A 57671-nucleotide genomic window follows, 5' to 3' on the forward strand; every position below is an offset into this window, starting at 1 on the left:
CGTGGCCATCTGCGGGGACACCGGCACAAAGCTCGACCGGCCCGTGCCTGCAGGTTTCGAGACGGTCCCGCAAGGGATCCGGGTAAATCTCCGCGTGCGGGATGCCTCGGGCATCACCACCAAAGCTTCAAATCGGACACGCGATGTCCGCCGTGCATCCCGCACCCCTCTCATCGCTCCAGGGCGCAAGCCCGTGGAGGATTTCGTGCTGGGGGCCTTTCCTCCCCATTTCATGGGGAGGGGGACCCGCGAAGCGGGGGAGGGGCGCCGCGCGAGCGGCGTTATGCTTGAGACAGGCTCCACCGCCTCCCGGCGCTCCGCGCCGGCCCCTTCGACCCGCGGCTAACGCCGCGGCCCACTTCCCCACGAGGTGGGGAAGAAAGAGAGCGTGCCGCTTTCCCCGCGCTTGTTCCGGAGACGGCGCGAAGCGGCGGCACGGACAAAAGCCTGCTTCCTTTCGCTCTGAGTCGCGTTAGGTCTGGTACGACCTGTTGCTGCCGGAGATTGCCGACGCATGAGCTATGACCAGATCTTCCTGTTTGTCCTGCTGGGCATTGTCTTCGCGATGTTGGTCTGGGGGCGGGTGCGCTATGATCTTGTCGCTTTTGCGGGGCTGGTCATTGCGGTGATCGGCGGCGTGGTGCCCGTCGAGGATGCCTTTGCCGGCTTCGGACACGAGGCGGTGATCATCATCGCTCTGGTGTTGATCGTATCGCGGGCGATGACTAATGCGGGCGCTGTCGAGCTTGTCGCGCGCTTCGTGCTGTCCTCGACCCGCTCCCTGCCATCCCATGTCGGCCTGATCTCGGTCGTTGGCGCGGCGCTGTCGGCCATCATCAACAATGTCGCCGCGCTGGTCATGCTGATGTCGCTCGACATGGAGGCCGCGCGCAAGGCCAAGCGCTCGGTCGCCCAGAGCCTGATGCCGCTCTCCTTCGCGACCATTCTGGGCGGTATGATCACCCTGATCGGTACGCCGCCGAACATCGTCGTGGCACAATTCCGCGACCGGGCGCTGGGCGAGCCCTTCTCGATGTTCGATTTTTCGCCCGTCGGCCTGATCTGTGCCGTGGTCGGCATCGGCTTCGTCACCCTGGTTGGCTGGCGCCTGATTCCCAAGGGCGAAGCGCGCACCATGGCCGGGGAGGGTGCGGGCAGTGTCTTTGTTGCCGAGGCCGGGGTGAAGGCAGACTCGAAATCCATCGGCCAGACGCCGGCCGATCTCTATCCGCTCGCCGACAGTCATGATGTCACAATTCTCGGCCTGGTGCGGCGCGGCAAGCGTCTTGGCGGGTTCGCCGCCGGCGAGGAAATCCGCAAGAGCGATCATCTGGTTCTGGAAGGTGATCCGGCCTCGATCGAGGCCTTCATCGGGGCGGCCGAACTCAATCCGCCGGGCGCGGATGCGCATGAGGGGCTGACCGGCAAGTCGCTGGCGCTGATCGAGGCTATCGTGCCCCATGATGCCCGGGCGGTCGGACGGACCGCGACAGACCTGCGGCTGCTCTACCGCCGCGGCGTGACCTTGCTCGGGATTTCCCGCCAGGGCCGCCGTTTCCGACAGCGGGTCCGCAAACTGCCGATTCGGGCCGGCGATCTCGTCCTGCTACTCGGGCCGGAAAGCCGGGTGAACGATGCGGCCGAATGGCTGGGCGTGCTGCCGCTGGCGGAGCGCCGGCACAGCGTCGTCCAGCGCTCCAAGGCGCTGATGACGATCGGCATTTTCGTCGCGGCCGTCGCGGCTGCGGTGATGGGGCTCGTGCCGCTGGTCGTCGCGCTTGCGGCTGTGGTGATCCTCTACGCCCTGCTGAATATCGTCGGGCCCAGCGAAGTCTATGAATCGGTGGAATGGCCGGTCCTGGTGCTGCTGGGTTCGCTGATCCCGCTGGGTCTTGCCCTGGAAGAGACAGGCGGCACCCAGCTCATTGCGCAGGGCATTCTCTCGCTGACAGGCACGCTGCCGGTCTGGGCGATCCTGGCGCTCCTCATGATGGTGACGATGACGCTGTCCGACTTCCTCAACAATGTTGCCACCGCCCTGATCGCCGCGCCGGTCGGGCTGAACATTGCGCGGTCGCTGGAGGTCAATCCGGACGCCTTCCTGATGGGGGTTGCCGTGGCGGCCTCCTGTGCCTTCCTGACGCCCATCGGACACAAGAACAACACGATCATCATGGGGCCGGGCGGCTACCGGTTCGGCGATTACTGGCGCATGGGCCTGCCGCTGGAAATCCTGATCATTGCCGTGGGCGTGCCCGCCGTTCTGACCTTCTGGCCGCTCTGAAGGATCTTCGCGAAACGCTTGTCTTGCAAAACGATCCGGTCAAAATCGCGCGATGGAACTGATCGAAACCGTCCAGCGGCTCGCCGCCGCTCTTGCCATCGGCATTCTCGTCGGTGTCGTGCGCGGCTGGCAGGAGCGCAAACATCGCGATGACGGGATACGCCGCGCCGGTGTGCGCACATTCGGCCTGGCCGGCCTGCTTGGCGGGCTGGCGGGGCATCTGTTCGCACTGACCGGTCCGGTGCTGCCTGCAGTGCTGCTGGCCCTGTTCGGCGGGGCGGTGATTGTCGTGCGGTTGCGCGAGGTCGAGATTGTCGAGGATTTCAGTCTGGCCGGGGTGACGGCGGCGCTGGCGGTCTTCGTGCTCGGAGCCATCGCCGTGTCCGGCGATATGGAGATCGCCGGGGCAGGGGCCGTGGCCGTGGCGAGCGTGCTGGCAGCTCGGCGCAGCGCTCATGCCTTCCTTGAAAAGCTCACCTGGCTGGAATTGCGGGCAGCCCTGGTGTTGCTGGCGATGACGTTGATCGCCCTTCCTTTGCTGCCCAATCGTACCATCGATCCCTGGGATGCGCTGAACCCGTTCGAGCTCTGGCTCCTGACCGTGATGATCGCGCTGATTTCCTGCACCGGCTATGCCGCGATCCGCATAGCGGGCCCCTCGCGGGGTATCGTGTTCGCCGGTGCAGCAGGCGGCCTGGCATCGTCGACCGCGACCACGCTCTCCTTCGCCCGTTTCGCGGCCAAGGCGCCGGACAATGCCAGCCGTCTGGCGGCCGGCGCGATCATTGCCGGTGCGCTCTCGGCCGGCCGTGTGGCCATTATTGGCGGCGCGCTGGCACCGCAGCTGATCCGGCCGCTCGGTCTCGCCATGGCGCCTGTCGTGGTGATTTTCCTGGCGGCGGCCTGGCTGTTGATCCGGCGCAGCCAGGCAAATGGTCAGGCGCCGGGGCTGACCCTGGACAATCCGCTCGATCTGGCGGGGGTGCTCCGGTTCGGCGCCTTGCTGGGCGTCGTGACCCTGACATCCCGCCTGCTGCTGGACTGGCTGGGAGCCGGAACGCTTTATCTCGTCGCGGCGGTCTCGGGAGTGGTGGATGTCGACGCCATAACCCTGTCGACGGCCCGGCTGGCCGGTGGCGAGGTGACTGCGGGCACCGCCGCGGCCGCCATTCTGCTCGCCGTGGCGGTCAATATGATCGTCAAGGCGGTGCTCGCGCTGGTGGCCGGCGGCCGCGGATACGGCATGCCACTCGCGGTTGTCACCGGCCTCGGCGTGCTGGGCGGGGCGGCCGGGCTGGCCCTGCAGCACTTGCTTCCCGTTGGCTGACGGACGCCGCCGATTTGCCGATTGCATCCGCCGCGGGGCGGGCGCATGATGAACCGCCGCCTTTGTTTTCAAGGACGTGCACATGAGTTCCGGAAAATCCCAGCAATACCCCGCCAAGGCCTACAAGGACGAAGATTTCATCAATGCGCCCGAAGGGCGCCCGGTGCGGATCCTGGCCGAATATCTTGAGCCGAAGGCCCGTTTTGCCGAATACAATGTGCAGGACACGATCCTGTTCTTCGGCTCGGCCCGGATCCACTCACGCGAGGAGGCCGAGGCCGAACTCGACGCCCTGCGCAAGGCGGGAGACGACGAGACGCCGGCGCTGAACAAGCTCAAACTGTCAGAATACTATGAATCCACCCGCGAGCTCGCAGCACGCCTGACGCAATGGTCGAAGAGCCTGCGCGACAAGTCGGGACGGCGTTTCGTGATCTGCACGGGCGGCGGGCCGGGCATCATGGAGGCCGCCAATCGCGGGGCATCCGAAGCGCATGGCGACAATATCGGCCTGGGCATCTCGCTGCCCTTCGAACAGGGCAATAATCCCTGGGTGACGCATGCGCTCAGCTTCGAGTTCCACTACTTCTTCACGCGCAAATTCTGGTTTCTCTATCTCGCCAAGGCGCTGGTGCTGATGCCCGGCGGTTTCGGCACGATGGACGAGTTGTTCGAGACGCTGACCCTCCTACAGACCGGCAAGATCAAGAAGCGGGTGCCGGTGGTGCTGTTCGGCACGGAATACTGGGACAAGGTGATGAACCTGGAAACCATGGTCGAATTCGGCACGATCGACGCGAAGGATCTGGACCTGATCTACCGCACCGACTCCGTCGACGATGCCTTCGCCTACATCACCCGGGAGCTGGCCGAACACGCCCTGCCGCATCCGGGCGGGCGGTTGTAGGCCGGGGTAGCCGGGCGCGGGCAGGCGGCATCACAATTTTTGTTTCCCCCTTGCCAAGTGCGGCGATTTGAATCACGTTGGTCATGTGAACAATGTTCACTAAAGATAATGATTGGTCGCACCTGGGGAGGTAACGCGCCATGGGAACGCTCCGCGAGCTGTATCCGATGCCGGAAATCGACAAGCACTGGTCGGTTCCGCAGCAATTCGACGCCACGTTCGACTTCGAATACGACGAAGGCCGCACGACGCTCATGCACCTGTACCAGAAGGGCAAGGACATGCAGTGGGATGCGGTCAACCGCATCGACTGGACGCAGGAACTCGACTTCGAAAATCCGATGCAGCTGCCCGATGAAGGCGTCGCGCTGCACGGCTCCCCGATGTGGGAGAAGATGACGAAGAAGGAGAAGATCGAGTTCCGCCGTCATGCCCAGGCCTGGAACATCTCCCAGTTCATGCAGGGCGAGCAGGCGGCCTTGATCTGCGCGGCGAAGATCGTCGAGTCGGTGCCGGATCTGGACGCGAAATTCTACGCCGCGACCCAGGTGATGGACGAGGCGCGCCATGTCGAGGCCTACAAGAAGCTGATGCAGAAATTCGGCGTCGCCTATCCGATGACCGAACCGCTGCGCCAGCTCGTCGACGAAGCGCTGCGCGACAGCCGCTGGGACTTCACCTATCTGGCCATGCAGGTCGTGATCGAGGGGCTGGCACTCGCCGCCTTCGGCACGATCCGCGATCTCGCCCAGAACCCGCTGGCACGCATGGTCAACGCCTATGTGATGGAAGACGAGGCCCGTCACGTCGCCTTCGGCCGTCTCTCCCTGCGCGACTATTATCCGCAGCTCACCCAGGCCGAGCGCGACGAGCGCGAGGAATTCCTGGTCGAGGCCTGCTATCACATGCGCGACCGGTTCGAGGCGCGTGAAGTCTACGAGACGCTCGGCCTGCCGGTCGAGGAGTGCGTCGCCTGGGCGGCCCAGTCGGAAATCCAGAAACTGTTCAAGACGATGCTGTTCCAGCGCATCGTCCCGGTGGTGAAGGATATCGGCCTGTGGGGCCCGAAGATCCGCAAGGCCTACGAGGATATGGGCGTGCTGCACTATGCCGACCAGGATCTCGACACGCTGGCCAAGCAGGACGAAGCCATCGCCAAGGATCTCGACACCCGTCACCAGGACGTGCGCACGGCCTATGTGAAGGCGGTTGCCGGCGCTGCCGAATAAAGCCTGACGCCATATTGCCGGAGGCACTCGCCTGCTTCCGGCGCGGCGCGCCTGAAGGGACCCCGTCGCGGGTCCCTTTTTCGTGAGCGCTCTGGTGTGGCCTGAACCGCTGTCCTACATGCGCAGCGAGGAGGAGCCGCTATGTCTTTAAAACTTCGTCCGGCGACGCCGGAAGACATCCCTGTCCTGCAGCATTGGGACAGCCAGCCGCACGTCATTGCAGCGACCGGGAGCGATGCCCCGCCGGACTGGGCCGAAGATATCGGCCTTTCGGGCCCGGCCTTCCGGACGCTGATCGGCGAGCACGGCGGCCGGCCGGTCGGTGTCGTGCAGATTATCGATCCGGCCGAGGAACCGACCCACTACTGGGGCGATTGCGAGCCCGATCAGCGGGCGATCGATATCTGGATCGGCGAGCCTGACTGCCTGGGGCAGGGGCTGGGCACGCAGATGATGACGCTGGCGATCGAACGCTGTTTTGCCGCGCCCGAGGTTACCGCGATCCTGATCGATCCGCTCGCGACGAATACCGACGCCCAGCGTTTCTACCGGCGACTGGGGTTCGAGGTGGTCGGACCGCGCCGTTTCGGCGATGACAACTGCACGGTGATGCGCTTGACGCGCGCTGGTTGGGTGGGGCGGGCGTTGTCGGGTCAGTGACCCGGATCCGTCGCCAACGGTAGTGCCGACAGATCGATATCGAAACGGGCCGTACTGCCGGTTGGGTTCCGGTCGAACGCGAAGTGACCGTTCAGTGAGCGGGCGCGCAGGCGGCAATTGTCCAGACCGTGTCCGCCATCGCTCCGCGGCAGGGCGTCTTGCGGCTTGGCGGTGCCGTTGTCGGCGATGAGGGCCGACAGTCGTCCGTCGCCGAGTGTCGTCCGGATCGTCACCGCGCTCCCGCCGGAATGCCTGAGGGCATTGCTGACACTTTCACGGAACAATGCAAGCAGGTGCCGGTAGACCGCGTAGTCGAGCGGATGCCCGGCCTCGGCAATATCGTCCGGAGGCCAGTCCAGTTTGAAACCGGCAGCCTCGCAGCGGGAGCGGGACTCTTCCCGCAGATCGGCCATCAGGTCAGCCAGCTCCCGCGGCTTCCCGGCGAGGCCCGTGACGATGGTGCGGATATCGGCCATGGCTTCACGAACGTCCTGGCGCATGCCGTCGGTGTCGGAACGGTGCAGGCTGATCATCAGCCGACCGCTGACATCGTCGTGCAGGTCGCGGGCGATGCGATGCCGCTCCTCGGTCACGCCGGCCAGGTAGGCATCACGCGTTGCGATGAGGCGCTCAGTCATGCGTATGAGCGCAGCTGCCGTGTCGAGGTCGCCCGTCACAAACGGGCGGCGCCCGCCATCGGCGTGGCGGCACAGGAGCGCCGGGGCGCCACCCAGCGAGGGCAGGCGAAGGATTGTCCCGTTCTGTCCGATCGCCGGGACCGGAACGGCAGCCGGGTCAGTCTCGATCTCCAGCGGCTGGAAACTCGCTTCGACGGCAGCGCGCCAGCTTTCCGATCTCTGTTGATCATTGGCGGCGAAGACAAGATCGGCGGCCCGCGACAGGGCATGCTGAACCACGGCGAGCCGCCGGCGCTCCTGACGCCGCGCCAGCCATTCCCGCAGCGGAAAATAGACCAGGGCAGCCCCGGCGAAGGCAAGACCGAGCGCGACTTCCTGCTGCCGCGTCACGAAGGTAAGCAAGGCGATGTCGACCAGCAGGATCGCTGCAAGGAAGGCAACCGACAGCACGATATTTCTCACCCAGCCGTCAAGCGACAGAAGGCTGGTCCGCACGATCGCTGTGCCGATCCCGCAATAGATCAATACGAAGAGGGGGAAGGCGGCGTCTTCGTCGAGGCTGGCCTTCACAAGGCCCAAGACGGGCAGCAGAACCATGAGGGCGTACAGAGCAATGCCCAGAAGAATGCTGGCCAGAAGCATGATCAGGGACGGCCGGATGACGGGATCCCTGCGGCCGAGCCAGAACTGGATGCCGACAAGAGCCAGCAGCACCAGATACTCCACCATCTGGACAGAGTACGAGATGCGGGCATCGATGAAATGTCCGAGCAGAACGCAGGCCAGCGCAGCGATACCGCTTGCTGCCGCCGCCGCGACAGCCGTGCGCGGGGTGAGCAGGGGTTTCGGGAAAAGCAGGAAGACAAAGACGAATGCGAGCCCGAAGCCGTGCAGCACGATACCGTTGAGCAGGCTCGTGGCGACGGAAAGCTCGGGCCATGTCATTATGCCGAACTTCAGGGACAGGCGGTATGTCAGCTCCGACGCAAGCAGCAAGCACCCCACAACGGCATAGCTGAGGGCGGCCGGGAGCTGCGGCCGGGAGGCCCAGACGGCAAGCCCGAACAGACCGCCAAGGAGGGCGCTGGCGAGACCCATCCAGTCACTGGCATCGAGCTCGTCCAGCCGGATGGAGCGAGGGCGGACTTCACGATCATGCGGCGTGCCGGACAGGTCGGAGAAGCTTGCCGACGTGGTCAGGCCGGCGCGCAGATGCGCCGCCAGCTGCTGACGCTGCAGGGACGCGAGCGCAGGGTCCGATGCCAGTTGTCCGGCAGGGATCACCAGTCGCTCACCGGAAATCCCGCTGAACAACACGGGTGCATCGATGGCCAGATCGTAAGGTTCGCCGTCAATGGTGAGCACGATGCCGTCATGGTTGCCGGCGGGCTCGGCTGTGAGATTTGCGCTGCCAAGCGACAGCATGAACCAGACGAAGCCCAGCACGCCGAGCACCATCGCGGCGGCGGCAAGCCGTGCGATGGTGTGGGGAGCATGATAGGGCCGTCGGGCTGCGCCGGTTGGCGTTGAAGTCTCTATGGTCTTGCCGGCTTCATTGCCGCCCCCGATTCCCCGTCGATGTGGAGATTACTCCACCCGGCAGGATTACGCAGCGCAAAACCGGCTCAGTCCTCGTTGAAACTGTAGGGCGAGGCGCGCAGCATGTGGCTGTCGAGGACGAGTTTGCGGTTCAGCGGCGGGAAGGCGCGCTGGGCGCAGTCTTCCCGGTCGCACAGGCGGCAGGTGATGCCGACGGCCGCCGGTGTGACGCTTGCAACGGCGTCCGCATGGACGATCTTCGGCGCGTGTTCGAGCGCGCATCCCAGAGCGATGGCATGGACGACCGGCGGGTGCCCGGCCGGGGCGGGCGATAGCTGACCGCGTGCGAGGGAGAGCATCGCCGTGCCGTCGGGCAGTTCGAATGTCTGGGCGATCAGGCGCTCGGGCGTGTGCAGGGCGTCGTAGAGATTCCATTTCGGGCACCCCCCGCCCGATCGCGCAAAGGGCATGATGCCGCCGCCGAAGCGTTTGGACACATTCCCCGCGCTGTCGACGCGGATCATGAAGAAGGGCAGGCCGCGGGCGCCGGGCCGCTGCAGCGTCGTCAGGCGGTGGCAGATCTGTTCGAAGCTGACTTCGAAGCGCCGCTGCAGCCGGTCGATATCGTAACGCGTATCCTCGGCGGTCTTCAGGAAGGGCGCATAGGGCATGTGAACCGCGCCGGCGAAATAATTCGCCAGGCCGACCCGGTACAGCTTGCGGCCTTCCTCGGCCGGCAGAAGCGGTTCGCCGGCCAGTTTATCCAGCGTGTCGCCGAGTTCCAGATTGGCCAGCACGACTGCCATGTGAAAGGCGCGCGAGCCCGCAGAGAGCGCTTCGGAGAGCAGCAGGCGGCGACCGTGAAAGTCGAGACGGCGGCGCGCGCCGGCCATGATATCCTCGTCCAGCACGCGCATGGTAAAACCATGGGTATGTTGCAGGTAGTCGGCCAGTTGCTGTTCGCGCCGGTGAGTGCGCAAACCGATCCGCTCGACGAGCGCTTCGGCCGCTTCCTCCAGTTCGGGGAAATGGTTCTGGCGCGCATCCAGCGCATCGCGCACGCTTTCCAGTACGGCGCCGGGCCCGCCAGTGGCCGCGCCCGGTCCGGACATGCGCGTGGCGAGGTCGGCCGTCGCGGCCGTTGTTTCACGATAGGCCTGGAAGAGGCGGGCAAAGGCTTCCGCGGCGCGCGGTTGGCTGTCGGCAAACTCGGACAATTCCATCCGGTCGAGACCCAGGCCGGAGAGGACGGGATCGGCCGCCGCTTCCTGCAGGTCCGCCACAAGCTGGCGGTCGCTCTCATTGGCAAAGGCACGCACATCGACGTCGAAAGCGTCGGCGAGGGCCAGCAGGACCCGCGCCGTCACCGGCCGCTGATTGCGTTCCAGCAGGTTGAGATAGCTGGCCGACAGTCCCAGCGCTTCGGCAGCCTCGGCCTGGGTCAGTCCGCGTTCACGGCGCAGGCGGCGCAGGCGCGCGCCGGCAAAGATCTTCTCGAGGCCCTGTCCATCATTCATTTTTGTGTCCGGATTTACAAAGTGACATCATGACAATGTAATTATCATACACGGCATCCTCTTTATAGGAAAAGCCATATCGACACCATCCCTGCCGTTTGACAGCTTCGTTGCAACGCAACAGGCATTTGCCCTAACCCGTCAGGGAGACAAGAATGACGACTTTCAAGGATCTGGTTCCGAGTGCTCCGGAAGGCCGTTTTGACGGTATCGAGCGTCCCTACACGCCCGAAGACGTCGCCAAGCTGCGCGGCTCCGTGCAGATCCAGCACACGCTGGCCGAACGCGGTGCGGTGAAGCTGTGGGAACTCCTCAAGACCGAGCCCTATATCAATGCGCTGGGTGCCTTGTCGGGCAATCAGGCCATGCAGATGGTCCGGGCCGGCCTGAAGGCGATCTACCTGTCGGGCTGGCAGGTTGCTGCCGATGCCAACACGGCTGGCGCGATGTATCCCGACCAGTCGCTCTATCCGGCCAATTCCGCGCCGGAACTGGCCAAGAAGATCAACCGCACCCTGCAGCGCGCCGACCAGATCGAAGTGTCGGAAAACGGCAAGCCGAGCCGCGACTGGTTCGCGCCGATCGTTGCTGACGCGGAAGCCGGCTTCGGCGGCACGCTGAACTGCTTCGAGATCATGAAGGCCTTCATCGAGGCGGGCGCGTCCGGCGTTCACTTCGAAGACCAGGTTGCAGCCGAAAAGAAGTGCGGTCACCTGGGCGGCAAGGTCCTGATCCCGACCAGCCAGCACGAGCGCAATCTTGCTGCAGCGCGTCTCGCTGCTGACGTGATGGGCGTGTCGACGATCACGGTTGCCCGCACCGATGCGGAATCGGCCACGCTGATCAATTCCGACATCGACGAGCGCGATCATGAATTCATCGATTTCGATGCCGGCCGCACGCCGGAAGGCTTCTTCCGCCTGAAGGAAGGCATGGGTGTCGATCACTGCATCAAGCGCGGTCTGGCCTATGCGAAGGTGGCCGACCTCCTGTGGTGGGAAACCTCCAAGCCGAACCTGGACGAGGCCAAGCGTTTCGCCGAGGCAGTCCAGAAAGCCTATCCGGGCAAGATGATGGCCTACAACTGCTCGCCGTCCTTCAACTGGGAAGCCAATCTCGACAAGGCCACGATCGAGACCTACCAGCGCGAGCTGGGCGCGATGGGCTACAAGTTCCAGTTCGTGACGCTGGCCGGTTTCCACCAGCTCAACCACGGCATGTTCCAGCTGGCCTCCGGCTATCGCGATCGCGGTATGGGCGCCTATTCCGAGCTGCAGCAGGCCGAGTTTGCCTCGGAAGCCGATGGCTACACCGCCACGCGCCACCAGCGCGAAGTGGGCACCGGCTATTTCGACAAGGTGAACCTGGCCATCTCCGGCGGCACCTCGTCGACGACGGCGATGGGCGCTTCCACCGAGACCGCGCAGTTCCACGCTGCCGAATAGAGCGCAGGCCCTGCCCGAGCCTGTACACCGGGGTGCGCACCCCCAAGGCGCACCCCGGACCTGCCTCCAACCCCACAGGAGCAAGCCATGACACTCATTGCACCGTCCGGCGTCGAAGTTCTGGGCCATCTCGAGCCCGGCTATGGCGATATCCTCACGCACGAGGCGCTGACCTTCCTGGCCGGCCTGCACCGCCGGTTCGAGAAGCGCCGTCAGTCCCTGCTGCGCTATCGCAAGGAACGTCAGGTCGAGCTCGATCAGGGCGCGCTCTTGATGTTCCCGCACGAGACGGCCGATATCCGCGCTGGCGAGTGGACCGTGCGGCCCGCGCCTGCCGATCTGCAGGACCGCCGGGTGGAAATCACCGGACCGGTCGATCGCAAGATGGTGGTCAATGCGCTCAATTCCGGCGCCAAGTGCTTCATGGCCGATTTCGAGGATGCGACCGCGCCGCTCTGGTCCAACCTGCTGGACGGGCAGATCAATCTGCGTGACGCGATCCGCCGCGAGATCGATTTCACCGACGAGAAATCCGGCAAGCGCTATCAGGTCAATGACGACGCTGCGGTGCTGATCGTGCGTCCGCGCGGCTGGCATCTGGACGAACGTCACGTCCATATCAACGGTCACGCCCTGTCGGGCTCGCTGTTCGACTTCGGCCTCTATGTCTTCCACAATCACGCAGCACTCAAGGAGCGCGGCACCGCGCCGTACTTCTACCTGCCCAAGCTGGAAAGCCGGCTGGAAGCACGCCTGTGGAGCCTGGTCTTCCAGCATGCCGAGGACGAGCTGGGTCTGGAACGTGGCACGCTGCGCGCCACCGTGCTGATCGAGACCCTGCCGGCGGCCTTCGAGCTCGACGAGATCCTCTACGAGCTGAAGGACCATATCGTCGGTCTCAATTGCGGTCGCTGGGATTATATCTTCAGCTATATCAAGCGCCTGCGTTCACGCGCAGAGCACGTTCTGCCGGACCGTTCGGCGGTGACCATGACCGTGCCCTTCATGGCGGCCTATTCGCGCCGGGTGATCTCGGTCTGCCATCGCCGCGGGGCCCACGCCATGGGCGGCATGTCGGCCTTCATCCCGGTCAAGGGCGATGAGAAGGCCAATGCCGCGGCCACCGAACAGGTGCGCCAGGACAAGCTGCGCGAAGTGAAGAACGGCCATGACGGCACCTGGGTGGCTCACCCCGACCTCGTGCCGGTCGCGATGGAAATCTTCGACCAGCACATGAAGGGGCCGAACCAGATCGACCGTCCGGCGGATCCGCACGAGCTTCCGGTGACGACCCAGCAATTGCTGACGGCTCCCGAGGGCGACATCACGGATCATGGCGTCAGCGACAATATCGACGTCGCCATCCGCTATATCGCCGCCTGGCTGGGCGGTCGCGGGGCCGTGCCGATCCGCAATCTGATGGAGGATGCGGCGACCGCCGAGATCGCCCGCGCCCAGCTGTGGCAATGGCGCCGTTTCGACAAGTCCACCAAGGAAGGCACCGCGATCACCGCGGCCTTCCTGGAAAACAAGATCGCCGACATCTGTGCGGCCATCCAGGACGAAGTCCCCGGCCAGGACGAGCTGTGCGACCGGATCCAGACGGCGGCAGACATCCTGTCGGACCTGGTCCTGTCGGACGAGTTCACCGAATTCCTGACCCTGCCGGCCTATGACCGGATCACGGCAGAGCTCAAGGCGCCGATGCGTCTGATGGAGTTCGAGGACTGACAGAACAACAAGAGCTGATGGCGGTTGGTCGTCTCAGGCGCGGGGCCCGGTCCAGGCATCAAGCCAGGATCGGGCTTCGCCGTATCCGGAGAACACCCGGAACTGGCCGCCGACCAGGAAGCCCTTGGTCTGGAACAGCATGGCCTGGTCCTTGTGCCGCTCGGCATGGAAGATATGCGCGGCTTTCAGGCGGGCTGCCGGCATGCGGAACCAGTCATCCGTCAACGACATGAACTCGATCGTCGAAAGGGCGATCTCCGCCTCGCGCCAGTCGGCCAGCAGGGCGGAATAATCCGCGCTCTCCTCCGAGATGCGCGCCAGATCTTCGGCAACCCCGTCGGGTGCCAGTGTCCCGGAAAAACGGACAAGAAGAAGACTGGCCGGAGAACCGGTTTCCAGGATGACGGGCATGGCACTCACCAACAACGCTACACGCCGCAAGGGCGGTATCGTCGGTAACAGCGCCATACCGAGTCGGGGAAGGCCGTGGCGCAGCCCGGTGGCTACGCATCTCAGCCCGTAATTCTAGCCGGTCACCGGCGTTGCAACCGGGCGTGTATATCCGCACAGGTCCGCGAGCTTCCAGCCTTCCGCCGTCATCTCGAAACGGCAGGACAGATAGTCACGCCGGGAGACGCCATAGGGCGGCGGGGCATCGGCAAGCGGCGTCTCGGGCGGCGGTGCGACACGGCTGTAGCTGGCCTGGGGATAGACCAGGACCTGACGCACTGTCTCGCTGTCCGGGGCTGACGGATCGTCGATGATGCAGAGCGGCGGCTGGGACAGTATGCCGACCACAGTGCCCTCGGTGATGCCGTCATGGCCCCACAAGTGTCCGCGCACAGCCGGTGTTCCGCCGGTCAACGCTGTGCGCAGGGCACCCGGGGCCGTGGCTGCGGCGAGGGCGTTGGGATTGTGGCTGATCACGCCGGAAAAGGCTGCCAGTTCATAGGACTGAGGCGCCCGGCAGGCAGGGACGGTTTCCGTCGCACAGCCGGCAAGCAGCGCCGTGGCTCCGGTGGTGAGGACGGCAAGTCGAATACGCAAGGCTTGAACTCCGGTCACTGGAACGTCCCGCCTCCGCTATAGCCGGTTTCCCGGGAAACGGCGAGAGGTGAGGGGGCTAGCGGTTCTTCCGGTTCTCGATCAGGTCGTCCACCACGGACGGGTCTGCCAGGGTGGAGGTGTCGCCCAGATTGGAGAAGTCGTTCTCCGCGATCTTGCGCAGGATACGCCGCATGATCTTGCCGGAGCGCGTCTTGGGCAGGCCGGGGGCGAACTGGATCAGGTCCGGCGTCGCTACCGGACCGATCTCCTGACGCACCCAGGCCTTGATCTCGGCAATATCCTCGTCCTCGGCCTTGCGGCCGCCCATCAGGGTCACATAGCAATAAATGCCCTGGCCCTTCACATCATGGGGATAGCCGACCACGGCAGCTTCCGCGATATCGTCGTGGGATACGAGCGCGCTTTCGATCTCCGCCGTGCCCAGCCGGTGGCCGGATACGTTCAGCACGTCGTCGACCCGGCCGGTGATCCACCAGTATCCGTCGGTATCGCGCCGGGCGCCGTCGCCGGTGAAGTAATAGCCCGGGTATGCCGTGAAATAAGTATCGATGAAGCGCTGGTGATCGCCATAGACGGTCCGCATCTGGCCGGGCCAGGAGCGGGCGATCACAAGATTACCTTCGGCCGCGCCATTATCGGCCAGGCGATTGCCCTCGGCATCCATCAGGGCGGGCTCGACGCCGAAGAAGGGCCGCGTTGCGGAACCCGGCTTCATGTCGGTCACGCCGGGCAGGGGGGTGATCAGTGCGCCGCCCGTCTCGGTCTGCCACCAAGTGTCCACGATCGGGCAGCGTTCGTCGCCGACCACGCGGTAATACCAGCACCAGGCTTCTGGATTGATCGGCTCGCCCACCGTGCCCAGCAGGCGCAGCGAGGCGCGCGAATGCTTCTTCACGGGGTCGTCGCCTTCACGCATCAGCGCGCGGATGGCAGTCGGCGCGGTGTAGAAGGTGTTCACCTTGTGCTTGTCGATCACCTGCCAGAAGCGGTCCGGTCCTGGCCAGGTCGGCACACCCTCGAACATCAGTGTCGTCGCGCCGTTCGCCAGCGGGCCGTAGACGATGTAGGTGTGGCCGGTCACCCAGCCGACATCGGCCGTGCACCAGTAGATTTCGCCCGGCCGGTAGTCGAACACGTATTCATGCGTCATCGACGCCCAGACCATGTAGCCGCCGGTCGTGTGCAGCACGCCCTTGGGTTTGCCCGTCGATCCCGATGTGTAGAGGATGAAGAGCGGATCCTCGGCGCTCATCGGTTCCGGATCGCAGTCGGCATCCTGTCCGGCGACCAGCGTTGCGTAGTCCACATCGCGGGTCTCGTCCCAGGCCACGTTTGCGCCGGTGCGGCGGACGACGATCACCTGGTCGACATCGCCGGCGCTCTCAACCGCCTTGTCGACATTGGCTTTCAGCGGGATTGTCTTGCCGCCGCGCAGGCCTTCATCGGCCGTGATTACGAACCGGCTCTCGCAATCGGAAATCCGGCCTGCCAGCGCATCCGGCGAGAAACCGCCGAACACGACCGAGTGGACCGCGCCGATCCGGGCACAGGCCAGCATGGCGTAGGCAGCCTCCGGGATCATCGGCATATAGATCGTGACGCGGTCGCCCTTCTGCACACCGATGGATTTCAGCCCGTTGGCCAGGCGGCACACGGCCTCGTGCAGCTGGCGATAGGTGATCGCCTTGTCGTCAGCCGGATCGTCACCCTCCCAAAGGATTGCCGTTTCGTCGGCCCGCTCGGCGAGATGACGGTCGATACAGTTGACCGAGGCGTTCAGCTTGCCGTCGGCGAACCAGCGAATGTGCAGATCGTCCCTGTCCCAGGACACGTCCGAGATTTCCGTGAAGGGCGTCATCCAGTCGATCCGCCGCGCTTCCTCGCGCCAGAACCCGTCCGGATCCTCGAGCGAGCGGCGATACATCTGCGTATAGCGCTCCGCATTGATCAGCGCGGTTTCAGCACGGCCTTCCGGCACCGGGTAGATTTCATTGGGATCGTGGTGGGACATGAAGGAACTCCCCGGGCGTTCTGGGCAGATTGTGATTGTTGGGATGCACGATAACGCGTTGTCCGCGTCGCGCAATCACGCCTGCGAGAGCAGGCGGGAGCGGACGAGGAAACGCCGTTCGCGGCCATTGTCGAGCGAGAACATGCCACCCCGGCCCGGCACCGCGTCGAGAATGAGCTGGGTATGCTTCCACGCCTCGTACTGGCGGCCGCCGATATAGACCGGCACAGGCCCGATCCATCCCAGCAGGACGTCGCTTTCACCGATCCGGAATTCGCCGGCCGGGTAGCACATCGGTGACGACCCGTCGCAACAACCGCCGGACTGGTGGATCAGGATGTCGGGATGGTCGCGCCGGATTTCTGCAATCAGGGCGAGGGCGTCGTCCGTTGCGGCTACACGGGGTGTTTGGCGGGTTTTGTCCGTCATGCCGGTCTCCTTGCTGGCCGGACAGGGGCCGGTAGGCCGGCCCCTGTCCGGAGGTGAGGATCAGAAGAAGCCCAGCTTTTTCGCGCTGTAGCTGACCAGCATGTTCTTGGTCTGCTGATAGTGGTCCAGCATCATCTTGTGGGTCTCCCGGCCCACGCCAGATTGCTTGTAGCCGCCGAACGCCGCATGGGCCGGGTAGGCATGATAGCAATTGGTCCAGACCCGCCCGGCCTGGATGCCGCGGCCAAAGCGGTAGCAGGTATTGGCGCTGCGGCTCCACACACCGGCACCCAGGCCATAGAGCGTGTCATTGGCGATCGCCAGCGCCTCGGCTTCGTCCTTGAAGGTCGTGACGGCCACGACGGGACCGAAAATCTCCTCCTGGAAGACGCGCATCCGGTTATGTCCCTTCAGCACGGTGGGCTGGACATAATGTCCGCCGGCCAGGTCGTCACCGACCCGGCCTTCGCCACCGCCGATCAGCACTTCGGCGCCTTCCTGGCGGCCGATATCGAGATAGGCGAGGATTTTCTCCTTCTGCTCAGACGAGGCCTGGGCGCCGATCATGGTTTCCGGGTCCAGCGGATTGCCCTGCTTGATGGCGGCAACGCGCTGCAGCGCCCGCTCCATGAAGCGCTCATAAATGTCCTCGTGGATCAGCGCGCGCGACGGACAGGTGCAGACCTCGCCCTGGTTCAGGGCGAACATGGCAAAGCCCTCGATCGCCTTGTCGAAGAAATCGTCGTCGGCGTCGGCCACGTCCTTGAAGAAGATGTTGGGCGACTTGCCGCCCAGTTCGAGCGTCACCGGGATCAGGTTTTCCGAGGCGTATTGCATGATCAGACGCCCGGTCGTGGTCTCGCCCGTGAAGGCGATCTTCGCGATCCGGCTGGACGAGGCGAGCGGCTTGCCGGCTTCCAGGCCGAAACCGGAGACGATGTTCAGGACGCCCGGCGGCAGCAGGTCGCCGATCAGCTCCGCCCAGACCAGGATGCTGGCCGGCGTCTGCTCGGCCGGTTTCAGCACCACGCAATTGCCGGCTGCCAGGGCCGGCGCCAGTTTCCAGGCCGCCATCAAGAGCGGGAAGTTCCAGGGAATGATCTGGCCGACCACGCCCAGCGGTTCATGGAAGTGGTAGGCCACCGTGTCGGCGTCGATCTCGGCGAGCGAGCCTTCCTGGGCGCGGATGCAACCGGCGAAATAGCGGAAATGGTCGATCGCGAGCGGAATGTCCGCTGCCATGGTCTCGCGGATCGGCTTGCCATTGTCCCAGGTTTCCGCCGTTGCCAGCGTCTCGAGATTGGCTTCCATCCGGTCGGCGATGGCATAGAGCGCGGCGGCGCGCTCGGCGACGGCTGCATGGCCCCAGGCATCCTTGGCGGCGTGGGCAGCGTCGAGTGCGGCCTCGACATCCTGCGCGTCCGATCGGGCGATCTCGCAGATCGGCCGGCCATTGATCGGCGAGGTGTTGGTGAAGTAGCGGCCGGCAGCGGGGGCGCGCCAGCTGCCGCCGATGAAATTGTCATAACGCGCCTTGAAGGGCGCACGGGTGTCGCGGTCGATCTGTGTGATGACGTTCATGTCTTCCTCCCATGGAAACGAGCCCTTTGCGGGCCTCTGGGAGAAAGTCTGCGTATCCGGGCGTGCGCCTGTCTGCCCCGTCGCGGCGAGCGGAATGCCGGACTGTCTCGCTGGTGAGACAGTCCGGCGGTGCTATTCGATACCGAGGCGCTTCATGCGGCGGTAAAGCGTGGCGCGGCCGATCCCCAATTCGCGGGCAGTCGCACTGGCATTGCCGTCATTGCGAGCCAGCGCCCGGCGAATTTCGCTGCGCTCTGCAGCGTCGAAACCGGGCGTCACCGAGCCGGCCGAGAGCAGATCCGCCGCGGGCCGCGGCGATGCCAGGCTGGCATCGTCCAGACCCAGCCCCTGCCGCGCCGCCCGCGTAGCGCCGACGACGAGATCATCGCTGTCGACAGCCAGCAGGGCCGGGCCCCGGGCGCTGTCGCCGGGGGCAACTAGGATGCGATGACCGGAAAAGGCGGCGCTGAAATGTTCCGCCTCGATCCGTCGCGCCGCTTCCGTGACGATATTCCCGATCAGACCGGCCAAGCTTTCATTCATGTCCCGCCGGCAGGACGAGACGTCCAAGGCGCCGGCCAGCCGCCCGCGCTCGTCGAAGATCGGCGCGTCCATACAGCTCATCCCGGTATTGCGGCTATGAAAGTGCTGGTCGCGATGGATGGTCACGGCGCGCTTTTCCACCAGGCAGGTACCGATCCCGTTGGTGCCTTCGCTCGCCTCGCTCCACACCGCGCCGGTCCACAGACCCCATCGGTTGAAGGCAGGGTCGTGCGATGGCGATCCCTGCCGTTCCAGCACCACGCCATCGGCGTCGGTGAGAAGAACACAGCACCCGCTGTCGCCCACCGTCTGCAGGAGCCGCGTCATCGCCGGCCGGGCGATCGACAGCAACCGGCCCGCCTGCTCGCGCGCCTGATCGAGTTCCCGGCCGGTGAGCCGTTCGGGCGCCTGCGGGGTGTCCGGGTCGAGGTGATGGTAGTTGAGAGAGCGCGACCATGACGCTGCCACGAAGGACCGCGCAACAGCGCTGTCGCTGCTGGCGGTGCTGAAGACAAGATCGGCGTGCCTGGCCTGCACGGGCGCTCCCCGGTGAATATGATCGCGGTCTTTGCGAGCCACGTTACACGAAGACTGACACGAAACCGCGCCGTGTCAAAACGGCGGAGCGTCATCGTTTATGTTCAGCCTTCGGCGCGCAGCGTGGTTGCCGGATCGAGGGTGCGCAGGGCGGCGTAGTGGGACAGGAAGACCTGGCCGGACAATTCGTCGAACAGGCCGGCCTTGATCAGCCCGTCGGCCACGGGGCCTTTCACCTCTGACAGGTGCAGGCGAATGCCCGCCTCCTGCAGCCGCGCATTGATGGCACGCAGGCTGCCGAGCGCGCTGGCATCGACAAAATTCACGGCCGGGAACATCAGGACGAGATCGGTCATCTCCGGTTCGCCGGCGGCGATCCGCGAGATCAGCTCTTCCAGGAAGCGCGCATTGGCGAAGTAGAGCGCGCTGTCGACCCGCAGCGAGACCACGTGCGGTGAGACGATCACGTCATGCCGGTCGACATTGCGGAAATGGTGCGTGCCGGGCACCTGTCCCAGCCGGGCCCAGTGCGGCCGCATCGTGCGCTGGAGCACCAGGCCGACCGAGACGGCCACGCCCAGCGTCAGGCCGAACTCGATACCCAGGAAGAGCACGCCGAACAGGGTCAGGAAGGCTGCCGCGCCGTCGGATCGGGAATAGGTCCAGGCGTGCCAGGCGCCCTTGAAGTCCGCGAGCTTCCAGATCGCCGCCAGGATGGTCGCGGCCAGCGTGGCCTTGGGCAGATGATGGAAAGCCGGGGTGAGGAAGGCCGCGACGAGCAGGATGAGAAGCGCCGTGAAAACGCCGGCATAGGGTGTGCGGGCACCGGCGGTTTCGTTGACGACCGAGCGGGCAAAGCCGCCCGTCACCGGATAGCCGCCGGTCAGCGCTGCAGCGGCATTGGCTGCGCCCAGGCCGAAAAGCTCGCGATTGGGCTGGATATGCTCGCGATGCTTGGCGGCCAGCGACTGGCCCACCGAGACGCTTTCGACGAAACCGATCAGGGAGATCAGGGCTGCGGGACCGAGCAGGGCGCGCCAGGTCTGGAGATCGACGGAAGGGAATTGCAGGGGCGGCAGGCCGGAGGGCAGGCTGCCGACAATGGCGAGACCGGTCCGTTCGTTGAGGTGCAGTGTCCATGCGGCGATTGTTGCCGCGGCAACCAAGGCAGCCGGCGCGGCGCGCACCAGGCTGTCGCTCAGGGCCTTGCCCAGGCCGATACGCTGCAGGAGAGCCGGCAGGACACCCCGCGTCATCAGCAGGAAAGCCAGGCTGGCACCGCCCACCAGCAGCGCGATCCCGTCAAAACCGCCAAGGTCCTGGACGAAGGTCATTGCCAGCTCGGGCAGGGTCGCGCCATGCATGTCGATCCCCAGCATGTGGCGCAGCTGGCTGGCGATGATCAGCACGGTCGATGCGGTGATGAAGGCATCGACCACCGGCCGGCTGAGGAAATTGGCGACACTGCCGAGGCGGAACACGCCGAACAGCAGCAGAAAGAGGCTCGACAGGAGCGCCAGCGCTCCGGCGGCCGCGATCTGGTCGGCGGGATTGTCGAGACCGAGCGAGCCGACAGCCGCTGCCGTCATCAGCGAAACCACGGCGACAGGGCCGACCGCCAGGACGCGGCTCGAACCGAACAGGGCATAGGCGATGAGAGGAGCAATAGAGGCGTAGAGGCCTGCCTGCGGCGGAAGCCCCGCCAGCAGCGCATAGGCGAGGCTCTGCGGGATCAGCAGGATGGCGGTGACCACGCTCGCCAGCGCATCCGCGCCCAGCGTCGCGCGGTCATAGGTTTTTAGCCAGCCGAGCCCCGGCAGGAAACGGGCGGCCCGATCCAGGAGCGTTTCAGACCGCATCGATCGGCAGTTTGAGATAGCGCAGGCCGTTGGCGGCCGGCTCGGGCAAATTGCCGGCGCGCATATTGATCTGCACCGAGGGCAGGATCAGGCGGGGCATGTCCAGCGTGGCATCGCGCTCGGTTCGCCAGGCCACGAACTCGTCTTCGCTGGTCCGGGCATTGAGATGGATATTGCCGGCCTTTTCCTCGGCCACCGTGGTCTCCCAGGCGAAGAAATCGCGGCCCGGCGCCTTGTAGTCGTGGCACATGAAAAGACGGGTTTCGTCGGGCAGGGCGTAGATCTTCTGCACCGAATGATAGAGCTGGCGCGCATCGCCGCCCGGGAAGTCACACCGTGCGGTGCCGAAATCCGGCATGAACAGCGTGTCGCCGACAAAGGCCGCATCGCCGATATGATAGACCATGCAGGCGGGGGTGTGGCCCGGTGTGTGGATCGCCTCGGCGTCGATATTGCCGATCGAGAAGCGCTCGCCGTCCTGGAAAAGATGGCCGAACTGCGAACCGTCACGGGCAAAGTCCGGACCGGCATCGAACAGGTCGCCGAAAACTTTCTGCACGTCGGTGACATGACCCCCGATGCCGATCTTTCCACCCAGCCGGCTCTGGATATAGGGCGCCGCTGACAGGTGATCGGCGTGGACATGGGTTTCCAAGATCCAGTCGACCGTCAGGCCTGCCGACTTCACGTGCTCGATGATGGCATTGGCCGAGTGGGTCGCCGTGCGTCCGGAGGCCTGGTCGAAATCCAGCACGCTGTCGATGATCGCCGCGCGGTCCGTCTCGGGATCCGACACGACATAGGAGATCGTGAACGTATCCGGGTCGAAGAAGGATTTTACGGCAAGCTGGGGCATGATGGTGGCGGGCTCCTGGCGGATTACTCGGACTCGATATAGGTTATGTGCATATTCATGCAAATATGAAACTATGCGGCGCGCGGTCGCAGGCGGCGACTGTCTAGCCTATCCGGCGGGCCGGCAATAGGTGTCGTAGAGGGTGGATATCAGGTGTTCCAGCCGCGTGTCGGCGAGGGCGTAGTAGATGGTCTGTCCGTCGCGCCGCGTTCGCACCAGCCCCTTGTTGCGCAGGATCGCCAATTGCTGCGACATCGCCTGCGCCCGCATGTCCAGCGCTTCGGCGAGCTCGCCGACGGACCGCTCCTTTTCCACCATGGCGCACATGGCCAGAAGTCGATTGGGGTGGGCGAGGGTCTTCATGATCTCGGACACCTCCTCGGCGACCGGCCGCATGTCGTCGTATTGCATGGCTTACCTGCAGCGATTTGTAGCTACGGGTTTATGTAGATGGTTCCGGGGTGTGGGGGAAGGGTAGAGTAAACCCACCTGCAAACACCGTCATCCCCAGGCTTGTCCGGGGGACCTCAACCATCCTGCTGAACATTGGCTTCGCGACGTCATGACCGGGCTCTTCGCCAGGTTGGCGGAGGTCCCCCGGACCCCTGCTGACGCAGTGACCGTGGGATGACGAGGTATTGGCCGTATTGAAGGAGGAAAGGCGTCGAGCTGCATTCCAGCTGAAATCACCCATTGTGTTAGTGCGCTAACACGTTATATCGACCCTCAAGGAGACCGAAGCCATGGACGACCTGTCTGAAAACACGCGCGCCCCGGCGCCGGACCTGGCGCCGCTCAGCGAGGCCTTGCTCGCCCTGCGCGATGAGCGCGAGGCCGACCGGTTTTTGCGTGATCTGCTGACGCCGGGCGAGATCCGCACGCTGGTGGAGCGCTGGCGGGTGGCGCGGCTGCTGGACGAAGGCGGTCATTCCTATCGCGAGATTGCCGAGATGACCGGCGCCTCCACCACGACGGTGACCCGGGTCGCCCGTTTCCTCAGCCAGGAGCCCTGGCAGGGCTACCGCACCATTCTCGATCGCCTCAAGGAGCCGAAATCGTGACTTCCCCGCGTCTGCGTATCGCCGTTCAAAGCAAGGGCCGCCTCGCCGAGGGCGGTATGGACCTGTTGAAGCGCTGCGGCCTTCGTTTCGCCTATGGCCGGGACAAGCTGCACCAGCGCGCCGAGAACATGCCGGTCGACCTGATGCTGGTGCGTGACGACGACATCCCCAATTTCGTGGCGTCCGGGGCATGCGACTACGGCATCGTTGGCGAGAATGTGCTGCGCGAGGAACAGGCGGCTGGCGGCCGGGCCCGTGAGCTGGATGTGGCGCTGCGCCTGGGGTTCGCCGGCTGCACGCTGAAACTGGCTGCCGCCCAGGGCGGAGATATCCGCTCGTCTGCCGATCTGGCGGGCAAGGCGGTCGCGACCTCCTATCCGGCGCTCACGGCACAGTATCTGCGGGATCGGGGAATCGAGGCGGAAATCGTCGAGATGCGCGGTTCTGTGGAAGTGGCGCCCCGCCTGCGGATCGCCGATGCGATCTGCGACCTTGTCTCGTCCGGCGCGACGCTGCAGGCCAACGGGCTGTCAGCCTTCGAGACGGTGCTGGAGAGCGAGGCCGTTCTGATCCGGCGCGGCACGGGCCGGGATCCCCGGACCGATGCCGTCGCGAATGTGCTGATGCGCCGTGCCGAGGGCGTGATCGCCAGCTCGCAGACCAAATACATCATGCTCAACGCGCCCAAGGACAGGCTCGAAGCGATCCGCAACCTCCTGCCGGGCGCCGACGCGCCGACCATCGCCCAGGTCGCCGGCCGGGACGATGTCGTGGCCATGCATGCGGTGTGCCGTGAACGGGTGTTCTGGGAAACCCTGGAAGCGCTCGAAGCGGAGGGCGCGCGCGCCATCCTGGTCTTGCCCATCGAGAAAATGCTCGCCTGAGGTTCGTCATGCTCGACACGCTGATCTGGAAAGAGGCCACAGAGGCACAACGGCGTCAGGCGCTGGCGCGTCCGGTCGAGACCGGTACCGCCGATGCGGCGGCCCGCGAGATTGTGGATGCGGTGCGCGCGCGCGGCGACGAGGCGGTCCGCGCCTATGCAGCCCGTCTGGATGGCTACGCGCCGGACGATTTCCGTGTGCCGGCCGAAGCGCTGCGTGAGGCGCGCAAGGCCATGGACCCGGCTGACATTGAAGCGGTGAAGGCGGCCGCGGATGCGGTCCGGCGGTTTCACGTCCGCCAGGGCTATACCGGTTATTCCGTCGAGACCTGGCCGGGGGTCATGGCGTCACGCCGGGCGACGCCGGTCGATGTGGCGGCACTTTACGTGCCCGCCGGCAGTGCGCCGCTCGTCTCGACACTGATCATGCTGGCCGTGCCGGCCCAGCTGGCCGGTGTGCCGCGGATTGTCGTCGTGGCGCCGCCGGCCGGTGAGGGCGGGGTGAACCCGGCGCTCCTGGCCACCGCCGATATTCTCGGCATTGACGAGGTCTATGCGATCGGCGGCGCCCAGGCGATTGCGGCTCTGGCAACCGGTACGGCGGGCCTGCCGCGGGCCGACAAGATTTTCGGACCCGGCAATGCCTATGTCGCCGCAGCCAAATCCTATGTCGCCGGACTGCCGGGCGGGCCTGCAATCGATCTGCCGGCCGGACCGAGCGAGGTGATGGTGATTGCCGACGATCGCGCCGACGCCGAGTTGGTCGCCAGCGATTTGCTCAGCCAGGCCGAGCACGATCCGTCGGCGCAGGTCGTGCTGGTCTGTTTCGATACTGTGACCCGCGACCGGGTGATTGCGGCGACCGAAGCCCAGCTGGCGCAATTGCCGCGTGCGGAAATCGCGCGGGCCGCGCTGGCAAACTCCTGCACGGTGATCTGCGACACGCTGGAAGAGGCGGCCGAGGTGGCCAATGCCTATGCCCCTGAACACCTGATCCTGCAGGCCGATTCGGCCGAGCGCCTGGTCGGCCTGGTGCGGCATGCGGGGTCGATCTTTGTAGGCGCCTTCACGCCGGAAGCGGCGGGAGACTATGCCGCCGGTCCCAACCACACCCTGCCGACCAGCGGAGCTGCGCGGGCCTATGGCGGGGTGACGGTGGAGGCTTTCCAGAAGACCACGACCATCCTGCGCGCCACGGCCGAGGGCGCGGCGGCGATGGCGCCCGCCGTCGAGCGGCTGGCGGCGCTGGAAGGACTGGAGGCTCACGCGACGGCCATACGTCTGCGCCGGGAACGGGCCGGGGCTCAGCCGGATGGGGCCGCGACCGGCGGTCCGCGCGCGGGCACGAAGCGCCGCAAGACGGCCGAGACGGATGTCACCGTGACCGTCAATCTCGATCGCGACGGCCCCAGCCGGATCGCCACCGGTGTGGGCTATTTCGACCACATGCTCGAACAGGTCGCCCGGCATGGCGGGATCGCGCTCGATGTGGCGGTGGAGGGCGATCTTCACATCGATGCCCACCACACGATCGAGGATGTCTGCCTGACCTTCGGTGAGGCCCTGCGCGAAGCGCTGCGGGACAAGCGCGGTCTTGCCCGCTTCGGGTTCGAACTGCCGATGGACGAGACGCGGGCCGCAGTCTGGATCGATCTGTCGGGACGGCCATTTGCGAAATTCGAGGGCGAGATACTCGGCGAGACCGTTGGTGAGTTCCCGGTCGAGATGACGGCGCACGCCTTCCGCTCCATCGCCGAAAGCCTGGGTGCGGCGATCCATGTGAAAGTCGAGGGCGAGAATGCCCACCACATGGTCGAGGCCTGTTTCAAGGCCTTCGGGCGCGCCCTGCGCAAGGCCGTGCGGGTCGAGGGCGATGCGCTGCCGTCGACCAAGGGGATGCTGGCATGACCATCGCCCTGATCGATACCGGCTGTGCCAATATCGCCTCGGTGCGGTTTGCATTGGACCGGGCGGGGCTGGACCATGTTGTGGTCACCGAACCGGCTGGCGCGGCGGATTGCGACCGCATCATTCTGCCCGGTGTCGGTGCGGCGGGACCGGCCATGGAGCGCCTCAAGGCGCGCGGCTGGGCCGAGACATTGCCGCAGGACGGCCGTCCGCTGATGGGTATCTGTCTGGGCATGCAGCTCCTGTTCGAGCACTCGGCCGAGGGGGATGTCGACGGGCTCGGACTGCTGCCGGGCCGGGTCGAGCGCCTGCCGCGGCCGGACGGCCTGGTCTGGCCGCACATGGGCTGGAATGCGCTGGAAGGGTTCGCCGTCGGTGAGCCGTTGCTGACCGGCATTTCGGCCGGATCCCATGCCTATTTCGTCCACGGCTACTACGTTCCCGCCGGCCGGGTGACGCAGGCCCAGTGCGACTACGGCGTTCCGGTTTCGGCGATTGTGCGCCAGGGGCAGGTCTCCGGCTGCCAGTTTCATCCCGAGCGCTCCGGAGCCGTGGGCGCGCGTATTCTTTCCAACTTTGCGAGTATCAAGGCGTGATCCTCTATCCAGCCATCGACCTTCTCGACGGCCGCGTGGTGCGGCTGCACAAGGGTGAATTCGACGCCGTCACGGATTATGGCGACGATCCCGTTGCCGTGGCCGAAAAGTTCGGCGAGGCGGGTGCCAGCTGGATCCATGTCGTCGACCTGTCCGGCGCCCGGGACGGTCAGCGCCGGCAGGGCGATACGATCCGCGATATCTGCCGCACGGGGCTGCGCGTGCAGACCGGCGGCGGGGTGCGTTCGTCCGAGGATGTGGAAGATCTCCTGGCGATGGATGTCGAGCGGGTGATCGTCGGTTCGCTGGCGGTGACGGATCCGGAAAAAGTCGCCGGATGGCTGGCCCGCTATGGCGGCGAACACATCACGCTGGCGCTGGATGTGCGGGCGGTCGGGGGCCAGTACCGCCCGGCGCTGAAGGGCTGGACGGATCTGGCGGACACCACGCTGGTCGATGTCGTGAAGGCGTATGACGGGGCGAAATTGCGCCACGCACTTGTCACGGACATCGGACGTGACGGTGACCTTTCTGGCCCGAATGTGGGACTTTACCGCTACATAAGTGCCCAATTCCGTGACATTGCCTGGCAGGCCTCCGGTGGTATCGCGTCCCTGGAGGATATCACGGCCGTGCGGGATGCGGGTGTTGCCGGGGCGATTTCCGGCAAGGCTTTGTATGAAGGCCGGTTTTCTCTTGCGGAGGCGTTGATATGCTCGCAAGACGGATAATCCCCTGCCTCGATGTCCGCGATGGCCGTGTCGTCAAGGGCGTGAAATTCCGCGACCACGAGGATGTCGGCGCGATCGTCGATCTCGCCCGCCGCTATTCCGCCGCCGGTGCCGACGAACTGGTCTTCTACGACATCGCTGCCTCGGCCCGCGGGGCGACGGTAGAGCCGGAATGGGTGAGCCGGGTGGCGCGGGAGATCGACATTCCCTTCTGCGTCGCCGGCGGTATCCGCAGTGTCGACGATGCCCGCGCGCGCCTGTTCGCCGGGGCCGACAAGATCTCGATCAATTCCCCGGCGCTGGAAAGCCCGGACCTGATCGACCGGCTGGCGCACGAATTCGGCAGCCAGTGCGTTGTGCTGGGTGTCGACAGCCGCAAGATCGAGGGCGAATGGCGGGTGCACCAGTATACCGGCGATCCGGACAAGACCCGCACCGATGAACGCCGCACGCTGGACTGGGTCGCCGAGGGGCTTGACCGCGGCGCGGGCGAGGTCGTGCTCAACTGCATGGACATGGATGGCGTTCGCGACGGGTATGATATCGAGCAGCTCGCTGCTGTGAGGGCGATCTGTTCGACCCCCCTGATCGCGTCGGGCGGGGCTGGCCGAAAAGAACACTTCAAATCCGTGTTCGAATTGGCCAATGTCGACGGCGCGCTGGCGGCCAGCGTATTTCATAAAGGGGTCATGCAGATAGGCGATCTGAAAGCCTATCTTGCCGCCGAGGGAATCAGGGTCAGACCATGATTGAAGCGAACACCCTGGACTGGAAGAAGTCCGACGGGCTCATTCCGGCCATTGTCCAGGATCATGCCACGCGCCAGGTCCTCATGCTGGGCTATATGAATGAAGAGGCGCTCGCAAAGACGGTCGAGACCGGCAAGGTGCACTTCTTCTCGCGCTCCAAACAGCGCCTGTGGAAGAAGGGCGAAACCTCGGGCCACACATTCAAGCTGATCTCCATTGCCGCCGATTGCGACCAGGACACGCTGCTGGTCGAGGTGAAGCCGAAAGGCCCGGCCTGCCACACCGGCACGGTGAGCTGTTTCGGCGACGATCTGGCCCCGGGCCTGGGCTTCCTGGCGCATCTGCGCGCGATCATCCGCAAGCGCAAGAAGGACAATCCCAAGGGCTCCTATGTCGGCGGTCTGATGGCGCGCGCCCCGAAACGCCCGGCCCAGAAAGTCGGCGAAGAGGGTGTCGAGGTGGCCATGGCCGCGGTGTCGGAAAGCAAGGCCGCGCTGAAAGCCGAAGCGGCCGATCTGCTCTTCCACCTCATGGTGCTGCTGGAAAGCCGCGACCTCTCGCTCGAGGATGTCGTCGGCGTGCTGCGCAAGCGTCATGCCGTGCGCGCGGAAAAGACGGGACGGAGCTAAGCAGGGCCGAGCTGGACAGGGCTCGCCCCGCCTGCGGGGGAGCTGTCCGCGAAGCGGACTGAGGGGGCGGCGCGAAGCGGCGCAGAGCGCGCCAGCGCGCACCTGTGACTCACCCCCTTCGACCTCACCCGGCCCGAGGGCCGGGCTCGGCCACTTCCCCCGCTCACGCAGGGGAAGCCTTGGGTCTGACCTTTTTGGGGAGGCGTGAAATGGCCAGAACCGGGCTTGTTGCACTGGTCGTTGCAATCGGTATAGCGGTGCCGGCCAGCGCCCAGGATGTCATCGTCGTCACCGGCGACCGGGTCGGCGAGGTGCGCGACGCGGCGGCGCTGTCGATCGGCGTGATCGATGCGGCGGAAATCGCGGAGATCGCCGCCCAGCATCCCGCGGAACTGCTCAACCGGGAAGCCGGTGTTTTCATCCATCGCGGCAATGGTGCGGAGCATCTCACCGCGATCCGGTCGCCTGTCCTGACGGGCGGGGCCGGGGCGGGCGGTTTTCTCTATCTGGAAGACGGGATTGCCCTGCGCGCACCGGGTTTTGCCAATGTGAACGGGCTGTTCGAGGATATCGGTCCGCTCGCCGGGGCGGTGGAGGTGCTGCGCGGGCCGGGGCCGTCGCTCTATGGTTCCAACGCCCTGCACGGTCTGGTGAATACGCGCACGCCCGACCCGGCCGCAACGCCCTCGCGTCTCCTCGCCGAGGCCGGCAGTTTCGGGCGCTATCGCGGCGAGGCCGTGCTGGCGCGGCCGGGCGAGGCGGTGTCCTCCCTCATCGCGGTGTCCGCCCGTCACGAGGGTGGCTGGCGCGAGGCGGCCGGTCTCGATCACGTCCGCGCCCTGGTACGGGCCGACGGCGAAACGCGCGGCATCGACTGGCGCTTTACCGCCGCTCTGGTGCAGCTGAACCAGGAGACGGCCGGTTATGCCGCGGACTATCGCGACCGCGCTGTCGCCCGGGCCAATGGCGATCCGGAAGCCTTCCGCGATGCCATCGCCGGCCGGATGAGCCTCGCCCTGCGCGGTCAGGCGTCGGAGGGCTGGACCTGGTCGCTGACGCCCTACTGGCGGGCCAATGCGATGGATTTCCGCATGCATTTCTTCCCCACCGACCCGCTGGAGGAAAGCGGGCACCGTTCGGCGGGCGTGCAGGGCGCGCTGCATCGCGAGCGCGGTGCCTGGCGGATCACACTGGGCAGCGATCTGGAATGGACGCGCGGCTGGCTTTCGGAAACGCAGGAAAACCCGACGCAATTCTCCTTCGTCCAGGGCGATCATTACGACTACGCCGTCAATGCCCGGGTGGCCGCGCTCTATGCCCGCGCCCGCTGGCAGGCGAGCGAGCGGGTGAGCCTGATCGCCGGCGCCCGCTGGGAGGCGACGCGCTTTGACTATGACAACCGTCTGGCGGACGGATCGGTGGGCCGCTATCTGCGCTTGTCCGACCGAAGCGATGATTTCTCGACCTTCGCGCCGGACTTCGGCTTTCTGTTTGAAGCATCGGAAAATGCGTCATTATTCGGCCGTGTTGCGCGCGGGGTGAGGGCGCCGCAGGTCGCCGAGCTTTACCGGCTGCAGCCCGGCCAGACGATTGCCGGGATCGAGCCGGAAACCCTGGACAGTGCGGAACTGGGCTGGCGCCAGGATATCGGCGCCGGGCGGGTCGAGATCACCGCCTTTGCGATGGAAAAGTCGAATGTCTTCTTCCGCGATGCCGACGGTTTCAATGTCACCGATGGCGCCAGCGATCATCACGGTGTCGAGTTCGGCATCGCCTGGCCGCTGACCGGCACGCTGGAAGCCGGACTGACCGGCACCTGGGCGCGCCACACCTATGCTTTCGACCGTCCCGTCAGCGCCGCCAGCGAGGGCATCGCAAAGGGCAATGATGTCGACACGGCGCCGCGCTGGCTGTGGACCGGCCGCCTGGCCTGGACGCCCGTGTCGCAGGCGGACGTGTCGCTGGAATGGACCCATGTCGGCGCGTATTTCACCGATGCCGGCAACCTCAACACCTATGAGGGCCACGATCTTCTGACCCTGCGCGCGCAATACCGCGTCACCGGCCGCACCACCCTCTACGGCGCCATCCGCAATCTCACCGGCGAAGCCTACGCTAACCGCGCCGACTACGCCTTCGGCAATCCCCGCTACTTCCCCGGCGAACCGCGCGGTGTCACTGTGGGTGTTCGGGTGACGGGGTAGAGCGAGGGTTGTGGTGCATCGAAGGAAGGGCCCGATGGAGCACAGCGTCATCCTTCCCCTCGATGGGGAAGGTGGGCCCTCCGTAGCCTTGGCGAAGGAGGGGTCGGAAGGGGTGAAGCCCGGCGCCGACAGGTTTGCTGGAAACCTCCGACACTTCGCTGCCACCCCATCCACCACGCCTTCGGCGCGGTCCCCCTTCCCCATCAAGGGGAAGGATGGCGGGCGCCGGCACAATCAGGTCGCCAACCGGGAGAACCGTATGAAATACTTTCTGACCGCCGCCGCAGCTGCCCTGACCCTAACAGCCACAGCCGCCGCGCAGGATTATTTCCCGCCGCGCGGCGATGCCGACTGGGAGCGGCGTGAGGCGGTGGAGATGGGGCTGGATCCCGTTGCCTTGCAGGCGGCTGTGGACTTTGCCGTCGCCAACGAGACCGCGCCGCCGGACGGCTGGACGGGGGTCGATGTGCGCGATCTGTCTGTCATGGTGCCGCTGACCTGGGCGTTCGAGCCCTTTTCCAGCCCGGTCGGCGAGTTGCGGCCGCGCGGCGGTCCGGCGGGGATCATCCTGCGCGACGGTTATATCGTCGCCGAGTGGGGCGATCTGGAACGGGTCGACATGACCTTCTCGATCTCCAAGAGCTTCCTGTCGCACACGGTGGGCCTGGCCGTGGATGACGGGCTGATCGCCAGCGTCGACGAGCCGGTGTCCGGCTCGGTCGAGGACTCGCGCTTTCATACCGATCACAATGCGCCGATCACCTGGGACCAGATGTTGCGCCAGACTTCGGGCTGGTGGGGCACGCTGTTCGACAAGCCGGCCTGGGCCGACCGTCCGGCGCGCGACAATCCCGCGCGCGATCTTGTTGCCGGTCCGCCCGAGCCGGGTTCTGCGTGGGAATACAATGACGTGCGCGTGAATGCTCTGGCGCTGGCTGCACTGCATGTCTGGCAGCGTCCGCTGCCGGATGTGCTGGCCGAGCGGATCATGGGTCCGATCGGTTCGTCGGGCACCTGGGAATGGCATGGCTATGAGAACAGTCATGTCGAGATCGGCGGCGAGACCATGTGGTCGGTCTCCGGCGGCGGCCATTGGGGCGGCGGCATGATGATCTCGGCCTATGACCAGGCGCGCTTCGGCCTGCTGGGGCTTCATCGCGGCAATTGGGATGGCGAGCAATTGCTGTCGGAGAGCTGGTATGAGCGCTCGCTGATGCCGACCGATGTGATGCCGTCCTACGGCTATATGAACTTCTTCCTCAATACGCCGGGCGATGAGCGCGCGGCGATCGCCGTGGAGGAGGCGCCGGCCGGAAGCTTTGCCTATCTGGGCGCCGGCGCGAACATGATCTTCATCGACCCCGAGCACGACATCGTCGCCGTGGTCCGCTGGATCGATGCCGGCCAGCGCGGCGCATTCATCCGCCATCTGATGCAGGCGGTGGAGGAGTAGGGATTCACATCTCCGCCTTGTCATCCCGGCCGAATGCCCCGCGAAGGCGGGGCGCAGGGCCGGGACCCATACACGCGATGTCGGCCTGAAGCAGGCTCGATAGCAGCGACAGCTGGATGAGCACCGGGATTATGGGTCCCGGACCCCCACCCGGCTCAAGGCCGGGCATGCGTCCGGGATGACAGCGTGGTGCGGCTATCCCTGCGGGCTGAAGCGTTCGGTCATGGAGTGGCGCGAGCCGGGATGGGTGAGGCGGGCATAGGTGACAACGTCCTGGCCCTGGAAGGTGCGGCGCTCCAGCACGAGGCAGGCCGCGCCGGGCTCGACGCCGAGACGGCGGGCCAGGTCTGCATCGGCATTGACGGCGGAGACCGTGTGTTCGGCTTCGGTCCAGGGCGCGGCGCGCAGCAGCCAGCCGCCGGGGCCTTCGGTGTCGAAACCGGCCTGGGCGGCGCCGGGCAGAAGGGCGAGATTGATCCAGCGTTCCTCGAACTCGACGATCTCGCCATCCGCCGTGTGCAGGCATTCCACATGCTGCAGACGCGCGCCGGGCGGCAGGCGCATCGCCTTGGCGATCGCGGGCGAGGCGGGCACGGTGTCGTCGGTCTCGCAGACATAGCCATAGGTCTGGCCGCGGGCGGGAATGGCCTTGGCCATGTCGACGATTTTCAACAGGGCGGCAGGGGCGTCGGGCTGGGCCACGAAGGTCCCGGCGCGGCGGCGGCGGACCAGCAGGCCTTCCTCGGTCAGCTCACGCAGGGCGCGGTTGACCGTCATGCGGGCCGTGGTGAGGGATTGCGAGAGATCGGCTTCCGAGGGCAGGCGGTCGCCCGGCTTCCAGGCACCGGAGCGGATCTGCGCCGTGACGGCGCGCTTGATCTGGTCGTAGACCGGTCCGTGTCCGTCCAGTTCGATGGCCTCGATCTGCGGCATCAGCCCCCTCCGTGCAGCAGGTCCGCAATGGCGGTGCGATAGGCGGCCAGTGCGCTGTCCCGCACCCGGGCGCGGCCTGCTGTCACCTGCGCCTGTCCGCCGACATGCACCGAGCGGACACATCCCTTGTCGCCGCAGAATATCCAGCTGTCCAGCAAGGCGTCCGCAGATCGTCCCGTCAGATGCGGATTATCCGTGTCCAGTTCGACGAAATCGGCGCGCTGGCCGGGGGCAAGACCGGCGGCGGGCTGTTTCAGCGCCTGGGCACCGCCGGCGAGGGCGGCCTCGAACAGGGTACGGCCGCTCGAGCGGCCGGGCGCGGCGAGGGCATTGCGGCGGCGGGCGGTCAGACGGACGCCGTATTCCAGCAGGCGCAGCTCCTCGGCCAGATCGATGCGGATATGGCTGTCCGAACCGATACCGATCCGCCCGCCGGCCTCGAGATAGGCCCGTGCCGGAAAGAGACCGTCGCCCAGATTGGCCTCGGTCAGCGGGCACAGGCCGGCCACCGCGCCGGAGCGGGCGAGGGCGGTTGTTTCCTCAGCGTCCATATGGGTCGCGTGGACGAGGCACCAGTCGGCATTAACCGCGACATGCTCCATCAGATGAGCGACCGGGCGCTGTCCCGTCGCGGCGATACAGTCTTCAACCTCTTGTGTCTGCTCGGCAATATGGATGTGGAGCGGGGCGTTTTCCACAAGTGGCAGAATGGCAGAAATATCCTTAACGGGGGCGGCGCGCAGGGAGTGCGGCGCCAGGCCCAGCCGGGCATGGGGCAGGGCTGCGACATGCTTCCGCGCGGCCTCGATGAGGGCGGCATAGCTGTCCGGATCATGCAGGAAACGGCGCTGGCCATGGCTGGCCGGAGCTTCGTTGAAACCGCTATAGCGGTAATAGACAGGCAGCAGGGTGAGGGCGATGCCGGTCGAAGCGGCGGCGGCGCAGATCCGCCCGGCCATCTCGGCACGGTCGTCATAGGGCGTGCCGTCCGGGCCGTGATGGAGATAGTGGAATTCGCCCACGGAGGTGAAGCCGCTCTCCAGCATCTCCACCTGCACCCAGGCGGCAATCGCCTCGACATGGTCCGGGGTGAGGCGGTCGTTGAAGGCGTACATCAATTGCCGCCAGGACCAGAAACTGTCCTCACCCTCGCCGCGGCGCTCGGTGAGGCCGGCCATGGCGCGCTGGAAGCTGTGCGAGTGCAGATTGGCGAGGCCCGGCACCACTGTGCCCAGCCGCGTCGCGTCCTTGGCGGGCGGTGTGCCGGGACGGATGTCGGCGATCAGGCCGGCCGCGTCGACCCGGATCGTAACGCCATCGGCCCAGCCATCGGGCAGAAGGGCGGACCGGCAATAAAATTCAGCCATGGCGGCATGACCCCGCTGGACAGACTCGGTTTGAGGATTTTATTGTATAGACAATTAGACGCATGCAAAGGCCGTCCCATGCAATTCGACCGTCTTCTCACGAATGCACGCCTGGCGACAATGGTGCCCGGCGGTGCCGCCTATGGCGCTATCGAGGGCGGCGCGATCGGGATTTCCGGCGAGCGGATCGCCTGGGCCGGACCCATGGCCGAAGTGCCGGGCGAGGCCGCCGTCACCGAGAATATGGACGGGCGCTGGATCACGCCGGCCCTGGTCGATTGTCACACCCATCTCGTCTTCGCCGGCGACCGCTCGGACGAGTATGAGCGCAAGCTGGCGGGCGAGGATTATGCCGCCATCGCCCGCGCCGGCGGCGGTATCCGCAAGACGGTCGAGGCGACGCGCAAGGCCGGTGCGGCCGAACTGGCCGCCGGAGCGCTGTCGCGGCTGGATGCCTACGCGCTGGAAGGCGTCGGCACGGTCGAGATCAAGTCGGGTTATGGCCTGACCCATGACAGCGAACTGGCGCAGCTGAAAGCGGCGCGCGGCGTCGGCCTGGCCTCGGGCATGCGCATTTCCGCGACCCTCCTGGCCGCGCACACCGTGCCGGTGGAGTATGAGGGCCGCTCGGGCGCCTATATCGACGAGGTCTGCATCCCGCTGGTGCGCGAGGCCGCGCGGACGGGCCTGGCCGATGCGGTCGACGCCTATTGCGAGGGTATTGCCTTCTCGCCGGAAGAGACGCGCCGTCTGTTCATTGCCGCCAAGGCGGCCGGCCTGCCGGTGAAACTGCATGCCGACCAGCTCTCCGATACCGGCGGCGGCCAGCTGGTTGCCGAGTTCGGCGGCCTGTCGGCGGACCATATCGAATACACGAACGAGGCGGGCATTGCCGCGATGGGCAAGGCGGGCACGGTGGGCGTGCTGCTGCCCGGCGCCTTCTATGCGCTGCGCGAGACGCAAAGACCGCCGGTCGAGGCGATGCGTGCGGCCGGTGTGCCGATGGCCGTGGCGACCGACGCCAATCCGGGCACCTCGCCGCTCGTCTCGCTGCTGACGGCCGCCAACATGGCCTGCACGCTCTTCCACCTGACCGTGGAGGAGGCGATCGCCGGCATTACCCGCGAGGGCGCACGGGCGCTGGGTCTGGCCGGCGAGATCGGCACGATCGAGGCCGGCAAGGTGGCGGATCTGGCTGTCTGGGACATCGAGCGCCCGGCGGAACTGGTTCAATGGATCGGAAAACGGCCCCTGCATGGCCGTATCCTGGGAGGAGAATGGCTGTGAGTTCGGTGACCGTAACCCCCGGCAGGATGACCCTGGCCGACTGGGCCGCAATCTGGCGCGGTGCCGGCGTGACGATCGATCCGGCCGCGAAGCCGGATGTCGATGCCGCAGCGCAGACTGTCGACGATCTCATCGCCTCGGGCCGGGCGGTCTACGGGCTCAATACCGGTTTCGGCAAGCTGGCCCAGACCCGTATCGCCAATGAGGAACTGGCCACGCTGCAGGAAAGACTGGTGCTGTCGCATGCCGCCGGTGTCGGCGATGCGCTGCCCGAAGCGGTCGTGCGCCTGATCCTGGCCCTGAAGATGGCGTCGCTGGCCCGCGGCGCCTCGGGCGTGCGCTGGACGACGATCGAGGCGATCCAGGCGATGCTGGATACCGGCGTGTTGCCGGTGATCCCGTCCCAGGGCTCGGTCGGAGCCTCCGGCGATCTCGCGCCGCTGGCCCACATGTCTGCCGCCCTGATCGGCGCGGGTGAGGCGACGTACAAGGGCGAGCGCCTGCCGGCCGCGGACGCGCTGAAAAAGGCCGGGCTGGAACCGGTCCGGCTGGGCCCCAAGGAAGGGCTGGCGCTGCTGAACGGCACCCAGGCTTCGACGGCGCTGGCGCTGGCCGGCCTGTTCGAGGTGGAAAGCGGTTTCCAGGCGGCGCTGCTGTCCGGTGCGCTCTCGGTCGAGGCGGCCAAGGGCTCGGTCGCTCCGTTCGATCCGCGCATCCACCAGCTGCGCGGTCATCCCGGCCAGATCGATGTGGCGCAGAGCTTGCGCGATTTGCTCGAGGGATCGGGCATCCTCGCCAGCCACGAGAATTGCGACAAGATCCAGGACCCGTACTGCCTGCGCTGCCAGCCGCAGGTGATGGGCGCCGTGCTGGACCTTCTGCGCCAGGCCGGCCAGGTGCTGGAGCGCGAAGCCAATGCCGTCACCGACAATCCGCTGGTCTTCACCGATACGGGCGAAGCCATCTCCGGCGGCAATTTCCACGCCGAACCCGTCGCCTTTGCCGCCGACCAGATCGCCATGGCGGCCTGCGAGATCGGCTCGATCTGCGAGCGGCGCGTGGCGCTGCTGACCGATCCGGCGGTTTCCGGCCTGCCGGCCTTCCTGACCCCCAATCCGGGCATCAATTCCGGCTTCATGATCGCCCATGTCACGGCCGCGGCGCTGGTCTCGGAGAACAAGCAGAAGGCCTATCCGGCCTCGGTCGACAGCATTCCCACCTCGGCCAACCAGGAAGACCATGTCTCCATGGCGACGCATGGCGCCTTCCGCCTCCTGAAAATGGCGGAGAACCTGCACAATGTGGTGGCGATCGAGACGCTGTCCGCCGTGCAGGGGATGGAGTTCCACAAGGGGCTGACCTCATCGCCGCGGCTCGAGGCCGTGCGGACATGTTTGCGTGAGGCGGTTCCCGCCTACGGCGACGACCGCTATTTTGCGTCCGATATCGCCAGCGCCCGAAGCCTGGTGACGGGCAGGGGGCTCGTCGCGGCAGCGGGTGAATTGCCCGGGATTGCCTAGATGAACGTCTTCTTCGAGAAACGCGGAAGCTCGCCGCTGATCGTGTCCATGCCGCATTCGGGAACTCATCTGCCCGACGGAATGGCCGAGCGGATGACCGAGACGGCACGCGGCCTGCCGGACACGGACTGGCATGTGCCGGAGCTCTACGATTTTCTCGATGACCTCGGCGCCAGCATGATCCGCGCCACCCATTCGCGCTATGTCATCGATCTCAATCGCGACCCGACGGGCGCCTCGCTCTATCCCGGCCAGGCGACGACGGAACTGGTGCCGACGACGCTGTTCGACGGATCGCCGGTCTACCGGCCGGGCGAGGAGCCGGACGAGGCCGAGATCGAGCAGCGCCGCACGGCTTATTATGATCCTTACCACCGCGCCCTGACCGAGATGATCGTCAAGGTGCGCATGGAGCACGGCTATGTCGTGCTGTGGGACGCCCATTCCATCCTCGATGAAGTGCCGCGCCTGTTCGAGGGCGTGCTGCCGGATCTCAATCTGGGCACGAATGGCGGCGAGAGCTGCGACCGGACCATCGAGCGCTGGGCGGTGAAGGCGATGATGGATCACGAGGACTATGCCTCGATCGTCAATGGCCGCTTCAAGGGCGGCTGGATCACGCGCGCCTATGGCCGCCCGGGGCTGAACGTGCATGCCCTGCAGATGGAACTCGCCCAGTCGGCCTACATGGACGAGGGCGAGCCTTGGACATTCAGCGAGGACAAGGCGGGCAGGCTGCGCCTGGCGCTCAAGGACACAATGAAGGCGGCCCTGAAGGCGGCCGCGATGCTCTATTCCGGAGAGGTGAAGTAAGTTGACCCAGACCCGCCGCGACAATTCCCGCATCATCCGCGCCAGGCACGGCAGCGAACTCGACGCCACCCACTGGGCGGCCGAGGCGCCGTTGCGCATGCTGATGAACAATCTCGACCCCGAAGTGGCCGAGAAGCCGGAAGAACTGGTCGTCTATGGCGGGATCGGCCGGGCCGCGCGCGACTGGGAGAGTTTCGACCGGATCGTTGCGACCCTGAAACGGTTGAAGGAAGACGAGACCCTGCTGGTCCAGTCCGGCAAGCCGGTGGGTGTGTTCCGCACCCACAAGGACGCGCCGCGCGTGCTGATCGCCAACTCCAATCTCGTGCCCCACTGGGCAAACTGGGACCATTTCCGCGAGCTCGATAAGAAGGGCCTCATGATGTACGGCCAGATGACGGCCGGGTCGTGGATCTATATCGGCAGCCAGGGCATCGTTCAGGGCACGTACGAGACCTTCGTCGAAGCCGGCCGCCAGCACTATGACGGCGATCTGGCCGGCCGCTGGATCCTGACCGGCGGTCTGGGCGGCATGGGCGGCGCCCAGCCGCTGGCCGCGACCATGGCGGGCGCCTCCATGCTGGCCGTGGAATGCCAGCCGAGCCGGATCGAGATGCGTCTGAAGACCGGCTATCTCGACCGCAAGGCCGACACGCTGGACGAGGCCATGGCCATCATCAACGCGGCCGTCGCGAAGAAGGAAGCCGTCTCGGTCGGCCTGCTGGGCAATGCGGCCGAGGTCTTCCCGGAACTCGTCAAACGCGGCATCAAGCCGGACATGGTCACCGACCAGACCTCGGCCCACGATCCGGTCAATGGTTATCTGCCCGCCGGCTGGACGCTGGCTGAATGGGACGAGAAGCGCGAGAGCGATCCCGCCGCCGTCGAAAAAGCCGCCAAGGCTTCGATGGCCGTGCAGGTAAGGGCGATGCTCGACTTCTGGGAGATGGGCATCCCGACGCTCGACTATGGCAATAATATCCGCCAGATGGCCCAGGATGAGGGCGTTGCGAACGCCTTCGACTTCCCCGGTTTCGTGCCAGCCTATATCCGCCCGCTCTTCTGCCGCGGCATCGGTCCCTTCCGCTGGGCGGCGCTGTCGGGCGATCCGGAGGATATCTATAAGACCGACGCCAAGGTGAAGGAACTCATCCCGGACAATCCGCACCTGCATCGCTGGCTCGACATGGCGCGTGAGCGCATCCAGTTCCAGGGCCTGCCGGCGCGGATCTGCTGGGTCGGGCTGGGCGAACGGCACAAGCTGGGCCTGGCCTTCAACGAGATGGTGGCAAAGGGCGAGCTTTCGGCGCCGGTCGTGATCGGCCGCGACCACCTCGATTCAGGCTCGGTCGCCAGCCCCAACCGGGAAACCGAGGGCATGATGGACGGCTCTGACGCCGTCGCCGACTGGCCGCTCCTGAACGCTTTGCTGAACACGGCCTCGGGCGCCACCTGGGTCTCGCTGCATCATGGCGGCGGGGTCGGCATGGGCTATTCCCTGCACTCCGGCCAGGTCGTCATGGCCGACGGCACGCCGGAAGCCGCCGAACGCGTCGGCCGCGTCCTGTGGAACGATCCGGGCACCGGCGTGATGCGCCATGCCGATGCGGGGTACGAGATCGCGAAGGATTGCGCGCGGGAGCAGGGGCTGGATTTGCCGAGCGTGGTGTAGGTGGACGCAGCCACTTTCCCCGGAGGAGCGCAGCGAATTCCGGGGCCTGGCGGCGTGGGCCGTCGTGCGAAGTTGTCGACAACGCCAGACCCCGGAACACGTCCGGGGGAAGTGGTAGAATAATCTCACCTCCACCATCGTCATTCCGGCGAAAGCCGGAACCCAGATCGCAGAACTCGGTCGGAACCTGATTGGCACGATCCCGCTTTATGATCTGGGCCCTGACTTTCGTCAGGGTGACGACCCGTAGACCGGGACGGCAATCGTTCGTCTGCTCGATAGAAAAGGCGTCTGTCCCCGCTCACGGCCGCGCAACCCCTTCTCCCCATCCGGGGAGCAAGGTGGGGGAATACGCGCGTTGAGCATCCCGGTACCCCGGGCTGAAATCGCTGCCTAGCCTCCTTCCTTGACGCCAAGGAGGGATATCCATGCGCAGATTTCTGACTGCCGCCGCTTCGATCACCGCACTCGCCACAGCTGCCCAGGCCCAGCCGGATGGCTGGACCGATGCCGAGATCGCCGCGCTTGACGCCTCGATCCAGCAGATGATGGCCGAGGAAGAGGTGGTGGGCCTGGCCTATGCGCTGATCGACCAGGGCGAGGTCGAGCATGTGGCGGCCTTCGGCTATCGCAATCTGGAAAACGGGTGGCCGCTGGAGACCGACACCGTTATGTACGGTGCGTCGCTGACCAAGGCGGCCTTTGCCTACTATGTCCTGATGCTGGTCGATGAGGGTCTTCTCGATCTGGACACGTCGATCGCGGACTACCTGCCGCGGCCGTTGCCGGACTATGTCACCGGGGACGACGACTGGAGCGATCTGGCCGACCAGCCGCAATGGCGCGAGCTGACGCCGCGCATCATCCTGTCGAACGGGACGGGGTTCGCGAATTTCCGCTGGCTGGAGGACGACGGACGGCTGCAATTCCACTTCGCGCCTGGCGAACGCCAGACCTATTCGGCCGAAGGCTTCTACATCCTCCAGCACGTGATCGAGGAAGGCCTGGGGCTGGACCTGAAGGCCGAGATGCAACGGCGCATCTTCGACCGGTTCGGCATGGTGAATACCTCGATGCAATGGCGGCCGGACTTCCGCGAGAACCTGGCAGACGGCTATGCCATGGACGGCACATTCGAGCCGCATGACGAGCGCTCGGGCGTCTCTGCCGCCGGTTCGATGGACACGACGATTGCCGATCAGGCGCGTATGTGGGCGGGCTTCATCGCCGGCGATGGGCTGAGCGAGGCGGCACGGGCGCAATTCGTCGCGCCGTCACAGACGATCCGCTCGCCCAGCCAGTTTCCCACCCTCACGACGCAGGAAGATCCGCGCGCGGCGGAGATCGGGCTCGCCGGCGGTCTGGGCGTCATCGTCTATCGCGACGAAAACGGCCTCTGGTTCGACAAGGGCGGCCACAATCCCTGGACCGGCAATCGCGCCATCTGCCACGAGGAGACCCGGCGCTGCATCGTCTTCCTGGGCAATTCGGTGCGCGCGGAGCTGATCTATCCGGCGATCACGGAAATGGCGATGGGCGAGAACCCCGTGCCCTGGTGGTGGATCTATCCGGGCCAGTTTGCGGAGTAGGGGCCTCACACCGATTTCCCCGGAGGAGCGAAGCGAATTCCGGGGCCTGGAGACGGTGGCGGCTGTGCACATCTGCCGACATTGGCAGACCCTGGAACAGGTCCGGGGGAATTGGTAGAATAATCCCGCCTCCAACACCGTCATTCCGGCGAACGCCGGAACCCAGATCGCAGCGCTCTGTCGCGGCCTGACCGGCACCATCGCGCTTTGTGATCTGGGCCCTGACTTTCGTCAGGGTGACGATTTGTGGACCGGGATGACAAGCGCCTGTGAGGCCAATAGAAGTGGCGGGAAGAATCCCCTTCAAGGAGCCCCGCCATGTCCGACGCCTTTTTCGCCGATCTTCGTGCCGAGCTGGAAAACATCGAGGCCGACGGGCTCTACAAGCGTGAGCGGATCATCACCTCGCAGCAGTTTTCCGAGATCGATGTGCGGGCGAATGGCGATGAGAGCCATGTCATCAATTTCTGCGCCAACAACTATCTCGGCCTGGCCAACCGGCCGGAGCTGATCGAGGCGGCGAAGACTACGCTGGACAGTCATGGTTTCGGCGTGGCCTCGGTGCGCTTCATCTGCGGCACCCAGGATCTGCACAAGCAGCTGGAAGCGAAGATCGCCGGGTTTACCGGCTGCGAGGACGCCATCCTCTACGCGGCGGCTTTCGACGCGAATGGCGGCGTGTTCGAACCGCTGCTGGGGCCGGAGGATGCGATCATCTCCGACGCGCTGAACCATGCCTCCATCATCGACGGTGTGCGCCTGTGCAAGGCGAAGCGCTATCGCTATGCCAATTCGGACATGGCCGATCTGGAGACCCAGCTGAAACAGGCCCGGGCCGATGGCGCGCGCCACATCCTGATCGTCACCGACGGCGTGTTTTCCATGGACGGCTATATCGCCAATTTGCCGGAGATCGTGCGGCTGGCGAAACAGTATGACGCGCTGACCATGGTGGATGATTGCCACGCGCACGGCTTCATGGGCGCGAAGGGACGCGGCACGCCGGAGCATTGCGGCGTTTTCGGCGAGATCGACATCATCACCGGCACGCTGGGCAAGGCGCTGGGCGGAGCGATGGGCGGCTTCACCGCGGCGCGCAAGGAAATCGTCGACATGCTGCGCCAGCGCTCGCGGCCCTATCTCTTCTCCAACTCGCTGGCACCGGCCATTGCGGGGGCCTCGCTGAAGGCGCTCGACATGGTGGCCGAGGGCGACGATCTGCGCGCGCGCCTGTTCGACAATGCCAAGCGCTTCCGTGCGGGTATGAGCGCGGCCGGTTTCGATCTCCTGCCGGGCGAGCATCCGATCATCCCGGTGATGCTGGGCGATGCGAAACTGGCCCAGGAGATGGCGGCGAAACTGATGGAGGAGGGCGTCTATGTGATCGGCTTCTTCTATCCCGTCGTGCCCAAGGGCAAGGCCCGCATCCGCACCCAGATGTCCGCCGCCCACACGCCGGAGATGATCGACCGCGCCGTCGCCGCCTTCACCAAGGTGGGCAAGGCGATGGGCGTGATCTAGCATTCTGTTGTAGCGGTTTTTGGGGTGGAACATGGGCGAGAAAGATGTCCTCTTGGAGGAGTACAAGGTTACTGAAGCCCAGATACAGTCATACGACGCGTTTATCGTGCAGATAAAGAATTGGGCCGTTGTTTCTGTTACAGCAATTTTGGCTGTTGCTATGCAAGCAAAGGAGCCTGCAATTATTGTTCTTGCTTTTTTGGCGGTTATCGCGTTCTGGTATTGCGCTGGCGTTTATAAAACTTTTCAGAATCATTATATTATGAGGTCTAGAGATATAGCCGTTAGAATTGACGGAAAAGATGAGTTCGAAGACTTTTCAGGATACAGTGATAGAGACCCGCTAAAATTTGGAGTCAGTCCGTATTTTAAAATTTATGAGAGCAAGAATTTTGTAGTTAAAATTATCATGGCTGTGCAGCAAATGTACAGGATAAGCTTGTCAGCTCTTTTTGGTTTTGTATTTTTTGTTTGTGTTGTTGCGTTTTTCTTTCTGGATTTATTAATTGTCGAAAGCTCTTCGAGTACGACGGAATTCACGATAACCGGTCCCGGAAATGTCCAGATCGAGCGTATTGACCCGCCCGAATAGATCTGACCCCGGATTCCCGGCTCGCCATTCCCTCCCGGATTCGGCGGGGCGCAATCCCTCTAATTCCCTATGGGTTTTCCGGCTAACGTCTTGGTGTTCAAGAGTTTAGCTGGAATGGAGGGACGTATGAAACTCAGTCTTCTTGCCGGCGGTGCCGCCATCCTTGCCGTGTCTGTCGGTGCCCTGATGTGGGGTCTGCCCCAGTATGGCGTCTGGCAGCAGGAACTGGCCGGCCGGGCCGAGCTGGTCCGCGCCGAGCAGAACCGCCGTATCGCCGTGCTGGAGGCCCAGGCGCGCCTGGAGGCCGAGGAGCTGAATGCCCAGGCCGAGATTGCGCGCGCCCATGGTGTCGCCGAGGCCAATGCCATCGTGGCTGAAGGTCTGGGCGGTCCGGAAGGCTATCTGCGCTATCTGTGGATCCAGTCGCTGGGCGAGAACGGCCAGGATGTGATCTACATCCCGACCGAGGCCGGCTTGCCGATCCTGGAAGCCAGCCGTCACCTGGCCGAATAGGCCGGACACGCCGGTACCGTTGCAGCGGTGCCGGCGTCTTGCTGAGGGGACGGGCGCCGCCGGTTTCCCGCTGCCCCTTTGCCCGAATGGCGCTAGTATCGTCCGGCAGTTTCGCCTTTGTGGCGAAATCCTGCATCCGAATGATCGCTTGGGGGCATCACACGGGTAACGGTGACACAGGGGACCGATATGACGGATACCAGCGAAATTCGCGCCAGCAGCGCCCGTCCTTCCGACGAGATGCTGCCCTTCCTCAATAATTTCCACGACATCTTCACCACGCTCGGCGTACTGATCCTGCTGGGCGGGCTCGGCGTCGGCGCCGGCCAGGTGATGGCCGGGCTCGACATGGCCGAGGGCAGCCAGGCCTGGCAGAACATATTGATGGCATTGATCGGCGGTATCGCCGTGTTCGCCTGGTTCCTGTCCGCCCTTCTGGTCGGCAAACAGCGCCGCATTCTGCCCGGCATCGTGCTGTCGGGCGTGTTCGGTGTTGCGACAGCCATCGTTCTGGTCTGGGGCTATGCCCAGTTCCTGATCCACGTCACGGGCATTTCCGAAAGCAGTTTCGAGCTGGGCAGCGAGAGCGCCGAAAACATGGCCTTCGGCCGTGAAGCGGTGATGGCGGTCGTTTCGCAGATCCCGCTTTCGGTGCGCGTCATGCCGGTCGTGTTCGGCCTCGCCTTCGTGCTGCCGATGATGGCCTATTACCGCGTCTATCGCCTGCCGTTTGCCGGCGGTCTGGTCGGTGCCGGCACGGTGATGACGGCCGTGCTGACCCTGCTCGTCATCGAGCCCTATACGGCCATCGTCTGGATGCCGGCGATCAATGTCGCCGCCGGTGCGGCCCTGCTGCTGGCGGGGATAATGTTCGACGCCCGCGACCCGGGCCGTGAAACGCGCCTGTCCGGCACGGCCTTCTGGCTCCATTTCTTCGCGGCGCCGATCCTGCTGGGCGCCGTGCTCAACATGGCGCAGGTCGGCCTCACGCTCGGCGAAAGCGATTTCGCGAACCCTGACGCGATCAATTTGTTTGCCGCGCTGGCGGCTGACAGTGCCGAGGCGATGCGCCTCGCGGTGACGGCCCTGGTGGTGATCGGCCTGTTTGCGCTGGTCTCGCTGCTGATCAACCGGCGCGCGCTGATTGTCTCCGGCCTGGTGACCGCGGGCGTGTCGATCGGCGTCATCGTCAATTCGACCGATCTGGGTGCCGGCGTCGTGGTCGCCGTGACGCTGCTGGTGCTGGGCGGGATCGTTGTCCTGCTGGGCGCGGCCTGGAACCCGGTGCGCCGGATCCTGCTGCTGCCCATCCCGCAGGACGGCCCCCTCGGCCGCATCTTCCCGCCGGTCAGCGCCGCCGAAGGCTGACCGCCTGCGTCGAAAACGAAACGAGGCCGCCCAGCCTGACCGCGGGGCGGCCTTTTCTTTTGCCCGGTCTTGATGACGGCCAGGCATTTACGCCGTTGCCGGGAACACCGATCATGGCCTTCGCAGCGGGAGGCGAGAGGGCATGACCCACGATACGGACGCCATCATCATCGGGGCCGGGGCTGTCGGGCTGGCCTGTGCCTATGCCCTGGTCCAGCGCGGCTTCGAGACGATCGTGCTGGAGAAGCAGAAGGCGATCGGGCAGGGCGTCTCCTCGCGCAATTCCGAGGTGATCCATGGCGGGCTCTACTATCCCACGGGTTCGCTGAAGGCGCGGCTGTGCGTCGAGGGGCGCCGCAAGCTCTATGACTTCCTCGCCAGCCATCATGTGGCGCATGAACGCTGCGGCAAGCTGGTCGTGGCGACCGAGCCGCACGAGATCGAGCGGCTGGATGCCATCTTCGACCAGGCCGCAGCGAATGGTGTGGAGGGCATGCAGCGCCTGACCGGCGCCGAGGCGCGGGCGCTGGAGCCGGGCTTGAGAGCCGAGGCAGCGCTGCTCTCGCAGACCAGCGGCGTGATGGATGCCCATGGCTATATGGACGCGCTGGCCGGCGAGATTTCTGCCCAGGGCGGGGCGATTGCCGTCAACACACCGTTCGCCGGCGCCCGGCCGCTGGAGGGCGGCGGTTTTGCGATCCGCACCGGCGGGGATCATGCGACCGAGGTGACGGCGCGCCATCTGGTGATCGCGGCAGGACTCGGCGCCCAGGCGGCGGCCGAGACGGTGGAGACCTATCCGGCCGGCGCGATCCCGCCGCTGCATCTGGGCAAGGGCGTCTATTTCACCATGGCCGGCAAGGCGCCGTTCCGGCATCTCGTCTATCCGCTGCCCATTCCCGGCGCGCTGGGCACGCATTACCGCCGCGATCTGGGCGGGCAGGCGCGGTTCGGGCCGGACCTGGAATTCGTCGCGACCGAGGATTACAGCGCCGACCCGGCCCGCGGCGCGGCTTTCTACGCCACGATCCGCCGCTTCTGGCCGGACCTGCCCGACGGTGCTCTCGTGCCCGACTATGCCGGTATCCGCCCCAAACTGCACGGGCCCGGCGAACCCCATCCGGACTGGCGCATCGCTGGCACCGGGCAGCACGGCATGAAAGGCCTCGTTACGCTGTTCGGCATTGAAAGCCCCGGCCTCACGGCCTCGCTCGCCATCGGCGAGCATGTTGCGGGGATGCTGGCGGGGTAGCCGCAGAACCGGCAGCCCTGTCATCCCGGATGAATGCCCGGCCTCGGGCCGGGCGCAGGTCCGGGACCCATAATCCGGGTTCACGCCTGACAGACTCCGCTATCGAACCCGCTTTTGGCCAATATCGAGTCTATGGCTCCCGGCCCTGCGGCCCGCCTTCGCGGGCCATCCCGCCGGGATGACAAAATTTTGAGCGGCAAACGCAGTCCTTGTCGCGGCGCTGCGTTCATGGCCAAATCCTGCCGGGGAAGGGGAGGCAGACATGACACCATCGCGTTGGGCCTTCGGGCTTTGCATCCTGTTTGCGCTGGCAACGACCCTGCTGACGCTGGCCTTCGGTACACCGCCGGAGCCGGCCGTGCCGCTGCATTCCGGTTTCAGCACGCCCATCCTGGCCCTGGAATTCGCCACGCAGGTGACACATCTCGACTTCCTGCAGGGCGAGGCCGGAGCGGAGATGCGCGATTATATCCGGCACGTGCAGTTCATCGATGTCTTCTTCCCCATCGCCTATGCGGGCATGGCCGCCTGCCTCTTTCTGGGCATGGCGATGCGGGGAAATATCTTCGCCGTTCTCGGCGTTGGCCTGGCCGTGGCGACCATCGTTGCGGACTGGCAGGAAAACGCCACGATCGACGATATTCTCGACGAGATCGAGAACCCGCATTGCAACGCCCAGACCGTGCCGGAGGATCAGGGCGGCGATCCGGTCCTGCGCGACTGTCTGTCGGACGAGGTGTTCGAGAATGCCCCGCCGGCGCTGGAACTGGCCTCTTTCGTGTTCGACAGCTTCCTGCCGATCCGGATCGAATTCCTGCGCGAGGACACCTGGATCAAATGGGCGCTGATGGCGACCTATGCGGTGCTGCTGTCGGCCCTGTTATGGTTCTCCGGCCGGCCGGTCTGGCATGAGTGGCGGCGCTGGCTGGCGGTGCCGCCTGCATTGGCCGCCTTCGCCATCTGCCTCACATGGCTGACCGGTTCGAACGGCCATGTCGCGGAAATCATGAGCATACTGCTCATTCCATTCATGCTCACTTTTCCCGCCGCCGCGGTGATGTATTTTCTCGCCAAGCCCAAAGGGTCCCGCAAGACGGGCACCCGCTAGCAAAGGTCGAGGAAAAGCCATGAAAGCCCTGGTCAAGGCCAAGCCGGAAGAAGGCATCTGGATGGACGACGTGCCGATGCCCAAGATCGGCCCGGACGACGTGCTGATCCGCATCACCAAGACCGCCATCTGCGGCACCGACATCCACATCTATAACTGGGATGACTGGGCCGCGAAGAATGTGCCGACACCGATGGTGGTGGGCCATGAATATGCCGGCGAGATCGTTGAGGTCGGCGGCAATGTGACCCGCGTGAAAGTGGGCCAGCGTGTCTCCGGCGAGGGCCATGTTGTCGGCGCCACCTCGCGCGCGGCGCGGGCAGGCCGTTTCCACCTCGACCCCGACACGCGCGGCGTCGGCGTGAACATTCCCGGCGCCTTTGCCGAATACATGAAACTGCCGGCCTTCAATGTCGTGCCGCTGCCCGAAGAAGTGCCCGACGAGATGGGCGCCATTCTCGACCCGCTGGGCAATGCCGTGCACACGGCGCTGCAGTTCGACCTGATCGGCGAGGATGTGCTGATCACCGGGGCCGGCCCGATCGGCATCATGGCGGCGGCCATCGCCCGCCATGTCGGTGCGCGCCATGTCGTGCTGACCGACATCAATACGCACCGTCTCCACCTGGCCAGCCAGGTCGCGCCGAATATCCGCACGGTCGACGTCTCGAAGGAAGACCTGCGCGATGTCCGCAAGGCGCTGAAGATGACCGAAGGCTTTGATGTCGGCCTGGAAATGTCCGGCGCGCCGCAGGCTTTCGGCTCGATGCTCAACAATATGGTGATGGGCGGCAAGATCGCGATGCTCGGCCTGCCGTCCAAGCCGATCGAGGTGGATTTCGGCCAGCTCGTCCTCAAGGCGATCACGCTGAAAGGCGTTTATGGCCGCGAGATGTTCGAGACCTGGTACAAGATGATCGCCATGCTCGAAAGCGGTCTGGACGTCTCGCGCATCATCACCCACCGCTATGCCGCCGACGAATTCCAGAAGGGTTTCGACGCCATGCGTGCCGGCAAGTCGGGCAAGGTGGTCCTGGACTGGAGCTGATCATGGGTGCCGAAAAACGCGTGCCGCTGGAAGGGTTTGTCGAGTATGCGCCCGAGGACATGTCGTCCCGGGTTGCGGCCTTCACGGAAAATCTGCGCCGTCGCCGCACGGTGCGCGATTATTCCGATCGTCCGGTCGATCGCGCGATCGTCGAACAGGCCATCCTGGCCGCCGGATCGGCGCCGTCGGGTGCCAATCACCAGCCCTGGCATTTCGTCGTTCTGACCGACGCCGAGCGCCGCAAGGCGCTGCGCGAAGCGGCCGAGGCGGAGGAGCGGGCCTTCTATGCCGGCAAGGCGTCGGAGGAATGGCTCGAGGCGCTCGCGCCGCTGGGCACGGATGCCGACAAGCCGTTTCTCGAGACCGCGCCCGTGCTGATCGCGGTCTTCGCCCAGAAGCGCGGCGGCGAACGCGCGGGTCAGGACAAGAAGAATTACTATATCAATGAGAGCGTCGGCATTGCCTGCGGTTTCCTGCTGGCGGCGCTGCACGAGGCGGGCCTGGTGACGCTCACCCACACGCCCAACCCGATGCGTTTCCTCAACGAGGTCTGCGAACGCCCGGTGACCGAAAAGCCCTACATGCTGATCGTCGGCGGCTATCCGGCCGAAGGTGCCACCGTGCCGGAACACGCGCTGGTGAAGAAGTCCCTGGACGAGATCACGACCTGGTTGTGAGTTTTCTCCTCCAGACAACACGCATTTTTCCCGGCCACCCGCTTTCGCGGGCGCAGGCTTCAGCCTGCGGAGACAGGGTGGAGATCCGGGACCCAGAGGACGAGCGATGAGCCCGGTATCTCGTCGGTCGGTCCCGGCGCTGCGTCCCGCCTGCGCGGGACATCCAGCCGGGAAAAATGCCTTGTGGATTGATGGGGATCGGGCGGCATGACTGCCGACCCGCGAACCCCCAAAAAACAGAGCGCCCGGATCGGGGGAGGATCCGGGCGCCAGATTTGCCGACCAACCGTTATCTGATCGGGGCGCTTTTGCCAGGGAAACCGGGAGTGAGGGAACCGGTTTCCCGTTTCGGGGTTGGGGGAACCCTAGGCCCGCATGCGCCGGCGGATTGCCGTGAAGGACCAGATCAGTGCGACCACCCAGCCGATCACCGTCCAGCCCAGAAGCAGGTTGGTGAGGAAGATCGCAAAGGTGTTGTCGTGACCGCGCAAGAGCGCGATCAGCGTCGGCAGGAACATCAGCAGCAAGGCGATGATGCCGAACTCCGCTCCACCCATCATGACGATCTCCATCTCCGTTTCCACTTCATATCGAATTTCGATATGAATGTATGAGCGCCCCCGGAAGAGCGCAATAGCGGGGAAGGGGGGATTGGACGGATTTTCGTCCCGCCTCTCTTTGGAGGCCTCGGGAATGTCCGGGAACCGGCTCTGTCAGGCGGTCCGCAGCGCCCGTTCCGCACGCGGCGGGCGGCCGAACTGGCGGCTGTATTCGCGCGAGAACTGGGTCGGGCTTTCATAGCCGATGGCAAAGGCGATGGCCGAGACGCTCTCGGCGGTGTCGGTCAGCCGGCGGCGGGCCTCCATCAGGCGCAGCGTCTTCTGGTATTGCAGCGGCGTCGTGCCGGTCAGGCTGCGGAAATGCTCGTGAAAGGCCGAGGCGCTCATGCCGGCCTCGCGCGCCAGATCGGCAACGGGCAGGGCATTGTCGAACTCGCGGCGGATACGCCCGATGGCGCGGGCGATCCGGCTGGCATGACTGTCAGGCCGGGTCAGGCTGGCGAGGAGCGGCGCCTCCGGGCTGCGCAGCAGGCGATAGTGGATTTCCCGGACCGTCAGCGGCGCCAGGACAGGCAGATCGTCCGGCTGCTCGTGCAGGCGGTAAAGACGCGCCATCGCATCGACAAGGGCCGGGTCGGCGGTGGTCACCGTCATCGCGGAGCAGCGATACTCCGTGCGCGGTGGCGGCAGCGCGTCCTCTGGCAGTCCGGCCATGAGTTCGCGCAGCAGCGCGATATCGATCTCCAGGCCCAGCGAGAGATAGGGCGCGCCGGCACTGGCCGTGACAATGCGGGCCGTTGTCGGCAGGTCGAGGCCGACGATCAGGGTCTGGCCGGCGGCAAAGGTGAGCGCGGTATCGCCCATCACGGTCTGCTTGGCACCCTGCAGGACCAGGCAGAAAATCGGGCGGTAGTCGACGACATCGAGCGGCGTCGGCGCCCGGCTGCGCACCAGGCTGAGACCGGGCACACCGGTCGGGTTCGGCTGGGTGTCAAAGCCCATACGGTCGGCATGCCGGGTCATGTCGCGCTTCAGGCTGTCGAGATCGGTCATGCATGGCTCCTGCCGGTATGGACTACGCGCGGGTACCTCGCCGCGCAAGTCGGGCGAGCCGGGGTTCCGGAGGATCGGGCAGGTTTTCCGGAGCATGCGGCAGGCCGGGCATCGGTGCGGCCGCTAGATGAGGGGCGTCTTGAACACCGGAGCCTTTCCCATGACCCAATCAACCACCCCCATCGCCCTGATCACCGGCGGCAGCCGCGGGCTGGGCCGCAATACCGCCCTTCATCTGGCCCGCAAGGGCGTCGATGTCATCCTGACCTGGCGCGGCAATCGCGCGGAGGCGGAAAGCGCCATGGCCGAGATCGAGGCGCTGGGAGGCCGGGCGGCGATCCTGCAGCTCGACACCGGCGACATTGCCAGCTTCGCCGGCTTTGCCGAGGCTGTGAAATCCGTCCTGGCCGAGGGCTGGCAGCGCGACCGGATCGACTTCCTGGTCAACAATGCCGGACATGGCGTCTACAAGCCCTTCGCCGAAGTCACCGAGGCCGAGTTCGACGGGCTGGTGAATGTCCACTTCAAGGGCGTCTTCTTCCTCACCCAGACGCTCCTGCCGCTGATCCGCGATGGCGGGCATGTGGTGAATGTCTCGTCGGGCCTGACCCGCATCACGCTGCCCGGCTTTGCCGCCTATGCCGCGATGAAGGGCGCAATCGAGGCGCTGACCCGCTACCAGGCCCGTGAACTGGGCGAGCGGGGGATCCGCGTGAATGTGGTCGCGCCCGGCGCGATCGAGACGGATTTCGGTGGCGGCATGGTGCGTGACAATGCGCAGATGAATGCCGAAATCGCCTCGGTGACGGCGCTGGGCCGGGTCGGCCAGCCCGACGATATCGGCGGCGCGATCTCCAGCCTTCTGACCGGCGATTTCGGCTGGCTGACGGCGCAGAGGATCGAGGTCTCCGGCGGCCAGGCACTGTGACCTCAAATGCGAACGCCCGCCCCCGGGAGGGGCGGGCGTCAGTCATTCCGTTGCTACAGACAGAGACCGGTCAGGCGTCGACCGTCGGGAATTCGTAGTCCTTGTAGATTTCCCGCAGCTTGGTCTTGAGGATCTTGCCGGTGGCGCCGATCGGCATCTCGTCGATGAACTCCACCGCATCCGGCACCCACCATTTGGGCACCTGGCCGCGCAGATAGTCCAGGATCGACTCGGCGTTCGGCGTGACACCCGGCTTGGGTTGCACGACGAGGAGCGGGCGTTCCTGCCATTTCGGGTGCGGCATGCCCACGGCGGCAGCCATGGCGACATCCGGATGACCCATGGCGGCGTTTTCCAGATCGATCGAGGAAATCCATTCCCCGCCGGTCTTGATCACGTCCTTGGAGCGGTCGGTGATGGTCATGTAGCCATCGCCGTCGAGATAGGCGACATCGCCGGTCCTGAACCAGCCATCCTCGGTGAAGCTGTCGGCACCGGCGCCGCGATAATAGGCCGAAGCGATCCACGGACCGCGTACCTGCACATGACCGGAGGACTTGCCGTCCCAGGGCAGTTCCTTGCCTTCATCGTCGACGATCCGCATGCCGACACCGAAGACGAGACGGCCCTGTTTGAGCTTGATCTTGATCTGCTCTTCGCGGTCCAGCGCGTCGTGCTTGGGCAGGGATGCATTGACCGTGCCCAGCGGGCTCATCTCGGTCATGCCCCAGCCCTGCTGCATGACGACGTCATACTTGTCCTCATAGGCGCGCAGCAGCGCTTCGGGCAGGGCCGAGCCGCCGATCAGCACGCGCTCGATCGAGTCGATGCGCTTGCCTTCCTGTTCAAGATAGTTGAGCAGGCCAAGCCACACCGTCGGCACGCCGGCGACATAATTGACCTTCTCGCCCTCGATCAGCTCGTGAATGCTCTGCCCGTCCATCTGTGCGCCGGGCATGACCAGCTTGGCGCCGTTCATCGGCGCGGCATAGGGGATGCCCCAGGCATTGACGTGGAACATCGGCACCACCGGCAGCAGCGTGCCGCGCGCGCCGACGCCGATCACGTCCGAAGCCGAGCAGGCCATGGCGTGCAGCACGTTGGAACGGTGGGAATAGAGGACGCCCTTGGGGTCGCCCGTCGTTCCGGACGTGTAGCACAGGCCGGCGGCGGTGTACTCGTCGAACACCGGCCAGTCGAAATCGGACGATTGCTCGGCGATCAGTTCCTCATAAGTCTTGCACTTGGTCTTGACCGCATCGGCGTGCGACTTGTCGGTCATCAGCACCCAGTTCTTCACCGACTTGCACATCTTCGAGATGCCGTCGACGATCGGTGCGAACTGCTTGTCGAAGAAGACTGCCTTAGCCTGGGCGTGTTCCAGCATCCACACGATCTGCTTGGGATCGAGACGCGGATTGACCGTGTGAACCACGGCGCCCATGCCGGAAATGCCGTAATAGAGCTCGAAATGGCGATGCGAGTTCCAGGCGATGGTGGCGACGCGGTCACCCTCGCGAATCTTCAGCTTCTTCCTGAGCGCATTCGCCAGCTGTTTTGTACGCTCATGTGCTTGGGCATAGGTCTCGCGATGAATCTCGCCCGTCTCCGGCAGGCGTGTCACGATCTCCTGGCCGCCATGGCATTTGGCCGCGTGGACAAGAATGTCCGAAATCATCAACGGACAATCCATCATGTGTGCGCGGAATGTCATGCTCTCTCCCCTTAACTGGTCAACCGTTGCGTTGTTGTGGTGTTTTTCCCATCAAACGAATTCCCGGGCTGCGGCGCAATCCCTTTGCTCAATCGATGTGAATTGCCTATGGGGTCCTGACGGCTTTCGCCAGCCAAATCTGCGTCTCATACCGGGAGAGTTCCGATGTCCAGCCCGCTGACCCCGCCGTCCTATTCCGATATCGCCGACGCAGCGGAACGCCTGGCGGGACATGCGGTCCGAACGCCCTTGTTGCGCAATGACGTGCTGGACGAGCGCACCGGCGCGCGGGTGTTCGTGAAGGCGGAATGCCTGCAGCGCACGGGCTCGTTCAAGTTCCGCGGCGCGTTCAACCGCATTTCGCGCATGGATTCAGACGAAAAGACGCGCGGCGTCATGGCCTACTCCTCGGGCAATCACGCCCAGGGTGTTGCCGCGGCAGCGCGGATCAACGGCACGACGGCCAAGATCCTGATGCCGGCCGATGCGCCGCGCTCGAAGGTCGAGGGGGTGAAGTTCTGGGGCGGCGAGGTCGTGGAATACGATCGCGGCACCCAGAATCGCGAGGAGATGGGCCGCGCCATTGCCGAGGCCGAGGGCCGCGTCCTGGTGCCGCCCTATGAAGACCCCTTCATCATCGCCGGCCAGGGCACAGCCGCGCTGGAAGCCAGCGAACAGATGGCCGAAGCCGGGGCCGTGCCGGATATCGTGATCTGTCCGGCTGGCGGTGGCGGTCTGATTGCCGGCACCGGCATGGCGATGCTGCACCACCACCCGTCAGTCCAGGTGTGGGCGGCCGAACCGGTCGGGTTCGACGATTTCCGCCGCTCGCTCGCCAGCGGCCAGCGCGAAGTGAATGAGCGGCTGACAGGTTCGGTCTGCGACGCGATCATCACGCCGACACCGGGCGAGCTGACCTGGTCGATCAATTCCGGCCAGCTGGCGGGCGGTGCGGCTGTCAGCGATGACGAGGCCCTGGCCGCCGTGGCCTTTGCGTGGCGGCATCTGAAGATCGTGGTGGAACCCGGCGGTGCGGTGGCCCTGGCGGCTGTGCTGACCGGCCGCGTCGAGACGCGCGGCAAGACGGTGTGCGTCATTGCCAGCGGCGGCAATGTCGACCGCGCCATGTTCACCCGCGCCCTGGAAAGCCTCTAGGCAACAGCCGGCGCCGTAGCGCCGGCCTTCACCTGCGAGCCTTTACCTAGCGATCCGATTCGTCGGCCTGCTGGTAATTCTCGTCCTCGAGCCCGGGCTCGTCACCGGGTTCGGAGCCCTCGTCGTCAAGGCCGGTTTTACCGGGTTCGAGTTCATCCGTCTCCACATTCACCGGCCGGGCCATACCCGCCTCGTCCGTGAAGATCAGGACCGGTTCGGAACCGCGGCGCAGGTCTTCCTCGATCAGCAGCGGCACGGCCGCGTCATTGTCGAGACGCGAGCGATAGACCTGCAGATTCTCCATCACGCGCTGAACGTAATTGCGGGTCTCGGAGAAGGGGATGCTTTCCACCCAGTCGACCGGATCGACATCGGGGTCGCGCGGATCGCCATAATCCTGGATCCAGCGGCGGGCGCGGTGGGCGCCGGCATTATAGGCCGCCAGCGCCAGCACATAGGACCCGTCGAAATCCTCCACCACGTCGGCCAGGTGATGCATGCCGAGGGTGAGATTATAGTCCAGATCGTCGGTCAGCCAGCTGAAGCGATAAGGCACGCCGACCTGGCGTGCCGTCTGCCGCGCGGTGGCCGGCATCATCTGCATCATGCCGCGGGCACCGGCGCCGGACACGGCGTGCTGTCCGAACTCGGTCTCCTGGCGGATGATCGAGTGGGTCAGGGCGTCCTCGGGACGCAGGGCTGCGCTCTGGGGCAGGGTGATCGTGGGATAGGCGCTTTGCGGCAGGATGATGCCGCGCTGGCGGGCGGCCTTCGCGGCGCGCACCGACTGGCGCATGTAAAGATATTCGCTCGCCAGACGCGCCAGCAGCACGGATTCCGCCGGATCGGTCAGCTGGTCGTCGAGGCGGTAGGACAGCAGGCGGAAATAATATTCCTCATTCTGCTCGGCCAGAAGACGCATCGCCCGCACCAGCGGCCGCGCTTCAAAGCGCACGCGGGTCGCTTCGTCCGGCTCCGGCTCGCGCTCCAGCGCCATGACGCCGCCACCGGAGGCATCCGGCAGCTGGGCCAGGGCCAGCTGGCCATAGAAGGCGGTCGAGTGTTCGCCGGCTTCGGCATAATAGGCGGCGGCTTCCTCGTGGCGGCCAAGCGCATCGGCAGCACGGGCCATCCAGTAGGAACCGCGCGAGCGTGAGACCGGCGTGGAAACATTGTCCCGCAGATGCGTGAAGTGGGCGAGGGCCTCTTCCGGGCGGTCCAGGTGAACCAGGGCAAGCCAGCCGGCGACGAATTCGGCATCGGCGAAATCTGCGCCTTCGCTCATGCCGTGGGCACGGGCGAGGGCATAGGCTGTCTCGTAATCGCGATCGCGCACCAGGTTGAGGATCATGAGCTTGCGCTCGGTCCACATCAGTTCCAGCGCATCGGTGTTGCCGTAGCTGTCCGGCAATTGCAGCAGCAGCGGCAGCGTCGTGTCGGTCAGGCCCGCGCGGCGGCGCCAGCGGGCGCGTTCGAACACCAGTCCGGCATCGTTCGACAGCGAGGCGGGCACGCGGTCGACAGCGCGGTCGACACCGCTCTGGCGGCCGGCGAGGCGCAGGCGGGCGTCGGCCAGGTCGTGATTATTGCCCGACAGAAGCGGCAGGACCCGGCGCGCTGCGGTGCGCTGGTTCGACCAGATCAGATAGTCGATACGCGCCATGTGATCGTCTTCGGTGAAGAGATCGCGATGGGCCTGATAGGTCTCGCTCTGCACCGAAAGCGGCAGGAATTCATGGCGCCAGGTCTCGCGCAGCAGGGCTTCGCCTTCCTCGACGCGGCCGGTCTCGATCAGCGCTTCGGCATATTCGACCGCACCGCGGCCGGTGGTCGGCGGATTGTTCTCGAACCAGGTGATGATGAAGGGCGCGGTCATGCCGCTTTCATCGATCTTGGATTCGGCCTCCGAGCGGATGAAGCTGTCGCGCGGCCAGTTGTCCAGCTCGTTCAGGGCCATGTCGAGCTCGAGGAAGCTCGCGCGGGCATCGCCCAGGGCGATGCGCCAAAGCAGGACATCGCGGGCCGAAGTGTCGGTGAGTTCGTCGCGGATCTCGCGCACGCGCATCCAGTCCTCATCATCGGCCGCGTCGAGACCGCGCTGGAAGCGCGTGAAATCGGCGTCCGAGAGGTATTGCGAGAAATTCACCGGATCCGGCCGCATGCGCGGCGTGGGAATCTGGGCAGAGGCCGGCACGGCAAGGGCAATGAGTGCCAGCGCGGAAAGGCAACGAGCGATCATGGATCGTAGGACACTTTCTGACCGAATAGGCATGACATCATCGCTGCAAGACCGGCTCACTGTCCAGACTTGACAACAAGACTTGGCCGTTTCTGTGCCCGCCGATATGGTCGCGCGCTCGTTTTTCGGTTTCCGGGATTGAAACATGTTCAAAGGGTCCATCACTGCGCTGGTCACGCCGTTCAAGAATGGTGCCGTCGACGAGGCGGCCGTTGCCGCGCTGGCCGAACGCCAGATCGAGGCCGGTTCGCACGGCCTGGTGCCCTGCGGAACGACCGGCGAGAACGCGACGCTGACCTTCGAGGAGCATATGCGGGTCGTCGAGATCGTCGTCGAGACGGCGCGCGGCCGCGTCCCGGTGATCGCCGGCACGGGCTCGAACAACAC

At 65.4% G+C, this 57671-nt stretch carries 49 protein-coding genes (1 of these 49 running past the window's edge); 32 read left to right on the plus strand and 17 right to left on the minus strand.

Annotated elements, in window-relative coordinates; genetic code table 11:
• Window positions 1-514 precede the first annotated feature (514 nt).
• The 5 genes from JJ918_RS13440 to JJ918_RS13460 all read left to right on the plus strand — a co-directional run bounded on the left by JJ918_RS13440 (window position 515) and on the right by JJ918_RS13460 (window position 6407).
• Entirely contained in the window at window positions 515-2284 is a 1770-nt protein-coding gene (locus JJ918_RS13440) for an SLC13 family permease (RefSeq protein WP_291888227.1), read from the plus strand.
• A 52-nt stretch (window positions 2285-2336) separates the two neighbouring features.
• The gene (locus JJ918_RS13445) at window positions 2337-3611 is read left to right on the plus strand and encodes a DUF4010 domain-containing protein (protein WP_291888231.1); all 1275 of its coding nucleotides are present in this window, start codon (window positions 2337-2339) and stop codon (window positions 3609-3611) included.
• 82 nt (window positions 3612-3693) lie between these two features.
• Window positions 3694-4518 (plus strand): LOG family protein, encoded by an 825-nt coding sequence (locus JJ918_RS13450; RefSeq protein WP_291888234.1) that lies wholly within the window; start codon window positions 3694-3696, stop codon window positions 4516-4518.
• Between the two features lie 140 nt (window positions 4519-4658).
• Window positions 4659-5747: a ferritin-like domain-containing protein gene (locus JJ918_RS13455; protein ID WP_271185486.1), complete on the plus strand. Its 1089-nt coding sequence runs from the start codon at window positions 4659-4661 to the stop codon at window positions 5745-5747.
• Window positions 5748-5888: 141 nt separating this feature from the next.
• On the plus strand, window positions 5889-6407 hold the full coding sequence (locus tag JJ918_RS13460) for a GNAT family N-acetyltransferase (RefSeq protein WP_291888238.1): 519 nt from the start codon (window positions 5889-5891) through the stop codon (window positions 6405-6407).
• Here the strand turns inward: JJ918_RS13460 and JJ918_RS13465 are convergent.
• The gene (locus JJ918_RS13465; RefSeq protein WP_291888241.1) at window positions 6401-8491 is read right to left on the minus strand and encodes an ATP-binding protein; all 2091 of its coding nucleotides are present in this window, start codon (window positions 8489-8491) and stop codon (window positions 6401-6403) included. The two genes, JJ918_RS13460 and JJ918_RS13465, sit on opposite strands and share 7 nt — an antisense overlap.
• 179 nt (window positions 8492-8670) lie before the next feature.
• Window positions 8671-10101, minus strand: coding sequence for a short-chain fatty acyl-CoA regulator family protein (locus JJ918_RS13470; protein ID WP_291888243.1), 1431 nt, complete (start codon window positions 10099-10101; stop codon window positions 8671-8673).
• 155 nt (window positions 10102-10256) lie between these two features.
• Between JJ918_RS13470 and aceA the strand changes: the two genes are divergently transcribed.
• Together aceA and aceB are read left to right on the plus strand one after the other, a co-directional pair.
• A complete protein-coding gene (gene aceA / locus JJ918_RS13475) occupies window positions 10257-11546 on the plus strand; it encodes an isocitrate lyase (protein WP_291888245.1) in 1290 nt (429 codons plus the stop codon).
• 87 nt (window positions 11547-11633) lie between these two features.
• Window positions 11634-13277: a malate synthase A gene (gene aceB / locus JJ918_RS13480; RefSeq protein ID WP_291888247.1), complete on the plus strand. Its 1644-nt coding sequence runs from the start codon at window positions 11634-11636 to the stop codon at window positions 13275-13277.
• A 33-nt stretch (window positions 13278-13310) separates the two neighbouring features.
• Here the strand turns inward: aceB and JJ918_RS13485 are convergent, their stop codons facing one another.
• The 9 genes from JJ918_RS13485 to JJ918_RS13525 form a co-directional block, all read right to left on the minus strand.
• Window positions 13311-13688 carry a hypothetical protein gene (locus JJ918_RS13485; protein WP_291888250.1) on the minus strand — a complete coding sequence of 126 codons (378 nt, stop codon included), beginning with the start codon at window positions 13686-13688 and terminating at the stop codon, window positions 13311-13313.
• A 114-nt stretch (window positions 13689-13802) separates the two neighbouring features.
• Complete coding sequence (locus JJ918_RS13490) at window positions 13803-14324, minus strand: hypothetical protein (protein ID WP_291888253.1); 522 nt, start codon at window positions 14322-14324, stop codon at window positions 13803-13805.
• 76 nt (window positions 14325-14400) lie between these two features.
• On the minus strand, window positions 14401-16356 hold the full coding sequence (acs, locus tag JJ918_RS13495) for an acetate--CoA ligase (RefSeq protein ID WP_291888256.1): 1956 nt from the start codon (window positions 16354-16356) through the stop codon (window positions 14401-14403).
• Window positions 16357-16431: 75 nt separating this feature from the next.
• The gene (locus JJ918_RS13500) at window positions 16432-16785 is read right to left on the minus strand and encodes a DUF779 domain-containing protein (protein WP_291888258.1); all 354 of its coding nucleotides are present in this window, start codon (window positions 16783-16785) and stop codon (window positions 16432-16434) included.
• A 60-nt stretch (window positions 16786-16845) separates the two neighbouring features.
• Window positions 16846-18366: an aldehyde dehydrogenase gene (adh, locus tag JJ918_RS13505; RefSeq protein ID WP_291888259.1), complete on the minus strand. Its 1521-nt coding sequence runs from the start codon at window positions 18364-18366 to the stop codon at window positions 16846-16848.
• 132 nt (window positions 18367-18498) lie between these two features.
• Window positions 18499-19446, minus strand: coding sequence for a GAF domain-containing protein (locus JJ918_RS13510; RefSeq protein WP_291888261.1), 948 nt, complete (start codon window positions 19444-19446; stop codon window positions 18499-18501).
• A gap of 104 nt (window positions 19447-19550) precedes the next feature.
• The gene (locus tag JJ918_RS13515) at window positions 19551-21305 is read right to left on the minus strand and encodes a SulP family inorganic anion transporter (protein WP_291888263.1); all 1755 of its coding nucleotides are present in this window, start codon (window positions 21303-21305) and stop codon (window positions 19551-19553) included.
• Window positions 21295-22161: an MBL fold metallo-hydrolase gene (locus tag JJ918_RS13520; protein ID WP_291888265.1), complete on the minus strand. Its 867-nt coding sequence runs from the start codon at window positions 22159-22161 to the stop codon at window positions 21295-21297. Before JJ918_RS13520 ends, JJ918_RS13515 begins: the two co-directional genes overlap by 11 nt.
• Before the next feature lie 108 nt (window positions 22162-22269).
• Window positions 22270-22572 carry a helix-turn-helix transcriptional regulator gene (locus tag JJ918_RS13525; RefSeq protein ID WP_271185500.1) on the minus strand — a complete coding sequence of 101 codons (303 nt, stop codon included), beginning with the start codon at window positions 22570-22572 and terminating at the stop codon, window positions 22270-22272.
• 332 nt (window positions 22573-22904) lie between these two features.
• Here JJ918_RS13525 and JJ918_RS13530 point away from each other — a divergent pair, with 332 nt between their 5' ends.
• From JJ918_RS13530 to JJ918_RS13570, 9 genes are all read left to right on the plus strand, one after another.
• Complete coding sequence (locus JJ918_RS13530) at window positions 22905-23222, plus strand: YerC/YecD family TrpR-related protein (RefSeq protein ID WP_291888269.1); 318 nt, start codon at window positions 22905-22907, stop codon at window positions 23220-23222.
• A complete protein-coding gene (hisG, locus tag JJ918_RS13535) occupies window positions 23219-24106 on the plus strand; it encodes an ATP phosphoribosyltransferase (protein ID WP_291888272.1) in 888 nt (295 codons plus the stop codon). The genes JJ918_RS13530 and hisG overlap by 4 nt, the downstream gene beginning before the upstream one ends.
• Before the next feature lie 8 nt (window positions 24107-24114).
• Window positions 24115-26013, plus strand: coding sequence for a histidinol dehydrogenase (gene hisD, locus JJ918_RS13540; protein WP_291888275.1), 1899 nt, complete (start codon window positions 24115-24117; stop codon window positions 26011-26013).
• The gene (hisH, locus tag JJ918_RS13545) at window positions 26010-26609 is read left to right on the plus strand and encodes an imidazole glycerol phosphate synthase subunit HisH (protein ID WP_291888278.1); all 600 of its coding nucleotides are present in this window, start codon (window positions 26010-26012) and stop codon (window positions 26607-26609) included. The genes hisD and hisH overlap by 4 nt, the downstream gene beginning before the upstream one ends.
• Entirely contained in the window at window positions 26606-27340 is a 735-nt protein-coding gene (gene hisA, locus JJ918_RS13550) for a 1-(5-phosphoribosyl)-5-[(5-phosphoribosylamino)methylideneamino]imidazole-4-carboxamide isomerase (RefSeq protein ID WP_291888281.1), read from the plus strand. The genes hisH and hisA overlap by 4 nt, the downstream gene beginning before the upstream one ends.
• Window positions 27322-28089, plus strand: coding sequence for an imidazole glycerol phosphate synthase subunit HisF (gene hisF / locus JJ918_RS13555; protein WP_291888284.1), 768 nt, complete (start codon window positions 27322-27324; stop codon window positions 28087-28089). The genes hisA and hisF overlap by 19 nt, the downstream gene beginning before the upstream one ends.
• On the plus strand, window positions 28086-28718 hold the full coding sequence (hisIE, locus tag JJ918_RS13560; protein ID WP_291888286.1) for a bifunctional phosphoribosyl-AMP cyclohydrolase/phosphoribosyl-ATP diphosphatase HisIE: 633 nt from the start codon (window positions 28086-28088) through the stop codon (window positions 28716-28718). The genes hisF and hisIE overlap by 4 nt, the downstream gene beginning before the upstream one ends.
• Before the next feature lie 209 nt (window positions 28719-28927).
• Entirely contained in the window at window positions 28928-30922 is a 1995-nt protein-coding gene (locus JJ918_RS13565) for a TonB-dependent receptor (protein ID WP_291888289.1), read from the plus strand.
• A 259-nt stretch (window positions 30923-31181) separates the two neighbouring features.
• Window positions 31182-32375 carry a serine hydrolase gene (locus JJ918_RS13570; protein WP_291888292.1) on the plus strand — a complete coding sequence of 398 codons (1194 nt, stop codon included), beginning with the start codon at window positions 31182-31184 and terminating at the stop codon, window positions 32373-32375.
• Between the two features lie 195 nt (window positions 32376-32570).
• Here JJ918_RS13570 and hutC read toward each other — a convergent pair whose 3' ends face one another.
• Window positions 32571-33308 carry a histidine utilization repressor gene (hutC, locus tag JJ918_RS13575; protein ID WP_291888295.1) on the minus strand — a complete coding sequence of 246 codons (738 nt, stop codon included), beginning with the start codon at window positions 33306-33308 and terminating at the stop codon, window positions 32571-32573.
• Window positions 33308-34675, minus strand: coding sequence for a formimidoylglutamate deiminase (locus JJ918_RS13580; RefSeq protein ID WP_291888297.1), 1368 nt, complete (start codon window positions 34673-34675; stop codon window positions 33308-33310). The genes hutC and JJ918_RS13580 overlap by 1 nt, the downstream gene beginning before the upstream one ends.
• A gap of 78 nt (window positions 34676-34753) precedes the next feature.
• Here JJ918_RS13580 and hutI point away from each other — a divergent pair, with 78 nt between their 5' ends.
• The 13 genes from hutI (at window position 34754) to JJ918_RS13645 (ending at window position 49635) form a co-directional block, all read left to right on the plus strand.
• On the plus strand, window positions 34754-35962 hold the full coding sequence (hutI, locus tag JJ918_RS13585) for an imidazolonepropionase (RefSeq protein ID WP_291888300.1): 1209 nt from the start codon (window positions 34754-34756) through the stop codon (window positions 35960-35962).
• The gene (hutH, locus tag JJ918_RS13590) at window positions 35953-37482 is read left to right on the plus strand and encodes a histidine ammonia-lyase (protein WP_291888303.1); all 1530 of its coding nucleotides are present in this window, start codon (window positions 35953-35955) and stop codon (window positions 37480-37482) included. Before hutI ends, hutH begins: the two co-directional genes overlap by 10 nt.
• Complete coding sequence (gene hutG, locus JJ918_RS13595; protein WP_291888305.1) at window positions 37483-38295, plus strand: N-formylglutamate deformylase; 813 nt, start codon at window positions 37483-37485, stop codon at window positions 38293-38295.
• Window position 38296: 1 nt separating this feature from the next.
• Complete coding sequence (hutU, locus tag JJ918_RS13600) at window positions 38297-39967, plus strand: urocanate hydratase (protein ID WP_291888307.1); 1671 nt, start codon at window positions 38297-38299, stop codon at window positions 39965-39967.
• A 428-nt stretch (window positions 39968-40395) separates the two neighbouring features.
• Window positions 40396-41556: a serine hydrolase gene (locus JJ918_RS13605; RefSeq protein ID WP_291888311.1), complete on the plus strand. Its 1161-nt coding sequence runs from the start codon at window positions 40396-40398 to the stop codon at window positions 41554-41556.
• A 318-nt stretch (window positions 41557-41874) separates the two neighbouring features.
• Window positions 41875-43077 carry a glycine C-acetyltransferase gene (locus JJ918_RS13610; protein WP_291888314.1) on the plus strand — a complete coding sequence of 401 codons (1203 nt, stop codon included), beginning with the start codon at window positions 41875-41877 and terminating at the stop codon, window positions 43075-43077.
• 31 nt (window positions 43078-43108) lie between these two features.
• On the plus strand, window positions 43109-43669 hold the full coding sequence (locus JJ918_RS13615; RefSeq protein ID WP_291888317.1) for a hypothetical protein: 561 nt from the start codon (window positions 43109-43111) through the stop codon (window positions 43667-43669).
• Window positions 43670-43795: 126 nt separating this feature from the next.
• Window positions 43796-44182, plus strand: coding sequence for a hypothetical protein (locus JJ918_RS13620; protein WP_291888321.1), 387 nt, complete (start codon window positions 43796-43798; stop codon window positions 44180-44182).
• A gap of 189 nt (window positions 44183-44371) precedes the next feature.
• Window positions 44372-45550 carry a hypothetical protein gene (locus tag JJ918_RS13625; RefSeq protein ID WP_291888324.1) on the plus strand — a complete coding sequence of 393 codons (1179 nt, stop codon included), beginning with the start codon at window positions 44372-44374 and terminating at the stop codon, window positions 45548-45550.
• A 142-nt stretch (window positions 45551-45692) separates the two neighbouring features.
• Window positions 45693-46802: an NAD(P)/FAD-dependent oxidoreductase gene (locus JJ918_RS13630; RefSeq protein WP_291888329.1), complete on the plus strand. Its 1110-nt coding sequence runs from the start codon at window positions 45693-45695 to the stop codon at window positions 46800-46802.
• Window positions 46803-47064: 262 nt separating this feature from the next.
• Complete coding sequence (locus JJ918_RS13635; protein ID WP_291888332.1) at window positions 47065-47910, plus strand: hypothetical protein; 846 nt, start codon at window positions 47065-47067, stop codon at window positions 47908-47910.
• A gap of 19 nt (window positions 47911-47929) precedes the next feature.
• Window positions 47930-48958, plus strand: coding sequence for an L-threonine 3-dehydrogenase (gene tdh, locus JJ918_RS13640; RefSeq protein WP_291888334.1), 1029 nt, complete (start codon window positions 47930-47932; stop codon window positions 48956-48958).
• 2 nt (window positions 48959-48960) lie between these two features.
• Window positions 48961-49635 carry a nitroreductase family protein gene (locus JJ918_RS13645; RefSeq protein ID WP_291888336.1) on the plus strand — a complete coding sequence of 225 codons (675 nt, stop codon included), beginning with the start codon at window positions 48961-48963 and terminating at the stop codon, window positions 49633-49635.
• Between the two features lie 365 nt (window positions 49636-50000).
• Here the strand turns inward: JJ918_RS13645 and JJ918_RS13650 are convergent, their stop codons facing one another.
• Window positions 50001-50195, minus strand: a complete 195-nt coding sequence (locus JJ918_RS13650; protein WP_291888338.1) for a superinfection immunity protein — start codon at window positions 50193-50195, stop codon at window positions 50001-50003.
• A 153-nt stretch (window positions 50196-50348) separates the two neighbouring features.
• On the minus strand, window positions 50349-51248 hold the full coding sequence (locus JJ918_RS13655) for an AraC family transcriptional regulator (RefSeq protein ID WP_291888345.1): 900 nt from the start codon (window positions 51246-51248) through the stop codon (window positions 50349-50351).
• 160 nt (window positions 51249-51408) lie between these two features.
• Between JJ918_RS13655 and JJ918_RS13660 the strand changes: the two genes are divergently transcribed.
• Window positions 51409-52176 carry an SDR family oxidoreductase gene (locus tag JJ918_RS13660; RefSeq protein WP_291888347.1) on the plus strand — a complete coding sequence of 256 codons (768 nt, stop codon included), beginning with the start codon at window positions 51409-51411 and terminating at the stop codon, window positions 52174-52176.
• Between the two features lie 70 nt (window positions 52177-52246).
• On the opposite strand, the gene JJ918_RS13665 is transcribed toward JJ918_RS13660, so the two are convergent.
• Window positions 52247-53890 carry a long-chain-fatty-acid--CoA ligase gene (locus JJ918_RS13665; RefSeq protein WP_291888350.1) on the minus strand — a complete coding sequence of 548 codons (1644 nt, stop codon included), beginning with the start codon at window positions 53888-53890 and terminating at the stop codon, window positions 52247-52249.
• Window positions 53891-54055: 165 nt separating this feature from the next.
• Here JJ918_RS13665 and JJ918_RS13670 point away from each other — a divergent pair, with 165 nt between their 5' ends.
• Complete coding sequence (locus JJ918_RS13670) at window positions 54056-55045, plus strand: threonine/serine dehydratase (protein ID WP_291888353.1); 990 nt, start codon at window positions 54056-54058, stop codon at window positions 55043-55045.
• 46 nt (window positions 55046-55091) lie between these two features.
• Here JJ918_RS13670 and JJ918_RS13675 read toward each other — a convergent pair whose 3' ends face one another.
• On the minus strand, window positions 55092-57284 hold the full coding sequence (locus tag JJ918_RS13675; protein ID WP_291888356.1) for a lytic transglycosylase domain-containing protein: 2193 nt from the start codon (window positions 57282-57284) through the stop codon (window positions 55092-55094).
• 145 nt (window positions 57285-57429) lie between these two features.
• Between JJ918_RS13675 and dapA the strand changes: the two genes are divergently transcribed.
• Window positions 57430-57671, plus strand: partial view of a 4-hydroxy-tetrahydrodipicolinate synthase gene (gene dapA / locus JJ918_RS13680; RefSeq protein ID WP_291888358.1) — the beginning only. Its footprint extends 640 nt past the window's final position; only the first 242 of its 882 coding nucleotides appear in the window; its start codon is at window positions 57430-57432; the stop codon falls past the right edge of the window.

This window comes from Maricaulis sp., assembly GCF_017642925.1.
Lineage (GTDB): Bacteria > Pseudomonadota > Alphaproteobacteria > Caulobacterales > Maricaulaceae > Maricaulis.

Bases quoted from the DNA above. Each gene is read 5' to 3' on its own strand.
- JJ918_RS13645 (WP_291888336.1), top strand. From the start codon at position 48,961: ATGGGTGCCGAAAAACGCGTGCCGCTGGAAGGGTTTGTCGAGTATGCG.
- JJ918_RS13440 (WP_291888227.1), top strand. From the start codon at position 515: ATGAGCTATGACCAGATCTTCCTGTTTGTCCTGCTGGGCATTGTCTTC.
- JJ918_RS13615 (WP_291888317.1), top strand. From the start codon at position 43,109: ATGGGCGAGAAAGATGTCCTCTTGGAGGAGTACAAGGTTACTGAAGCC.
- hutC (WP_291888295.1), bottom strand. From the start codon at position 33,308: ATGCCGCAGATCGAGGCCATCGAACTGGACGGACACGGACCGGTCTAC.
- hisF (WP_291888284.1), top strand. From the start codon at position 27,322: ATGCTCGCAAGACGGATAATCCCCTGCCTCGATGTCCGCGATGGCCGT.
- aceB (WP_291888247.1), top strand. From the start codon at position 11,634: ATGACACTCATTGCACCGTCCGGCGTCGAAGTTCTGGGCCATCTCGAG.
- JJ918_RS13620 (WP_291888321.1), top strand. From the start codon at position 43,796: ATGAAACTCAGTCTTCTTGCCGGCGGTGCCGCCATCCTTGCCGTGTCT.
- hisD (WP_291888275.1), top strand. From the start codon at position 24,115: ATGCTCGACACGCTGATCTGGAAAGAGGCCACAGAGGCACAACGGCGT.
- JJ918_RS13455 (WP_271185486.1), top strand. From the start codon at position 4,659: ATGGGAACGCTCCGCGAGCTGTATCCGATGCCGGAAATCGACAAGCAC.
- JJ918_RS13445 (WP_291888231.1), top strand. From the start codon at position 2,337: ATGGAACTGATCGAAACCGTCCAGCGGCTCGCCGCCGCTCTTGCCATC.
- JJ918_RS13485 (WP_291888250.1), bottom strand. From the start codon at position 13,688: ATGCCCGTCATCCTGGAAACCGGTTCTCCGGCCAGTCTTCTTCTTGTC.
- JJ918_RS13525 (WP_271185500.1), bottom strand. From the start codon at position 22,572: ATGCAATACGACGACATGCGGCCGGTCGCCGAGGAGGTGTCCGAGATC.
- hutG (WP_291888305.1), top strand. From the start codon at position 37,483: ATGAACGTCTTCTTCGAGAAACGCGGAAGCTCGCCGCTGATCGTGTCC.
- tdh (WP_291888334.1), top strand. From the start codon at position 47,930: ATGAAAGCCCTGGTCAAGGCCAAGCCGGAAGAAGGCATCTGGATGGAC.
- JJ918_RS13630 (WP_291888329.1), top strand. From the start codon at position 45,693: ATGACCCACGATACGGACGCCATCATCATCGGGGCCGGGGCTGTCGGG.
- JJ918_RS13520 (WP_291888265.1), bottom strand. From the start codon at position 22,161: ATGCCCCAGCTTGCCGTAAAATCCTTCTTCGACCCGGATACGTTCACG.
- JJ918_RS13460 (WP_291888238.1), top strand. From the start codon at position 5,889: ATGTCTTTAAAACTTCGTCCGGCGACGCCGGAAGACATCCCTGTCCTG.
- JJ918_RS13530 (WP_291888269.1), top strand. From the start codon at position 22,905: ATGGACGACCTGTCTGAAAACACGCGCGCCCCGGCGCCGGACCTGGCG.
- JJ918_RS13635 (WP_291888332.1), top strand. From the start codon at position 47,065: ATGACACCATCGCGTTGGGCCTTCGGGCTTTGCATCCTGTTTGCGCTG.
- JJ918_RS13655 (WP_291888345.1), bottom strand. From the start codon at position 51,248: ATGACCGATCTCGACAGCCTGAAGCGCGACATGACCCGGCATGCCGAC.
- JJ918_RS13470 (WP_291888243.1), bottom strand. From the start codon at position 10,101: ATGAATGATGGACAGGGCCTCGAGAAGATCTTTGCCGGCGCGCGCCTG.
- hutI (WP_291888300.1), top strand. From the start codon at position 34,754: ATGCAATTCGACCGTCTTCTCACGAATGCACGCCTGGCGACAATGGTG.
- adh (WP_291888259.1), bottom strand. From the start codon at position 18,366: ATGAACGTCATCACACAGATCGACCGCGACACCCGTGCGCCCTTCAAG.
- JJ918_RS13610 (WP_291888314.1), top strand. From the start codon at position 41,875: ATGTCCGACGCCTTTTTCGCCGATCTTCGTGCCGAGCTGGAAAACATC.
- hisH (WP_291888278.1), top strand. From the start codon at position 26,010: ATGACCATCGCCCTGATCGATACCGGCTGTGCCAATATCGCCTCGGTG.
- aceA (WP_291888245.1), top strand. From the start codon at position 10,257: ATGACGACTTTCAAGGATCTGGTTCCGAGTGCTCCGGAAGGCCGTTTT.
- JJ918_RS13605 (WP_291888311.1), top strand. From the start codon at position 40,396: ATGCGCAGATTTCTGACTGCCGCCGCTTCGATCACCGCACTCGCCACA.
- acs (WP_291888256.1), bottom strand. From the start codon at position 16,356: ATGTCCCACCACGATCCCAATGAAATCTACCCGGTGCCGGAAGGCCGT.
- JJ918_RS13650 (WP_291888338.1), bottom strand. From the start codon at position 50,195: ATGATGGGTGGAGCGGAGTTCGGCATCATCGCCTTGCTGCTGATGTTC.
- JJ918_RS13670 (WP_291888353.1), top strand. From the start codon at position 54,056: ATGTCCAGCCCGCTGACCCCGCCGTCCTATTCCGATATCGCCGACGCA.
- hutH (WP_291888303.1), top strand. From the start codon at position 35,953: ATGGCTGTGAGTTCGGTGACCGTAACCCCCGGCAGGATGACCCTGGCC.
- JJ918_RS13675 (WP_291888356.1), bottom strand. From the start codon at position 57,284: ATGATCGCTCGTTGCCTTTCCGCGCTGGCACTCATTGCCCTTGCCGTG.
- JJ918_RS13515 (WP_291888263.1), bottom strand. From the start codon at position 21,305: ATGCGGTCTGAAACGCTCCTGGATCGGGCCGCCCGTTTCCTGCCGGGG.
- hisIE (WP_291888286.1), top strand. From the start codon at position 28,086: ATGATTGAAGCGAACACCCTGGACTGGAAGAAGTCCGACGGGCTCATT.
- JJ918_RS13660 (WP_291888347.1), top strand. From the start codon at position 51,409: ATGACCCAATCAACCACCCCCATCGCCCTGATCACCGGCGGCAGCCGC.
- JJ918_RS13570 (WP_291888292.1), top strand. From the start codon at position 31,182: ATGAAATACTTTCTGACCGCCGCCGCAGCTGCCCTGACCCTAACAGCC.
- JJ918_RS13450 (WP_291888234.1), top strand. From the start codon at position 3,694: ATGAGTTCCGGAAAATCCCAGCAATACCCCGCCAAGGCCTACAAGGAC.
- JJ918_RS13500 (WP_291888258.1), bottom strand. From the start codon at position 16,785: ATGACGGACAAAACCCGCCAAACACCCCGTGTAGCCGCAACGGACGAC.
- JJ918_RS13580 (WP_291888297.1), bottom strand. From the start codon at position 34,675: ATGGCTGAATTTTATTGCCGGTCCGCCCTTCTGCCCGATGGCTGGGCC.
- JJ918_RS13665 (WP_291888350.1), bottom strand. From the start codon at position 53,890: ATGACATTCCGCGCACACATGATGGATTGTCCGTTGATGATTTCGGAC.
- JJ918_RS13565 (WP_291888289.1), top strand. From the start codon at position 28,928: ATGGCCAGAACCGGGCTTGTTGCACTGGTCGTTGCAATCGGTATAGCG.
- JJ918_RS13625 (WP_291888324.1), top strand. From the start codon at position 44,372: ATGACGGATACCAGCGAAATTCGCGCCAGCAGCGCCCGTCCTTCCGAC.